Source organism: Streptomyces sp. 8N616 (assembly GCF_052246385.1).
GTDB lineage: Bacteria > Actinomycetota > Actinomycetes > Streptomycetales > Streptomycetaceae > Streptomyces.
Genome location: NZ_JBQQBY010000027.1, coordinates 1 through 56,781 on the forward strand (window position 1 = coordinate 1; position 56,781 = coordinate 56,781).

At 70.2% G+C, this 56,781-nt stretch carries 47 protein-coding genes, 5 pseudogenes and 1 riboswitch (1 of these 53 only partly in view); of the genes and pseudogenes, 19 read left to right on the forward strand and 33 right to left on the reverse strand.

The window, feature by feature from the left end; genetic code table 11:
* Positions 1-470 precede the first annotated feature (470 nt).
* Complete coding sequence (locus ACTWQC_RS23670) at positions 471-1,031, reverse strand: MarR family winged helix-turn-helix transcriptional regulator (protein WP_443317804.1); 561 nt, start codon at positions 1,029-1,031, stop codon at positions 471-473.
* Between the two features lie 159 nt (positions 1,032-1,190).
* Here ACTWQC_RS23670 and ACTWQC_RS23675 point away from each other — a divergent pair, with 159 nt between their 5' ends.
* Positions 1,191-2,516, forward strand: coding sequence for an MFS transporter (locus tag ACTWQC_RS23675; RefSeq protein ID WP_443317890.1), 1,326 nt, complete (start codon positions 1,191-1,193; stop codon positions 2,514-2,516).
* An 88-nt stretch (positions 2,517-2,604) separates the two neighbouring features.
* On the opposite strand, the gene ACTWQC_RS23680 is transcribed toward ACTWQC_RS23675, so the two are convergent.
* Positions 2,605-4,599 (reverse strand): ATP-binding SpoIIE family protein phosphatase, encoded by a 1,995-nt coding sequence (locus ACTWQC_RS23680; RefSeq protein WP_443317805.1) that lies wholly within the window; start codon positions 4,597-4,599, stop codon positions 2,605-2,607.
* A 240-nt stretch (positions 4,600-4,839) separates the two neighbouring features.
* Positions 4,840-6,135, reverse strand: coding sequence for an NAD(P)/FAD-dependent oxidoreductase (locus ACTWQC_RS23685; protein ID WP_443317891.1), 1,296 nt, complete (start codon positions 6,133-6,135; stop codon positions 4,840-4,842).
* Between the two features lie 412 nt (positions 6,136-6,547).
* Between ACTWQC_RS23685 and ACTWQC_RS23690 the strand changes: the two genes are divergently transcribed.
* The gene (locus ACTWQC_RS23690) at positions 6,548-7,324 is read left to right on the forward strand and encodes a TetR/AcrR family transcriptional regulator (RefSeq protein WP_443317806.1); all 777 of its coding nucleotides are present in this window, start codon (positions 6,548-6,550) and stop codon (positions 7,322-7,324) included.
* A 298-nt stretch (positions 7,325-7,622) separates the two neighbouring features.
* The gene (locus tag ACTWQC_RS23695) at positions 7,623-9,608 is read left to right on the forward strand and encodes a sigma-70 family RNA polymerase sigma factor (protein WP_443317807.1); all 1,986 of its coding nucleotides are present in this window, start codon (positions 7,623-7,625) and stop codon (positions 9,606-9,608) included.
* 150 nt (positions 9,609-9,758) lie between these two features.
* On the opposite strand, the gene ACTWQC_RS23700 is transcribed toward ACTWQC_RS23695, so the two are convergent.
* A complete protein-coding gene (locus ACTWQC_RS23700; RefSeq protein WP_443317808.1) occupies positions 9,759-11,921 on the reverse strand; it encodes an asparagine synthase-related protein in 2,163 nt (720 codons plus the stop codon).
* A 771-nt stretch (positions 11,922-12,692) separates the two neighbouring features.
* Here ACTWQC_RS23700 and ACTWQC_RS23705 point away from each other — a divergent pair.
* From ACTWQC_RS23705 to ACTWQC_RS23720, 4 genes are all read left to right on the forward strand, one after another.
* Positions 12,693-14,126, forward strand: coding sequence for an MFS transporter (locus ACTWQC_RS23705; protein ID WP_443317809.1), 1,434 nt, complete (start codon positions 12,693-12,695; stop codon positions 14,124-14,126).
* Positions 14,127-14,459: 333 nt separating this feature from the next.
* Complete coding sequence (lhgO, locus tag ACTWQC_RS23710) at positions 14,460-15,677, forward strand: L-2-hydroxyglutarate oxidase (RefSeq protein ID WP_443317892.1); 1,218 nt, start codon at positions 14,460-14,462, stop codon at positions 15,675-15,677.
* 779 nt (positions 15,678-16,456) lie between these two features.
* Positions 16,457-17,269 carry a tRNA (guanosine(46)-N7)-methyltransferase TrmB gene (trmB, locus tag ACTWQC_RS23715; protein WP_443317810.1) on the forward strand — a complete coding sequence of 271 codons (813 nt, stop codon included), beginning with the start codon at positions 16,457-16,459 and terminating at the stop codon, positions 17,267-17,269.
* A gap of 208 nt (positions 17,270-17,477) precedes the next feature.
* Entirely contained in the window at positions 17,478-18,929 is a 1,452-nt protein-coding gene (locus ACTWQC_RS23720; RefSeq protein WP_443317811.1) for a PrsW family intramembrane metalloprotease, read from the forward strand.
* A 51-nt stretch (positions 18,930-18,980) separates the two neighbouring features.
* Here ACTWQC_RS23720 and ACTWQC_RS23725 read toward each other — a convergent pair whose 3' ends face one another.
* The 3 genes from ACTWQC_RS23725 to ACTWQC_RS23735 all read right to left on the reverse strand — a co-directional run bounded on the left by ACTWQC_RS23725 (position 18,981) and on the right by ACTWQC_RS23735 (position 21,821).
* Positions 18,981-19,922, reverse strand: coding sequence for an aldo/keto reductase (locus tag ACTWQC_RS23725; RefSeq protein ID WP_443317812.1), 942 nt, complete (start codon positions 19,920-19,922; stop codon positions 18,981-18,983).
* Positions 19,923-20,096: 174 nt separating this feature from the next.
* Positions 20,097-21,182, reverse strand: a complete 1,086-nt coding sequence (locus tag ACTWQC_RS23730; protein ID WP_443317813.1) for a M23 family metallopeptidase — start codon at positions 21,180-21,182, stop codon at positions 20,097-20,099.
* Positions 21,183-21,194: 12 nt separating this feature from the next.
* Positions 21,195-21,364: riboswitch (cyclic di-AMP (ydaO/yuaA leader) on the reverse strand.
* Between the two features lie 214 nt (positions 21,365-21,578).
* The gene (locus tag ACTWQC_RS23735; protein WP_443317814.1) at positions 21,579-21,821 is read right to left on the reverse strand and encodes a SpoIIE family protein phosphatase; all 243 of its coding nucleotides are present in this window, start codon (positions 21,819-21,821) and stop codon (positions 21,579-21,581) included.
* 107 nt (positions 21,822-21,928) lie between these two features.
* On the opposite strand from ACTWQC_RS23735, the gene ACTWQC_RS23740 reads away from it, so the two are divergent.
* The gene (locus ACTWQC_RS23740; RefSeq protein ID WP_443317815.1) at positions 21,929-23,305 is read left to right on the forward strand and encodes a hypothetical protein; all 1,377 of its coding nucleotides are present in this window, start codon (positions 21,929-21,931) and stop codon (positions 23,303-23,305) included.
* Positions 23,306-23,366: 61 nt separating this feature from the next.
* On the opposite strand, the gene ACTWQC_RS23745 is transcribed toward ACTWQC_RS23740, so the two are convergent.
* The 13 genes and pseudogenes from ACTWQC_RS23745 to ACTWQC_RS23805 form a co-directional block, all read right to left on the reverse strand.
* Entirely contained in the window at positions 23,367-24,140 is a 774-nt protein-coding gene (locus ACTWQC_RS23745) for a hypothetical protein (RefSeq protein WP_443317816.1), read from the reverse strand.
* A gap of 30 nt (positions 24,141-24,170) precedes the next feature.
* On the reverse strand, positions 24,171-24,725 hold the full coding sequence (locus ACTWQC_RS23750; RefSeq protein ID WP_443317817.1) for a hypothetical protein: 555 nt from the start codon (positions 24,723-24,725) through the stop codon (positions 24,171-24,173).
* 5 nt (positions 24,726-24,730) lie between these two features.
* Complete coding sequence (locus tag ACTWQC_RS23755; RefSeq protein WP_443317818.1) at positions 24,731-26,014, reverse strand: MCE family protein; 1,284 nt, start codon at positions 26,012-26,014, stop codon at positions 24,731-24,733.
* Positions 26,011-27,363, reverse strand: coding sequence for an MCE family protein (locus ACTWQC_RS23760; RefSeq protein ID WP_443317819.1), 1,353 nt, complete (start codon positions 27,361-27,363; stop codon positions 26,011-26,013). The genes ACTWQC_RS23755 and ACTWQC_RS23760 overlap by 4 nt, the downstream gene beginning before the upstream one ends.
* The gene (locus tag ACTWQC_RS23765; protein ID WP_443317820.1) at positions 27,360-28,532 is read right to left on the reverse strand and encodes an MCE family protein; all 1,173 of its coding nucleotides are present in this window, start codon (positions 28,530-28,532) and stop codon (positions 27,360-27,362) included. Before ACTWQC_RS23765 ends, ACTWQC_RS23760 begins: the two co-directional genes overlap by 4 nt.
* On the reverse strand, positions 28,529-29,536 hold the full coding sequence (locus tag ACTWQC_RS23770) for an MCE family protein (RefSeq protein WP_443317821.1): 1,008 nt from the start codon (positions 29,534-29,536) through the stop codon (positions 28,529-28,531). Before ACTWQC_RS23770 ends, ACTWQC_RS23765 begins: the two co-directional genes overlap by 4 nt.
* Entirely contained in the window at positions 29,533-30,564 is a 1,032-nt protein-coding gene (locus ACTWQC_RS23775; protein WP_443317822.1) for an MCE family protein, read from the reverse strand. The genes ACTWQC_RS23770 and ACTWQC_RS23775 overlap by 4 nt, the downstream gene beginning before the upstream one ends.
* Entirely contained in the window at positions 30,561-31,856 is a 1,296-nt protein-coding gene (locus ACTWQC_RS23780; RefSeq protein ID WP_443317823.1) for an MCE family protein, read from the reverse strand. Before ACTWQC_RS23780 ends, ACTWQC_RS23775 begins: the two co-directional genes overlap by 4 nt.
* A gap of 31 nt (positions 31,857-31,887) precedes the next feature.
* A complete protein-coding gene (locus tag ACTWQC_RS23785) occupies positions 31,888-32,715 on the reverse strand; it encodes an MlaE family ABC transporter permease (protein ID WP_443317824.1) in 828 nt (275 codons plus the stop codon).
* A gap of 3 nt (positions 32,716-32,718) precedes the next feature.
* Complete coding sequence (locus ACTWQC_RS23790) at positions 32,719-33,489, reverse strand: MlaE family ABC transporter permease (protein ID WP_443317825.1); 771 nt, start codon at positions 33,487-33,489, stop codon at positions 32,719-32,721.
* Positions 33,486-34,493: an ABC transporter ATP-binding protein gene (locus ACTWQC_RS23795; RefSeq protein ID WP_443317826.1), complete on the reverse strand. Its 1,008-nt coding sequence runs from the start codon at positions 34,491-34,493 to the stop codon at positions 33,486-33,488. Before ACTWQC_RS23795 ends, ACTWQC_RS23790 begins: the two co-directional genes overlap by 4 nt.
* 112 nt (positions 34,494-34,605) lie before the next feature.
* Positions 34,606-35,811: a sigma-70 family RNA polymerase sigma factor gene (locus tag ACTWQC_RS23800; RefSeq protein ID WP_443317827.1), complete on the reverse strand. Its 1,206-nt coding sequence runs from the start codon at positions 35,809-35,811 to the stop codon at positions 34,606-34,608.
* 280 nt (positions 35,812-36,091) lie between these two features.
* Positions 36,092-36,533 (reverse strand): annotated as a pseudogene (locus tag ACTWQC_RS23805) (VOC family protein).
* A gap of 1,018 nt (positions 36,534-37,551) precedes the next feature.
* Between ACTWQC_RS23805 and ACTWQC_RS23810 the strand changes: the two are divergent.
* From ACTWQC_RS23810 to ACTWQC_RS23830, 5 genes are all read left to right on the forward strand, one after another.
* Complete coding sequence (locus ACTWQC_RS23810; protein WP_443317828.1) at positions 37,552-38,073, forward strand: hypothetical protein; 522 nt, start codon at positions 37,552-37,554, stop codon at positions 38,071-38,073.
* A gap of 265 nt (positions 38,074-38,338) precedes the next feature.
* Positions 38,339-38,683, forward strand: a complete 345-nt coding sequence (locus ACTWQC_RS23815) for a hypothetical protein (RefSeq protein ID WP_443317829.1) — start codon at positions 38,339-38,341, stop codon at positions 38,681-38,683.
* Between the two features lie 325 nt (positions 38,684-39,008).
* Complete coding sequence (locus ACTWQC_RS23820; protein ID WP_443317830.1) at positions 39,009-41,204, forward strand: glycoside hydrolase domain-containing protein; 2,196 nt, start codon at positions 39,009-39,011, stop codon at positions 41,202-41,204.
* Positions 41,205-41,233: 29 nt separating this feature from the next.
* Positions 41,234-41,554 (forward strand): hypothetical protein, encoded by a 321-nt coding sequence (locus tag ACTWQC_RS23825; RefSeq protein WP_443317831.1) that lies wholly within the window; start codon positions 41,234-41,236, stop codon positions 41,552-41,554.
* 16 nt (positions 41,555-41,570) lie between these two features.
* On the forward strand, positions 41,571-42,251 hold the full coding sequence (locus ACTWQC_RS23830) for a hypothetical protein (protein WP_443317832.1): 681 nt from the start codon (positions 41,571-41,573) through the stop codon (positions 42,249-42,251).
* 1,107 nt (positions 42,252-43,358) lie between these two features.
* Here the strand turns inward: ACTWQC_RS23830 and ACTWQC_RS23835 are convergent.
* The 4 genes and pseudogenes from ACTWQC_RS23835 to ACTWQC_RS23850 form a co-directional block, all read right to left on the reverse strand.
* Positions 43,359-43,913: pseudogene (locus tag ACTWQC_RS23835) on the reverse strand (LLM class flavin-dependent oxidoreductase); the annotation flags it as partial.
* Positions 43,914-44,114: 201 nt separating this feature from the next.
* Positions 44,115-44,381 carry a recombinase family protein gene (locus ACTWQC_RS23840; RefSeq protein WP_443317833.1) on the reverse strand — a complete coding sequence of 89 codons (267 nt, stop codon included), beginning with the start codon at positions 44,379-44,381 and terminating at the stop codon, positions 44,115-44,117.
* Between the two features lie 121 nt (positions 44,382-44,502).
* Positions 44,503-44,637 (reverse strand): annotated as a pseudogene (locus tag ACTWQC_RS23845) (recombinase family protein); the annotation flags it as partial.
* Positions 44,634-44,852, reverse strand: a complete 219-nt coding sequence (locus ACTWQC_RS23850) for a zinc finger domain-containing protein (RefSeq protein ID WP_443317834.1) — start codon at positions 44,850-44,852, stop codon at positions 44,634-44,636. The pseudogene ACTWQC_RS23845 and the gene ACTWQC_RS23850, both read right to left, overlap by 4 nt.
* A gap of 240 nt (positions 44,853-45,092) precedes the next feature.
* Here ACTWQC_RS23850 and sigJ point away from each other — a divergent pair.
* A pseudogene (sigJ, locus tag ACTWQC_RS23855) lies at positions 45,093-45,984 on the forward strand (RNA polymerase sigma factor SigJ).
* A gap of 163 nt (positions 45,985-46,147) precedes the next feature.
* The gene (locus tag ACTWQC_RS23860; protein WP_443317835.1) at positions 46,148-47,068 is read left to right on the forward strand and encodes an NADP-dependent oxidoreductase; all 921 of its coding nucleotides are present in this window, start codon (positions 46,148-46,150) and stop codon (positions 47,066-47,068) included.
* A gap of 221 nt (positions 47,069-47,289) precedes the next feature.
* On the opposite strand, the gene ACTWQC_RS23865 is transcribed toward ACTWQC_RS23860, so the two are convergent.
* Positions 47,290-48,030, reverse strand: coding sequence for a Tn3 family transposase (locus ACTWQC_RS23865; RefSeq protein WP_443317836.1), 741 nt, complete (start codon positions 48,028-48,030; stop codon positions 47,290-47,292).
* Between the two features lie 78 nt (positions 48,031-48,108).
* Here ACTWQC_RS23865 and ACTWQC_RS23870 point away from each other — a divergent pair, with 78 nt between their 5' ends.
* Positions 48,109-48,468: a transposase gene (locus ACTWQC_RS23870; protein WP_443317837.1), complete on the forward strand. Its 360-nt coding sequence runs from the start codon at positions 48,109-48,111 to the stop codon at positions 48,466-48,468.
* Between the two features lie 234 nt (positions 48,469-48,702).
* Here the strand turns inward: ACTWQC_RS23870 and ACTWQC_RS23875 are convergent, their stop codons facing one another.
* On the reverse strand, positions 48,703-49,275 hold the full coding sequence (locus tag ACTWQC_RS23875) for a DUF3987 domain-containing protein (RefSeq protein ID WP_443317838.1): 573 nt from the start codon (positions 49,273-49,275) through the stop codon (positions 48,703-48,705).
* Between the two features lie 106 nt (positions 49,276-49,381).
* Positions 49,382-50,590, reverse strand: a complete 1,209-nt coding sequence (locus ACTWQC_RS23880; protein WP_443317839.1) for a cation:proton antiporter — start codon at positions 50,588-50,590, stop codon at positions 49,382-49,384.
* Between the two features lie 573 nt (positions 50,591-51,163).
* Here ACTWQC_RS23880 and ACTWQC_RS23885 point away from each other — a divergent pair.
* Positions 51,164-51,772 carry an RraA family protein gene (locus tag ACTWQC_RS23885; RefSeq protein ID WP_443317893.1) on the forward strand — a complete coding sequence of 203 codons (609 nt, stop codon included), beginning with the start codon at positions 51,164-51,166 and terminating at the stop codon, positions 51,770-51,772.
* 99 nt (positions 51,773-51,871) lie between these two features.
* Positions 51,872-52,075, forward strand: a complete 204-nt coding sequence (locus tag ACTWQC_RS23890; RefSeq protein WP_443317894.1) for a DUF1003 domain-containing protein — start codon at positions 51,872-51,874, stop codon at positions 52,073-52,075.
* Between the two features lie 51 nt (positions 52,076-52,126).
* Here the strand turns inward: ACTWQC_RS23890 and ACTWQC_RS23895 are convergent, their stop codons facing one another.
* From ACTWQC_RS23895 to ACTWQC_RS23915, 5 genes and pseudogenes are all read right to left on the reverse strand, one after another.
* On the reverse strand, positions 52,127-52,408 hold the full coding sequence (locus ACTWQC_RS23895; RefSeq protein ID WP_443317840.1) for a DUF6510 family protein: 282 nt from the start codon (positions 52,406-52,408) through the stop codon (positions 52,127-52,129).
* Position 52,409: 1 nt separating this feature from the next.
* The gene (locus tag ACTWQC_RS23900) at positions 52,410-53,174 is read right to left on the reverse strand and encodes a ferredoxin reductase (protein ID WP_443317841.1); all 765 of its coding nucleotides are present in this window, start codon (positions 53,172-53,174) and stop codon (positions 52,410-52,412) included.
* On the reverse strand, positions 53,144-53,743 hold the full coding sequence (locus ACTWQC_RS23905) for a sulfite oxidase-like oxidoreductase (protein ID WP_443317842.1): 600 nt from the start codon (positions 53,741-53,743) through the stop codon (positions 53,144-53,146). The genes ACTWQC_RS23900 and ACTWQC_RS23905 overlap by 31 nt, the downstream gene beginning before the upstream one ends.
* Before the next feature lie 465 nt (positions 53,744-54,208).
* A pseudogene (locus tag ACTWQC_RS23910) lies at positions 54,209-54,486 on the reverse strand (helix-turn-helix domain-containing protein); the annotation flags it as partial.
* Between the two features lie 88 nt (positions 54,487-54,574).
* Complete coding sequence (locus ACTWQC_RS23915; RefSeq protein WP_443317843.1) at positions 54,575-55,414, reverse strand: GntR family transcriptional regulator; 840 nt, start codon at positions 55,412-55,414, stop codon at positions 54,575-54,577.
* Between the two features lie 26 nt (positions 55,415-55,440).
* On the opposite strand from ACTWQC_RS23915, the gene ACTWQC_RS23920 reads away from it, so the two are divergent.
* Positions 55,441-55,659, forward strand: a complete 219-nt coding sequence (locus ACTWQC_RS23920; protein WP_443317844.1) for a hypothetical protein — start codon at positions 55,441-55,443, stop codon at positions 55,657-55,659.
* Positions 55,660-56,490: 831 nt separating this feature from the next.
* Here ACTWQC_RS23920 and ACTWQC_RS23925 read toward each other — a convergent pair.
* Positions 56,491-56,781 carry the final stretch of a PhzF family phenazine biosynthesis isomerase gene (locus tag ACTWQC_RS23925; protein WP_443317845.1) on the reverse strand. 600 nt of this gene lie beyond the right edge of the window, so 291 of the gene's 891 nt are visible here — the last part of the coding sequence; the start codon falls outside the window, past its right edge; it ends in the stop codon at positions 56,491-56,493.

The window sequence follows — 56,781 nt, forward strand, 5'->3', positions numbered from 1 at the left end:
TGTGTATTTCTTCAAAGGAACCTCGCCCCAGACCATCACGGCCCGGAGACGGGGTATCAACATATCTGGCGTTGACTTTTGGCACGCTGTTGAGTTCTCAAGGAACGGACGCTTCCTTCGAAACCACGGTTTCTCCGGGCGCTTCCCTTCGGTGTTTCCAACCTTACCAGATCCGTTTTCCGTTCCGTTCCCGGTTCGGATTCGAATTCCGGTCCCCGTTGGAGGGGGCTGCGCCTTCCGGCGCGGCCACCACGTTAGCGGATTCCCTCCGGTGCTCATAATCGAGCATTCGGCTCGGATTTCGGCATGCCGAAATCGTCCCCGAGGGGAGATCGTGCGTCAGTGGTTTGCCGCCGGTGCGGCGCGAGTAGTCGCCGAAGAACCGGTACGGCTCCGTGGCAACCCGGAGAACACTACGCATCGGGTCGACCCGTGTCAACCGGCAGTTGTCCTGCGGGTGAACGGCCACCTCAGTCCAGGTCGTTCAGGCGCCCCCCGGCGTCCGGTTGGGCATCTTCCACCCGTCGCAGCAGCCGGGTGAGCATCTCGCCGAGTTGGCCGCGCTCCTTGTCCGACAGGTCCTGGAGGAGCTCCTCTTCGAAGACCGACGCCATCCGCATCGCCTCGAGCCACTTCTCCCTGCCCTCCGCCGTCAGCTCGACGATCACGCGTACGCGGTTCTTCTCGTCCCGCTCCCGCGTCACCAGGCCGTCGCCCGCCATGCGGTCGACGCGGTGGGTCATCGCGGCCGGGGTGAGGCCGAGGCGCTTGGCGAGGTCGCCGGGGCCCAGGCGGTACGGGGCGCCCGCCAGGACGAGGGCCTTGAGGACCTCCCACTCGGCGTTGCTGATGCCGAGTGTCGCGGTCTGGCGCCCGTAGGCCACGTTCATACGGCGGTTGAGGCGCTGGAGCGCGGAGACGACCTTCTCGACCTGGGGGTCGAGGTCGCGGAACTCGCGCTGGTAGGCCGCGATCTGTGCCTCGAGGCTCGGCTCCAGATCCGGGCCTGCGGGGGCGGGGGTGTCAGCCATGCCCGGAAGTATCGCACGCAACTCATTGGCGTTGAAGTCCTTGGGTGTGTACTCTTTAGCTTCGAACTTTATGCTTGAAGTCTTCAGGCTTCGACTGTTCGTCCTTCTTCCCTCCGACGTCGGATCACCCTCCGACTCTCTCGACCTGGGCAGGTGAGTGTGACCACCGCGATGGGCGCTGCGCTGCGCCGGATCCAACTGGGCAACGCCCTGAGCGCGTTCGGCAATGGCTTCACCGTCCCGTTCCTGTTCATCTACGTGGCGCAGGTGCGGGAACTCGGCGCCAGTACGGCAGGTGCAGTGCTTGCGGCGTTCGCCGTGGCGGCGCTCGTCGTGCTGCCCTTTACCGGCCGGATCATCGACCGGCGGGGGCCGCTGCCTGTCGCCGTCGCGGGTGGGGTCGCGGGCGCCGTGGGGTCGCTGGGTCTCGGGCTGGCGAGCAGCGAGCCGCTGGTCATCGCTGCGGCGGGAATGCTGGGCGCCGGCATCGCGGTCATCCACCCCGCGCTGGCCACGATGATCGTGTGGTGCTCGACGACGGCCACGCGGTCGCGGGCCTTCGCCATGCAGTTCTTCCTGAACAACCTGGGTCTCGGCGTCGGCGGCCTGCTGGGCGGCCTGATCGTCGACACGTCGCGGGCATCGAGCTTCGTGACCCTGTTCTCGATCGAGGCGCTGATGTTCCTGGTGCTCGGGGCGACGGTGGCGACCGTACGGCTGCCGCGGGTGCCTCGTATGGAGGACGCGGTGCCGACGGACGAGCGGGCGAAGGGCGGCTGGCGGGCGCTGCTCGCGGACCGGGCCATGGTGCAGCTGTGCGTGCTGGGCTTCGTGATGTTCTTCGCCTGCTATGGGCAGTTCGAGTCGGGGCTCTCCGCCTTCGCCGTCGAGGTCTCCCGGATCTCGCCCGCGATGCTGGGGGCGGCGCTGGCGGCCAACACGGCGGTGATCGTGCTGGCGCAGTTCGTGGTGTTGAAGCTGGTGGAGCGGCGGCGGCGCAGCCGGGTCATCGCGCTGGTCGGGCTGATCTGGACGGTGGCATGGGTTGCGGCCGGTGCGTCCGGACTCGAGCACGGGAGCCAGGCGATTGCGACGGCGGCGATCATCTCGACGTACGCGCTGTTCGGGCTCGGCGAGGCGATGCTGTCGCCGACGGTTGCTCCGCTGGTGGCGGACCTGGCGCCGCAGGCGCGCGTGGGGCAGTACAACTCGGTTTTCGCTCTGGTGAAGCAGCTGGCGCTGGCCGTCGGGCCGGCGGTGGGCGGGCTGATGGCCGGGGCCGGGATGTACGTGGCGTACATCGTGATGCTCATCGGGTGCTCGCTGGGGATTACGGTGCTGGCGCTGCGGCTGGGGCGCCGGCTCAGCCCGCGCCAGGACAGCCCGCTGCGCGCTGGGCAGCAGCGCCCGGCTCCGAGCCCGGCAGGCGCGGCGTCGCTCCCGGCCCAGTCCCCGGAGTCCGAGCCGGTCACTGCGGCCGCCTGAGCCCCCCACGGGCCGGGACCGGCGCTACGCGCCCGGCGCTTCCCACCCACTCGTCCCACGCAAGGGGTGGCTGGGAAGAGCCGTTCGGCTAACCCGCCGGGAGGGCGAATTCGCACCAGACCGCTTTGCCGCCGCCAGGGGTTCTGCGGGAGCCCCAGGAGGAGGCGATGGTGGCGACGATCGAGATCCCGCGGCCCGCTTCGTCCGCCGGTTCCGCACGGCGGCGGCGCGGGAGGTGGTCGTCGCCGTCGGTGACCTCGATGATCAGGCGGCGGTCGGTGCGGCGCAGCCGCAGGCGCATCGGCGGGGTGCCGTGCTGGAGGGAGTTGGCGACGAGTTCGCTCGCGGCCAGGACGCCGAGGTCGTGCAGTTCGGGTGGGAAGCGCCAGCTCGCGAGGACGCCCGAGGCGAACGCACGCGCGCGTGGCGCGGCCTCCACTCCGCCCAGCAGCTCAAGGGCGGCGTTGTGGAAGAGCTCGGCGTCATGGCCCGTACGAGCCGGGTGCTGGAGCGCGAGGACGGCGACGTCGTCGTCGTGGTCCGCGGTGACGCCCAGGGCGCGGATCAGGCGGTCGCACACCACCTGGGGTGTGCCCGTGGCGCCTGCGAGTGCCTGTTCCAGGGCGGCCACGCCCTCGTCGATGTCCTCGCCGCGGCGCTCGACGAGGCCGTCCGTGTAGAGGACGGCGGTCGAGCCGGGGCCGAGCGGTACGGAGCCCGAGGTGTGCAGCCATCCGCCCGTGCCGAGCGGTGGCCCCGTGGGCTCGGACGCGCGCCGGACCGTGCCGTCGGGGTCCCGGAGGATGATCGGGAGGTGGCCCGCGGAGGCGTAGACGAGCCGCCCCTCGTTGGGGTCGTGCACGGCGTAGGCGCAGGTGGCGATCTGGCTCGGGTCGATCTCGGCGGCGAGCCCGTCGAGGAGCTGGAGCACCTCGTGCGGAGGCAGGTCCAGGCGCGCGTAGGCCCGTACGGCCGTGCGGAGCTGGCCCATGACGGCGGCCGCACGCACGCCACGCCCCATCACGTCGCCGATGACCAGGGCCGTACGGCCGGCGCCGAGGGTGATGACGTCGTACCAGTCGCCGCCCACCGCGGCGTCCGTGCCGCCGGGCAGGTACGTGGCGGCGATGCGCAGGTCGTCGGGCTGCTCCAACTCCTGGGGGAGCAGGCTGCGCTGGAGGGTGACGGCGGCCTCGCGCTGGCGGCGCTCACTGGCGCGCAGCCGCTCAGCGGCCTCGACCTGGTCGGTGACGTCGGCGGCGAAGACCAGCACGCCACGGTGGGAGCCCCTCGCGGCTGGGGCCGGCGGCGCGTTGTTCGCGGCAACGGGAGCATCTGGTGCACCGGGGACTACTGAGGGCGCGTTGGCGCTGCGCGCGCCCCCTTCCGCGCCTGGCGCGCCGCCCTCGGTGCCGGTGTCCCCGGCTCCGAGTGCCCCGGCTCCGGGCTCCCGAGTGGCTTCCGTCCCGGCCGCCGCTCCGGGCTGCAAGGCCGCCTCGCCGACGCCCGCGCCGGGCACCGCAATGTCGATCGGGCTGCAGGTGAAGGTGTAGTAGCCGTGCCGGCCACGGCCTTCGGCCGGCTCCGGGCGGGAGCCCTCGGCCCCCGCCGCCGGGCCACCCACCGGTCCGCCCGCGGGGACGCGGCGGGACTTGACGGTGCGGGGCTTGCCGCTGCGCAGGACCTGGTCCATCAGGGGAAGCAGGCCGAGCTCCGCGAGTTCGGGCAGCGCCTCGCGCGCGGGGCCGCCCGGGGCGCGCGGGCCGAAGACCGCGGCGTACGCCCCGTTGACGTACGCGATGCGGTGGTCCGGGCCGTACACGACCGCGACCAGGCCCGGGACTTGACCGAGGACGCCGTGGACGGACAGCCCGTCCACGGTGGGGTGCCCGTCAGGAGGTGCGGTCGCGGCCGGGTACGCGGGCGTGACGGCGGACCCCGCGTGCTCTCCGCGCGCGGCGGGCACCGGGCTTCCGCTGCCCGCGGGCCCTGACGGCTGCCGGGGGCGCGAGCCGCGCTCGGTCCGCGCGGCGGCGCGTCGCTGTGTTCCGGGGAGCCGGGCGCTCCAGCGCGTGAAGTTCACTGAGTTTTGCCTCGTGATGTCGCTTCGGGTCAGCCAGGCCGGCCGGGGGTACAGCAAGTGCAACAGTTCGTTCCCTACAGCACGCTTCGTAGGTATGAGCCCACCCATGGTCACACGTCCAGTGTGGCCGAGGGGACTGACATTCGTCAGACGCGGGTGGCCGGCGGGCAGTTCCGGGCGTTGCGCCGTCGCTTCGCGCCCTTGCGCCCTGGTCTCGCGCCCTCGCGCCCCGGCACCGCGCTACGTCGTCTCGTTGTGCCTGCCGGTGCCCGCGGCGAGTTCGAACTCACCGCGCGGATTCTCCAGCGAACCGAGCGAAACGATTTCGCGCTTGAACAGCCCGGCCAGGGTCCACTCGGCGAGCACCCGGGCCTTGCGGTTGAAGGTCGGCACCCGGCTGAGGTGGTAGGTGCGGTGCATGAACCAGGCGGGGTAGCCCTTGATCTTGCGCCCGTAGACGTGGGCCACGCCTTTGTGGAGGCCGAGGGAGGCGACGGATCCCGCGTAGGAGTGCTCGTATTCCTTGACGGGTTCGCCGCGCAGGGACGCAATGATGTTCTCGGCGAGCACCTTGGCCTGGCGGACGGCGTGCTGGGCGTTGGGCGCGCACTCCTTGCCCGGCTCGTCGGCGGTCAGGTCCGGGACGGCCGCGGCGTCGCCGGCCGCCCACGCGTGATCCGCGCCGTCCACACGGAGGGCCGCGGTACAGGCGAGGCGCCCGCGCCCGTTCAGCGGCAGGTCTGTCGCGGCCAGGACGGGGTGCGGCTTGACGCCGGCGGTCCAGACGAGCGTCCGGGTCGGGTAGCGGGAGCCGTCGCTGAGCACCGCGACCCGGTCCTCGCAGCTCTCGAGGCGGGTCTCGAGCCGTACGTCGATGTTGCGGCTGCGCAGCTCGCGCACGGCGTACTTGCCCATGTCCGCGCCGACTTCGGGGAGGATCCGACCGGTCGCCTCGACGAGGATCCACTTCATGTCGTCTGCGGAGATGTTGTGGTAGTAGCGCGAGGCGTAGCGCGCCATGTCCTCGAGCTCGGCGAGCGCCTCCACGCCCGCGTAGCCGCCGCCGACGAAGACGAAGGTGAGTGCCGCGTCGCGGACGTCGGGGTCCCGGGTGGAGGAGGCGATGTCGAGCTGCTCGAGGACGTGGTTGCGCAGGCCGATGGCCTCCTCAACCGTCTTGAAGCCGATGCCGTAGTCGGCGAGGCCGGGGATGGGAAGGGTGCGGGAGACGGAGCCCGGGGCCAGGACCAGCTCGTCGTAGTGGAGCTCGACCGAACCGGTGCCTTCCTCAGCGGAGGCGAGCGTGGAGATGGTCGCGGTGCGCTTGGCGTGGTCGATGGACTTGGCCTCGCCGATGACGACCTGGCACCGGTCGAGGACGCGGCGCAGCGGGACCACCACGTGGCGCGGCGAGATCGAGCCGGCTGCGGCCTCCGGAAGAAAGGGCTGGTACGTCATGTACGGCTCGGGGTCGACCACGACGATGCGGGCTTCGTCGCGTTTCAGCTTCCGCTGAAGGCGCAGGGCGGTGTACATCCCGACGTATCCACCGCCGACAACGAGAATGCGCGCCGGTTCCTTCACAGAGGGTCTCCTCGCGACGTTGCTCACAGCACACTCCCATGACGCACCCGCCACGCGCGTTTGTCCACAGGCTCGTCGAAATGTGTGACCGGAGGTGCCTGGCGCCCGGTACGGACCGGTGCGCTCGTGGGTGCCGCAATGGCGCAGGTCAGCCGGTGGGGCGGGGGCGATCGCGGGGTACGGGCCCTGAGTGGCGGTGGCTGGTAGTCCGAACGGGGTGCCGCGCGCCCGGAGCGTCCCCCTTCATTCTTGACCTGGGCTCAACTATGTTCGTACTTCGTCGGGGTGCCGGACCGCCCCCGGCAGTCAGGGCGGGGAGTCTCCGGGGGGAGACGTCATTACCGGGGGAACGGGGATACGCGTTATGCACATTCAGGGCTCTTCAACGCTGCGGGTGGATGCACAGCGCAATCTGGAGCATGTACTGCGCGCGGCGCGCGAGGTTTTCGGCGAGCTGGGTTACGGCGCGCCGATGGAGGATGTGGCCCGCCGGGCGCGGGTCGGCGTGGGGACTGTGTACCGGCGGTTCCCGAGCAAGGACGTGCTGGTCAGGCGGATAGCCGAGGAGGAGACCGCCCGGCTCACCGACCAGGCGCGGGCCGCGCTGGGGCAGGAGGAGGAGCCGTGGTCGGCGCTGTCGAGGTTCCTGCGGACCTCGGTGGCCTCGGGCGCGGGGCGGCTGCTGCCTCCGCAGGTGCTGCGGGTGGGGGTGGACGCCGAGCCGGAGGCGGCCGCGGCTGGATCGGGGGCCGCTTCGGGAGCTGTGTCCGGGACTGATTCGGGAGCTGCCACGCCGGCTGCCCCGGCCGCCGGCCCGGCGGGCCGGGTGCCGCACCAGCGGAACCCGCAGCCGGGGCTCCGGCTGGTGGAGCAGTCGCCGGCGCGGACGGACGGTGCCGCGGGACCGGCAGGCGATCCGGGCGACGACGCGGGGGCGGCGGCGCTCCTGGAGGTCGTGGGACAACTGGTGGACCGGGCGCGGGCGGCGGGCGAGCTGCGGGGGGATGTGACGGTCGCGGATGTGCTGCTGGTGATAGCCACGGCCGCGCCGTCGCTGCCGGACGCGGCTCACCAGCAGGCGGCTTCCGCACGGCTGTTGGACATCCTGCTGGAGGGGCTTCGGTCGCGCCCTGTGACGTAGGGCATGCGGTGCGGCGGTCGTGTCCGTCGTCGGCTGCCCTGGCAGTCCTCGCCGTCGACGTCGTTGTGGCGCCCGGGGTATCAGGAGCGGCCGTGGCGTCCCGTCACGGCCGCGAGGGCCGGGGGGTTCGCCCTTCGGGCATCCGCGGATTATGCCCCGATCGGGGGATCTGTAGTGCCACGTCGTGCGAACACGCCCCAGAGGTGTGGTTGGTCGCCATGACGGGTGAGCCGGGCCGCCCGTTTGTGGCAGGCTTGCCCGGTGTTCGGGCGTAACTGCGGGTACGGGGGCCTCGGATATGGGCGCTGACGGGCGGGACGAGCCACTCGGTGGCAGCGAGTTGGGCGCGGAGACAGGACCGAGTGTGCCGCAGCAGCGGGGCGGCGGCGCGGCACCGGCCGGGTCTGGCGCCGCGTATTCCGCCGGATCATCCGCCGGTGCCGCCTCCACTGAAACGGGGCCCTCCGACGCCGACTTGATCGGGCGGATGCGCGGCGGAGACATCGGTGCGTACGAGGAGCTGTACCGGCGCCATGCGGATGCGGTGCGCCGGTACGCCAGGTCCTGCTGCCGGGACGACCACACCGCGGAAGACCTGACCGGCGAGGTGTTCGCGCGCACCCTGCAGGCGGTGCAGAGCGGCACGGGCCCGGACTCGGCGGTGCGCGCCTATCTGCTGACGACCGTACGGCGGGTGGCGGCGGCCTGGACGAGGACCGCGAGGCGGGAGCAGCTGGTCGAGGACTTCGCGCTGTTCGCGGCGCGCACATCCGCCTCCGGTGAGGGCACCCTCGACCTGGGCGCGGACGTGCGGGCCATGCACGAGGCCGAGCAGTCGATGGCGGCGCAGGCGTTCCGCAGCCTGCCCGAGCGCTGGCAGACCGTGCTGTGGCACACCGCGGTCGAGAAGGAGTCGCCGAGCGAGGTGGCCCCGCTGCTCGGGCTGACCGCTAATGCCACGGCTGTGCTGGCGTACCGGGCCCGCGAGGGGCTCAAGCAGGCCTATCTGCAGGCGCATGTGAACTCCTCGCTGACCTCGGCCGGCGACTGCGCGCGGTACGCCGACAGGCTGGGCGCCTATGCCCGCGGTGGCCTGCGGGTGCGGGCCGAGCGCGGCCTGCGCAAGCACTTGGAGACGTGCGCGAGGTGCCGTACGGCCGCGCTGGAGGTCAAGGACGTCAACGCGCGGCTGCGGGCGGTGCTGCCGGTCGCGGTCATCGGCTGGATCGCCGCCGGGTACACGCTCGAGGCGACGGGAGTCGCAGCCGGTACGGCCGGCGCCGCGGGCGCGGCGGGCGCGGGCGCGGCGGGCGCGGGCGCCCCGGGGGCGGGCGGAACGGCGGCCGGGACAGTGGTCGGCGCGGCAGGCGGTGCGAGTTCCGGAACCGGGGCGGGCGCGGGGACGGGCTCCGGAGGCGGTGCAGGCTCCGGGGGAGCGGTCGCGTCCCAGGGTCTGGGCCTGCCGGTGACGGCCGGCATCGCGGCAGTCGTCGCGGTCGCGGCTGCGGCGACCGTGTTCGCGGTGATCGCCGGGAACGGCGAGCCGGAGAAGCAGACGCAGGCCAGGCCGCCCGCGTCGGCCCCTGTTGCACCACCGGGCACCAGGCCCGAACCGACTCCGCCCCCCGAGCACAAGGCGGGACGGCCGGACCGGGATCCTGAGCAGAAGCCCGGAAAGCCCACCGCGCGGTCCACGCAGCGCGAGCCGGAACCGAGCACACCCACGCCGAGCCCGGAGTCCCCCGAGTCGACGCCCTCCCCCACCACCCCTGAGCCGACCCCGACCGAGCCGGAGTCCCCGGAACCGCCGAAGCCTCCGAAGCCCTCGAAGCCGACCCCTCCGCCGCCCACGACCACGTACCGGATCAGCGGGCTGTCGTACGACGTGACCGGGGACGGCACGGAGCCGGAGGTACGGGCCATGGAGAGCTCGTGGCTGTGGCAGCGCGGGGGGCAGCGGATCGGTGGCACCCGGTACGACCACGGAGCGACGGTGCACGCGGACTCGTCCGTGACCATCGACCTGAACCGCTCCTGCACGGCCTACGACGCGCTCGTCGGCGTGGACGACGCGACTCTCGGCCTTGGCGCCGCCCGGTTCTCCGTCTACGGGGACGGGGCGCGCCTGTGGCGCTCGGGCGTGGTGCGCGGCGGCGACGCGGCGGTGCCCGTCCATGTGCCGCTGGCCGGGCGCGAGACGATCCGCCTGGTCGTCGAGGGGCAATCGCTCCTCGGTTATGTGGCGCTGGCCGACTGGGCGCAGTCGAGCATCACCTGCGGCTGATCATTCAGCGGGCGACCGCTCGTTCAGCAGGTTCTCCGACGAGTTCGGGCTACGGGTGCAGGCCACCAGCGGCCACGGGCGGCCACCGGCGGGCGGGTCAGGGGCCGGAGGGGGGAGGTTCCCCCTCCGCGGAGCAGCCCGGCGGCGAGCCTAAAGCGCAGGCCGCGGAACCACACCGCCCGCCACCGCGCGCTGCCGCGGCGCCGCGGACCCCGCCCAGCAGGTGCCGCGGCGCGAGAGGAGGCGGCGCAACCACAGCTCCGTGGAAGCCAGTTCGGCGAGGCCGTCCAGCGGAAGCCGTTCGCCTTCGGCCGCGGCGCGCAGCGCCTTGCGGATCACGCGCGCCTCGACCAGTCCCGCGTCGGCGAGGAGCGGTGCGTCGAAGAGGGCGACGAGGTCGCCGACGGCGGCACGGAGCCCGGCCCGTACCGCAGCCGCGTGCGAGGCGTGCGAGGTGGCACCCCACCCCGGAGGGAGATCGCGGATGCCCGCGCCCGCCAGCACAGCGCGCAACACAGAAGCGCGCGCCCCCGGTTGTACGCGCAGCGCCTCGGGCAGCGCGCGGCAGGCGCGAACGACCTGGTTGTCGAGAAACGGCGCGTGCAGGCGCTGGCTGCGCACCTCCGCGGCCTGCTCGAAGACGCGGTGGTCCAGCGCGTGGCGGGCAAGGGCGGCCCGGGCGCGCCGCTCCCCGGGTCGTTCCACGGGCGCCGTCCGGGAGGCCGCGTCCTGCAGGCGAACCGATACTTCAGCGAGCGCCTCCCCCGTCAGCCAGCGCGCCGCGGGCCCCGGCCGGCACCAGGCGAGGGCCGCCAGAGACGCGTCCACGGCCCCGGCAGGACCGCTGCCGTTGAGCGCCGCCGCGCCGCCACCGCCGCTGCCACCCCCACCCCCACCACCGCCGCCACCGTCCGCTCCGTCGTCGAAGCGCCGCTCCAGCAGCCGCGCCGCCGCCTCCCGTACCCCGTCCCGGTACGAGGTACGGGCCAATCTGCGGGCCGCCCGGTAGACGGTGAAGGGGACGAACAGGGAGTGCGCGGAGGGGCCTTCGGACTTCGCCAGGGCCGCTACGGGCCGCAACAGGCGACGCCGCTGGCGGTCCATCAGCAGGTCCGCGAGGCGCGCCGGGTGCGCGTCCAGGACCTGTCTCGCCCCGTTGCCCACCAGGTGGTCCGCGCTGCCCGCGGCGAGTCGCCGCCGGTGCCGTTCCGCGACGACCAGCGAGGGACCGGGCTCGTCGGTCAGCGGCATGGCGTCGAGGTCGGCGTACGGCAGGGCCTCCTCGCCGCCGGTGACGACGACGTGGTGCAACCGCGGGTTGGCGGCGATGCTGCGGGCGCGCTCCAGTTCGGCCTCCCGCCCCACGCGCGCGTGGCCGCCGGACGCCCCCGACGCCAGGTCGTTGAAGGTGACGGCGAGCAGCCGCTCGCCCGCCCCCGTGCCGTGCCCGAACGGCGTCCCCGGCACGCCCGGCAGGCCTGCCGCGAGCAGCGCGAGGGTCGAGGAGGCGCTGCCGCCCGAGAGGTCGGCGCCGATGCCCGGCGCCGGGGCACCGCGCGCCGCCCGCCGGGCCGCGGGCCCCATCCCGGGGACGGGGCCCTGGTCGGGCTCGGGAGTCTCGGGCGCGTGCCGGGGCGCGGCGAGCCTGGCGCGTACGGCCTCGACGAGCGCGTCCCGTACGCCGTCCACGGCCTGTGCGGCCTCCACCTGGGGCGCGGCGACGGCTAGCGAGGCGGTGGGCTCGTAGGCGGTGATCTCGCGGGCGCCGTCGCGCAGGATCAGCGCGTGTCCCGGCGGAACCCGCCGCACGCCCGCGTAGGGCGTGCCGTCCCCCAGGGCTTCCGGCGCGTCCGGGCAGGCGAGCAGCGCGGCGAGGTGGCCGATGTCGAGCTCGGCCTCGATGAGGTCGGCGAGCGGCAGGGCGGCTGTGGCGTACGCGGTGCCGCCCGCCCAGGGGGTGTGGAAGACGGGCCGGGCGCCGGCCAGGTCTCCCGCGATGGTGAGGCGGCGGCCGACCTGGGCGACGGCGGTGTAGCTGCCGGGCCACGCGGTGAGGTGGCGCAGGGCGCCGCCGCGGGCGGTGAACAGGCCCGTGCGCAGCTGCTCGTCGCTCGCGCCGCAGCAACCGAGCACGGCGAGGCGGGTGTTGGGGGCAGCCTGAACGGCGCGCACCTCATCGGGGCGCCAGTCGCCGACGGCCCACAGCGGATCGGGGTCACCCCACAGGAGCTGGGCGCCGACCGGGTGGACCGTGCGGGCCTCGCCCGTGACCGGCACCGCGGCGGCGCTGCTCCATCCCACCAACCACCGCATCGCCGCCTCCACACGCTGGGCAACCAGGAATCAGCAGTCATCATGCACAGTCAGCCGGCGGTTCCGGCGCCGAACCCGCTTACGTCGCGGCCGGGCCAACGGCCGGTCTCCCAAGGGATCGTGCTCTCGCTTCAGGGACCATGCTGCCACGACACGGGCGTACGGGACCGGCTCCGCGAGCGCAGACGCAAGGAGACGCAAGCAGACGCAAACGGCGGGACCTCGGCGCGGTCGCCGCGAAATACCTCCGGAATCCGCGGCGGCGGTGGCGCGTCAGGTGGCCGGAGAAGGCCGGGAAGCCTGCCCCGGAGCCCCCGTCCTTTCGTACCCGGGGGCGGTCAAACCCCCAACCGGGAGGCACCATTCAGCCAATCTGCGGCAGGGGCGCGAGCGAGGGCGTTTCGGCGCAGAACGGCGCAGTCCGGGAGGCGGAACCCGCGCAGTCCGGGAGGCGGCACCCGCCCCCCGGACTGGTCCGCCACCCGCGGGGAATGAGGTGGCGGTATCCCCCAGCCCACTGGTTCCAGTTCAGCGGGCCGACCCACGCGCCATCCATGGAAGCGCTCCCCCTGTGGCCAGGACAGAGCGCACGGCCGGGCGCACGGCCACATACACCCGGAGCACGCGCCCCCTTGCCCGTACGCCAGAACGGACAACAATCTCGCCATCCGGAATCCTGCCCCTTAACGGTCGGGATGCGGCGAACTACGCTGGGTTTACGAATGCCCCGTGCCTATGCCGGGGGGTCGTCGGTGTGTCGAGGGGTGGCGCATGTCCAGGGAGCAACGCGGGCCGAACGAGAAGCTCGGCACCGTTCTCGCCCTCGCGGGGATCAGCAACGCCGGGCTCGCGCGGAGGGTCAACGACCTCGGCGCGCAGCGCGGACTGACGCTCCGCTACGACAAGACGTCCGTCGCCCGGTGGGTGTCCAAGGGCATGGTGCCGCAGGGTGCCGCGCCCCACCTCATCGCCGCCGCGATCGCCGGCAAGCTCGGCCGCCCCGTGCCGCTGCACGAGATCGGTCTGGCGGACGCCGACCCGGCGCCGGAGGTCGGCCTGGCCTTCCCGCGCGACGTGGCAGCCGCGGTCCGCTCCGCGACCGAGCTCTACCGGCTCGACCTCGCGGGCCGCCGGGCGGGCGGCGGGGGCATCTGGCAGAGCCTGGCGGGGTCGTTCTCGGTCAGTGCGTACGCGACGCCCGCCTCCCGCTGGCTGATAACCCCGGCCGACAGCGCGGCCGCCCGCGACCCCAGGGAGGCCGAGGCGAACGGCGGCGACGGCACGCCCCTGCGGGTGGGGCACAGCGATGTGACGAAGCTGCGCGAGGCGGCCGAGGACGCGCGCCGCTGGGACTCCAAGTACGGCGGCGGGGATTGGCGTTCATCCATGGTGCCGGAGTGCTTACGAGTCGACGCCGCACCGCTGCTGCTCGGCACGTACAGCGACGAGGTCGGCCGTTCGCTCTTCGGCGCGACCGCCGAACTCACCCGGCTCGCCGGGTGGATGGCCTTCGACACCGGCCAGCAGGAGGCCGCGCAGCGCTACTACATCCAGGCGCTGCGGCTCGCCAGGGCCGCGGCCGACGTGCCCCTCGGCGGCTATGTCCTCGCCTCGATGAGCCTGCAGGCCACCTACCGCGGCTTCGCCGATGAGGGGGTGGACCTCGCGCAGGCCGCACTCGAGCGCAACCGCGGGCTCGCCACGGCCCGCACCATGAGCTTCTTCCGGCTCGTCGAGGCCCGGGCGCATGCCAAGGCGAGCGACTCGCATGCGGCGGGCGCGGCCCTCAAGGCGGCCGAGGCATGGCTGGAGCGGTCCAGGGACGGCGACCCCGACCCCTCCTGGCTCGGCTTCTACACCGAGGACCGGTTCGCCGCCGACGCCGCCGAGTGCTACCGCGACCTGAAGGCCCCGCGCCAGGTGCGCCGCTTCACGGAGCAGGCGCTGTCCCGGCCGACGGAGGAGTTCGTACGGTCGCACGGGCTGCGGCTCGTCGTGTCCGCTGTCGCCGAACTGGAGTCCGGGAACCTCGACGCGGCGTGCGCACAGGGCACGCGCGCGGTGGAGGTCGCCGGGCGGATCTCGTCGGCACGCACGACGGAGTATGTGCGCGATCTGCTGCACCGGCTCGAGCCGTACGGGGACGAGCCGCGGGTCGTGGAGCTTCGGGAGCGGGCACGGCCGCTGCTGGTCTCCCCGGCATGATCGCCGTGACCGGCCGCTGCTGGTCTCCCCGGCATGATCGCCGTGACCGGCCGCTGCTGGTCTCCCCGGCATGATCGCCGTGACCCTGCAAGCTTTGTCGTGACCCCGGCGGTCTTCGTCGTGACCTCCGCGGTCTCCGTCCGTGGTCCCCGTGACTCCCGTGACCCCCGGATGGCCCTGCTTCCGCCGCGCCACCGTGCGCCCGCTGTGCGCCCCGCCCCCTTGCGCCGCGCGGGTTTCGGACGTTTGTCGGTGGGCCAAGGCATCATCGTGAAGACGAGGTGAAGGCGGACCGGGCCGGATGGTGACCTGAGCGGAGGTGGAGCGGTGGCGGTGGCGCAGGACAGCGATGTGCTGGTGATCGGGGGCGGGATCGTCGGCCTGTCGGCCGCGTACGCGCTGACCCGCGCCGCGCCCGGTACCCGCGTCACCGTCCTGGAGAAGGAGAGCGCCCCCGCGCGGCACCAGACCGGGCGCAACAGCGGCGTGATCCACAGCGGGATCTACTACCGGCCGGGGTCCCTCAAGGCGCGGTTCGCGGTTCGCGGTGCCGCGGAGATGGTGAAGTTCTGCGCCGAGCACGACATTCCGCACGAGGTGACCGGCAAGCTGATCGTCGCCACCGAGCGGGCCGAGCTGCCGCGGCTGCACGCGCTGGTTCAGCGGGGGCGGGAGAACGGCATTCCGGTGCGCGAGCTGGGCCCGGCCCAGATCACGGAGCGCGAGCCGCATGTGCGAGGACTCGCCGCCATCCATGTGGGCACCACGGGTGTGTGCGACTTCACGGCGGTCGCGAACCGGCTGGCCGAGCTCGTCCAGGACGCGGGCGGGCGGATCCGGTACGGGTCCGAGGTTCGGGTCATCGGACGCCGGGCCTCCCGGATCGCGGTCCGTACGGCGGACGGGGCCGCGCTCAGGGCGCGCGCGCTGGTCAACTGCGCGGGGCTGCACTGCGATCAGGTGGCGCGGCTCGCGGGCGACGACCCCGGCATGCGGATCGTGCCCTTCCGCGGGGAGTACTACGAGCTGGTGCCCGAGCGGCGCGACCTGGTCCGCGGCCTCGTCTACCCGGTGCCCGACCCCCGGTTCCCCTTCCTCGGCGTCCATCTGACCCGCGGCATCGAGGGCACGGTCCACATCGGGCCGAACGCGGTGCCGGCGCTGGCCCGCGAGGGTTACGACTGGCGGACCGTACGGCCCCGGGAGCTGGCCGGGACGCTGGCGTACCCGGGGACGTGGCGGATCGCCCGCCACCACTGGCGGTACGGGACGGGCGAGCTGCGCCGCTCGCTCTCGAAGCACGCCTTCGCGGACGCGGTGCGCAGGCTGCTCCCGGACGTCGCGGACGAGGATCTCACGCCTGCCCCGGCGGGCGTTCGGGCCCAGGCGGTGCTGCCGGACGGGACGCTGGTCGACGACTTCCTCATCACGCAGTCCCCCGGCGTGATCCACGTCCTGAACGCCCCGTCTCCCGCGGCGACCGCATCCCTCCCGATCGGCCGCGAAATCGCCCGCCGAGCACTCGCCACGCTGGGCGCGGTGCGGACGTAGCCGCCGGCCTCGCGCCTCCACGCCGCTGAAGGCGCGTGCAGCAGCCCGGGGGGCGGGCGGGACGCCCCGCGCCTCGCCCACCGAGCGCACGCCGCGCCGGGCGTGCGGACGTAGCCGCCAAGCGGCACGCCTTCGCCGCCGGAGGCGCGGGCAGCGCCGGGGGCGGCGGACGCCCCGCCGACCCGCGCGTGGCACGCCCGGTTTCCTGCCCTTCCCGGGCGGACGGGGGACGAGGCGTGTCGGCTCCAGGGCGGACGAGCGTGGAAGAGTGCCCCTCACGAGGCCGGTGTGTGGGAAGTCACGATCGCCCTCAAGGGCACGCGGGTTGGAACGGGCGCCCCGCTGACCGAGGCGCGTGGGGTAACGCGACCGGCCTGAGGGCGGGCAGAGCGGGGAAGGCCATGCCCGCCCAGAGCAGACGGGTGGAAAGCGCGCCCTCACAGGGCGGGCGGTGTCAGCACGGCCCCTTGCCGGCCTGGAGCCTGTTGCCGGTCTGGAGCCTGCCGTCGGCCCGCTCGCCGGACGGAGCGTACGGCGGCCCGCGCCAACGCCCCGAAAAGGGACGTGCGGGCGGTGTCAACACGGCCCCTTGCCGACCTGGAGCCTGCCGTCGGCCCGCTCGCCGGACGGAGCGTACAGCGGCCCGCGCCAACGCCCCGAAGAGGGGCACAGCGCCCGGCGACCGGGCGCGGGAGCCGGGCGGAAGGCGTCGGCGGGCGGAGGTGCAGCAGGCCGAACGTAGAATCGGAGGCACTGTGCTTGAGTCCGAGAAGACCCCCATGTCCGCATCCGCCGACGGCGCCCCACAGGACGGCCCCGGCGGCGGGCGGAGTACGCCTGGGCCCGGAGACGGGGCGCCGCGCGAGGTTCGCGCCGTGCTCTTCCCCGAGGGGCCGGCCGCCGACCCCGCGGGCTCGCACCACGAGCGCCGGATCCGCAGCTTCCGCCCGCGCCGTGGCCGGGTCACCGCCGGCCAGGGCGAGGCGCTGCGCAGGTTGTGGCCGAAGTGGGGGCTGGACATCGACGGCCTGTCCCGGCTCGACCTGGACGCACTCTTCGGCGGGCTCCCCGTCGTCCTGGAGATCGGCTTCGGCATGGGCGAGGCCACGGCCCGGATGGCCGCCGCGGACCCCGGCACCGGCATCCTCGCCGCGGATGTGCACACCCCTGGCCAGGGCAACCTGCTCAGTCTCGCGGAGCGGAACGGCCTGTCCAACATCCGGGTCGCGAACGGTGACGCGATCATCCTCCTCCGCGAGATGATCGAGCCCGCCGCGCTCTCCGGGCTGCGCATCTACTTCCCCGATCCCTGGCCGAAGAAGCGCCACCACAAACGCCGCCTGATCCAGCCCGAGTTCGTCGAGCTGGCCGCCTCCCGGCTGCGGTCCGGCGCGCTGGTGCACTGCGCGACCGACTGGGAGCCGTACGCCGAGCAGATGCTCGAAGTGCTGTCCGCGAGCCCCGAGCTGGAGAACACACGGCCCGACGGCGGTTTCGCGCCGCGCCCCGCCTTCCGGCCGCTGACCAAGTTCGAGAGCGCGGGCCTCGACAAGGGGCACGTGGTGCGCGACCTCCTGTTCGTACGCCGCTGAGCCCGGAGGCGCACAAGCCTGTGCCGCGGCCCCCGGCCCCGCCGCCCTCTGCCCGGCGCGGCCCGGCGCGTATGAGGCTGCGCACGAAAGGCGATACGCCGCCGCACGGGGCTCCGGCCCTCGTTAGGGTCGACAGGTGCACCAGTCCCCGTTCCCGCAGCAGCCCCGGCAACCGCCCGGGCAGCCGCCTGCGCAACCATCCGGGCAGATGCCTGGGCAGCCGTCAGGGCAAGCGCCCGGACAATCGCCTGGTCAACCTCCCGGGCAACCGCCCGTCCCGGCCTACGAACCGCAGCCGCAGTTCGACGCCGTGCCGGAGCGGGCGCACTGGCGCTACCGCCCGCGCCGTGCACTCCGGCACAGCAAGGCACTGCGCTTCGGCACGCTGATCACCCTGCTCGCGCTCTGCGGCCTGGTCATCCTCGCCCTCGTGCGCGAACAGACCGGCACCGAGGGCTTCCTGGTCGGCCTCGGGCTCGCCGTGCTGCCCGTCCCCCTGATGATCGCCGCGTTCCGCTGGCTCGGCCGCGTCGAGCCGGAGCCCTGGCGGAACCTGGCCTTCGCCTTCGCCTGGGGCGCGTGCGCCGCGACGCTCGTGGCGATCATCGCCAACGGCTTCGCCACGGAGTGGATAGCCACCCGCGTCGAGACCGACTCCGCGACGGAGGCCGAGACCTGGGGGGCCACGGTCATCGCCCCGGTCGTCGAGGAGAGCGCCAAGGGCGCGGCGCTGCTCCTGCTCTTCGTCTTCCGCCGCCGCGACTTCGACGGCATCGTCGACGGCGTCGTCATAGCCGGGATCACGGCGACCGGCTTCGCCTTCACCGAGAACATCCTCTACCTCGGCAACGCCTTCGGCGAGGACCAGGCCCTCGGCTCGTCCGGCATTCAGTCCGTCACGGCGGCGACGTTCTTCATCCGCATCGTGATGTCGCCGTTCGCGCACCCGCTCTTCACCGCGCTGACGGGCATCGGCTTCGGTGTCGCCGCGCTCGCCGCGCCGCGCCAGCGCGCCCGCCGGGTCCTGGTGCCGCTCGCCGGCCTGCTCACGGCGATCGTGCTGCACGCCGTCTGGAACGGCTCGACCAGCCTCGGCGGGTACGGCTTCATCGCCGTCTACGGCATGTTCATGGTCCCGGTCTTCGGGCTGCTGACGTGGCTGGTGATCTGGTCCCGCGGCAGCGAGCTGAGGACCGTACGGAGCCACCTGCCCGCATACGTGGCGGCCGGCTGGCTGGTGCCGCAGGAGCCGCAGGCGCTGTCGTCCATGCGGGCGCGGGCGATCGCGCGGGACGTGGCGCGGCGCCACCACGGGAAGGCGGCGGCGCGGGCGGTCGCGGAGTACCAGGCGTTCGCCACGGCGCTGGCGTTCCTGCGGCAGCGGGCGCACCGGGGTGCGGCGGGGGCGGACTTCGTGGCGCGTGAGCAGGAGTTGCTGCACCACCTGTGGCAGCGCAAGGACCTGGCGCAGCCTGCGCTTGCGCATGCGGCGCTGCTGACGGCCCGCCCGTGGGTCCCGCCCCAGTGGGCGCCGCCCCACGGCTACGGTGGCCCGCCGCCGTACGGCTACGCGCCGCCGCCGTACTACGGCCCCGGCCCGGGCCCGCACCACCACCCACCCGCACCCACGGCCCGCCCATACCCACCCACCCGCCCTTAGGGCAGTTCCGGCGCATCACTGCGCCCTGGGGAAGGGCGGGGTGGGGAACGGTCAGGCCGATGCCGCCGTCAGCACGGCCACCTCCGCGTCCGTCAGCTCGAGGTCGGCGAGCGCCAGGAGGGCGGGGAGTTGGGCAGGGGTGCGGGCGCTGGCGATAGGGGTAGCCACCGTTCGCTGGGCGGCCAGCCACGCCAGGGCGACCGTGGCGATCTCCGCGCCCCGCGCCGAGGCGACCTCGTCGAGCGCGGCCAGCACGCGCCGCCCGCGCTCCGTCTCCAAGTGCTGGGCCGCCCGCCCGGCCCGCGCGCTGTCCACCGCCGCGCCCGCCCGGTACTTGCCGGTGAGGAAGCCGGAGGCGAGCGCGGAGTACGGGACGGCCGCCAGTCCGTGGCGGGCCGCGACGTCCGCGAGCGGCCCCTCGTACGTATCGCGCGAGACGAGGTTGTAGTGCGGCTGGAGGGCAGCGTACTTCGCCAGGCCCTCGCGGTCGGAGAAGGCGAGCGACGCCTCGAGCCGCTCGGGCGAGATGTTGGAGGCGCCGATCTGCCGGACCTTGCCCTCCCGCACCAGCTGGTCGAGGGCGGTGATGATCTCCTCGACCGGGACGCCGGGGTCGTCGAAGTGGGTGTAGTAGAGGTCGATGGAGTCGGTCCGCAGGCGGCGGAGGGATTCCTCCGCGGCCGCCTTGATGGTGCCGGCGGCCAGGCCCTTGAAGTCCGGGTGTCCGCCGGCCTTGGTGGCGACGACGATCTCGGAGCGGTTGCCGCGCGCCGCCAGCCAGTTGCCGATGACGGTCTCGGACTCGCCGCCGGAATTGCCCTGGATCCAGGCCGAGTAGACGTCGGCGGTGTCGAGGAAGTTGCCGCCCGCCTCCGCATACGCGTCGAGTACGGCGAAGGACTGCGCCTCGTCCGCGGTCCAGCCGAAGACGTTGCCGCCGAGGGAGAGGGGGTGGACGGTCAGATCACCGATGATCTTGTTCCTGTCAGCCATACGGCTGATCAACGCCGCCCGGCGCCGGGCTATTCCGGGCCGTGCCCGCACAGCGACGCGGACTGAGAAGCGGGGACGCGGACACGCAGGCAAGCCGACAGCCCTGGTGTCGGGGGGTTTGCACCAGGGCTGCCGACGAACAGGGTGCGATAAGTCAGAGCAACCGTACGGACGTCAGAGCGAGAGGCCCTTGCCGCGCAGCCAGGCCGCCGGGTCGATCGGGTCGCCGCCGCCCGGCCGTACCTCCAGGTGGAGGTGGGGGCCGGTGACATTGCCCGTGGCGCCGACGCGGCCGATCGTCTCGCCCGTCGTCACCTCGCCCGACGTCTGGGTCATCGAGGAGAGGTGGCAGTACCAGATCTCGGTGCCGTCCTCGAGGGTGAGGACGATCCGGTAGCCGTAGGAGCCCGCCCAGCCGGCCTCCGTGATCGTGCCGCCGTGCACCGCCTTGACGGGGGTCCCGGTCGGGGCGGCGAAGTCCTGGCCCGTGTGCGTGCTGGACCACATGGAGCCGGACTCGCCGAAGCTCGAAGTCAGCGTGTACGAGGAGGTGGGGAGGCTGTAGCTGCGGGCCAGCTTGGCGAGCCGCTCGGCCTCGGCCTTGCGCGCCGCCTCCTCGGCAGCCTTCCGCTCGGCCTCCTTCTTCGCGGCGGCGGCCTCCGCCTTCGCCTCGGCGGCCTCCTGGGCCGCCTTCTCCGCCGCGGCCTTCTGCGCGGCCTCGCGCTCCGCCGTCTCCGCCGCCGTCTGCTGCTGCTCGGCCTGGCGCATGATGCGGGCGCGCAGCGCCTCGCCCGCGTCGGCGCCCTCGGCCGCCTCCTCGTCGGTGAGACCGGCCTGGGAGAGCGGGGCCGCGGCGGTCACGGTGCCGTCGCCGACGCTGTCCGCGTCGTCGGATATCAGCGAGCCGATGCCGGGGAGCGCCTTGGCGTCGGGGAGCTTGTCCGAGACATACGAGAGGTCCGGCATGGAGATGGAGACCGGCGGCTTGTCCTGCGCACTCGCCATGCCGCCCGCACCGACGGCGGCGAACACGCCGACCCCGAGGACCGCGCCGCTGCGGGCCATGCCACCACCGCGCTGCTTGACGACGCGGTGCCTGCCGCGCACCGGGGCCAGGGAATCCGTGGTCGGGTTCCAGTCGCCGGAACCGGCGGCCGGGTAGTCCTCACCGAACTCACCGAATCCGCCCGGCCCGAAGTCGAAGCTCTGGGTGCCGGAGGGTTCGGGCGAGATCTCGGGGACAGGCCTGTTGGACGCCACTCGGGCGCACTCCTTTCCTTCCTTCTCGCCTACCGGGTTAGCTGACGGGTTCGGAGCAGGAAGGTCTCCTACGGGCCCCTCCGGAGAGGCGCCCGATTCACCCCAAGGTGGTGGTTCCCCGGTTCCCTTGGTGCAGGTCGTGCAGGTGGTGCTGGTGGTGCGGGATTCGGCGTAGGCGCACGGTGCCACCTCTTGTGGCGGCTGGGACGACCGCGCTGCGTTATCGAACGTTAATAGACGGCGGGACGTGATTCCAAGCCGTTCGGTGTGATCGTTAACGAAATCCCGAGGGACCAATCAGGACAGGAAGCCGCCAATTCGGGCGAGTTGCCCCCACGCCTGAAAACACCGCTCCCCTGATCGTGCGTCAGTTGTTATACGCAGGGATGCGCGCGGTTACGGAACGTAGGAGGCGGGGCGGGTGACCGCCGGCATCGCCATGCCGTCCGGCACTCCGCCCGCCGCATGCCGCCGTACGTCCGCCACGAGCGCGTCCGGCAGCGCGTCTGGCCCGGGTAACCGCCGGCCGCGCAGCCGCTCCCCCGGGTCGCAGAAGGCGCCCTCCGCATTCCGCGCCTCGGTCACTCCGTCCGTGAACAGCAGCAGCGCGGCGCCCCCGGGGAAGGCGAACTCGTCCACCCGGTCTCGTACGGGTGCAGGCCCTCGCGCCGCCTGCCCTGGCCCCGGGATGGTTTCCCTGCACACCGAGGAGCCCGAAATTGCGCCTTTGGAGTAGTTTCGTAGATATGAACACCGCAGCGAGGTCCTGGGCGGGCCGCACCCTGCTTCTGCCGGTGCTGGCGGTGCTCGCCGCCGCCCTCGTACTGGTGGCCGTCATGGCTCCCGGGGCGCGGGCCGCGGACGGGCTCGACAGCGCCGCGAACGCCCTGAAGAAGGGCCCTGTCTACGTCGATCCGCGCGCTTCGGGGCAGCTGCCCGCCGCCGATGCGGACGCGCTGGCGGACAAGATCGAGAAGGCGGACAAGCCGGTGTTCGTCGCCGTGCTGCCCAGCGCCTCCGAGTTCCAGCCGTCGACGCTGCTCCAGGACCTGCGGACCAAGGTCGGGATTACCGGCGTGTACGCGGTCGCGCTGGGTGACCGGTTCGACGCGGGCGCCGACTCCTCGGTGATGTCCCGCAACGCGGTCTCCAACCTCTCCGGCGCCGTGGAGCGCTCCGACCCCGGCGACGTGAGCGCCATGGTCAACGGCTTCGTCGATCAGGCCCTGCAGCAGGCCAACGGCCACGCCCCGGCCACCTGGAGCGGCGGCTCGGGCACCAGCACCGGCACCGGGGACGGCACCGGCGTCAGCGCGGCCGGCCTGCTCGTGACGCTCGGCGTGCTGATCACGGCCGTCGGCGGCGGAGCCCTGCTGGTCAGCCGCCGGGGCAAGCAGCGCAGGGCCGAGCGGGACCGTGCGCAGCTGGAGACGCTCCGCCCGGTCGTGGACGAGGACATCACCGCCTTCGGCGAGGAACTGGAGCGGATCGACTTCGACCCCTCGGCACCGAAGACGGACGACGCGATGCGCGAGGACTACGCCCGCGCCCTGGACTCGTACGACAAGGCGAAGGCATCGATGGACCGCGCGCGGCGGCCCAGTGACGTACGGGATGTGACCGAGTCGCTGGAGGACGGCCGGTTCTCGCTGGCCACGCTGGAGGCGCGGCGGGACGGCGAGCCGCTGCCCGAGCGCCGGGTGCCGTGCTTCTTCGACCCGCGGCACGGCCCGTCGGTCCAGGACGTGCAGTGGGCGCCGTCGGGCGGCGAGGAGCGCACCGTGCCGGTGTGCGCGGCGGACGCGGCGCGCCTCGAGGACGGCGAGGAGCCGATGGGGCGCGAGGTGGAGACGGCGTCCGGGCGCAGGCCGTACTGGGAGGCCGGACCGGCGTACGGGCCGTGGGCCTACGGCTATTTCGGCGGCGGCATCCTGCCGGGGCTGCTGGCGGGCACGCTGCTGGGCAGCATGCTGACCGGGCCGTACGCGTACGGGTACGACGGGTACGGCGGGGACTATAGCGGCGGCGACAGTTCCGGTTCCGACTTCAACTCGGGCGACTTCGGGGGCGGCGGCGACTTCGGCGGAGGGTTCGGCGGCGGCGACTTCGGCGGAGGGTTCTGACCCGAGCCGCCCTCGCCCGCCGGTCCCGCCTATCCACTCCCGCCCGTGCCGCCTGTCCCGCCTACAGCGCGTCGACCGCGCTCACCTTCCAGCCGTCGGACGTCCGCTGCAGGGTCATCCGCACCCGGTTGAGGTCGAGGCGCGGGCCTGAGACCTGGGTGCTGTTGGTGACCTGGTTCATGAACAGCAGGACGACGACCTTGTCCGGCGAAGCGGACACCACCGAAGCCGCCTCGTCGCCGGACGCGGGCTTCGCCACCGTGGCCTTGACGACCCCGTGGTAACGCTTCGCGGTGGGCGCGACGACGGTCGAGGTGGTCTTCCGGTACTTGTCCTGGAAGGCGCCCGTGATGTGGCTGCGCGCCGCAGCGAAGTCGCGGTCGAGGTGCCGGTAGTCGTACGACAGGATCGCCGGAGCCGCCTTGCGCGCGGCCGCGAGCGCCTCCGTACGGGCCTCGTTCGCGCGCTCGGCGTCCCGGTAGTCCCACCCGAGCACGGCGGTCGCAGCGAGACCCGCCACGACGAGGACCGCGAGTACGGCGCTGATCAGGCCGGAGCGAAGCCACGTCGGCCTCGGCTTCGCCTTCTGATCCGACTCGGGCTTCAGCTTCGGCTTCGGCTTCGGCTCAGCGGCCGCCTTCGCGGGCGTCTCCGCCTCCGCCTCCGGCGCGTCGATCAGCCCCGTACGTCCCGACGACGGCACGGCCTCCTCCTCCGCGGCCGGACCGTGCGCCTTCTCGGCTCGCTTGGCCGCGGCACGGGCAGCCGCGGCGAAGGAGGAACGGGACCGGGTCGTGCCGCTCCCGGCACTCCCTCGAACGGACAGCTTCGCCACGGTCTTTCTCCTTACTGGCTTTACTGGCTGTCAGCCGACGAATTCGACATTGGACGTCAGCCATCGCCCGCCCTCGCGCACGAGGTCGAGCTGCAGCCTGTAGTTGCGGGCCTGCCCCTTCGGAGCGGCGACGTTGGTGACCTTGCTGTCGCCCACGACCAGGACCCGGGCGGTCTTGTCGCCGGCCCGGATGATCCCCGCCTCGAGCACCTGCCCCTGCGAGACCGACTTGTTGGCGGCCACCAGCTTGGTCAGTTGCTTGTTCTGCTCGGCGAACTGCTGCTTGAAGTCACCGGTGGCGCCGTCCAGGACGTTCTTGCTGTCCCGGTCGTAGTGCCGGTAGTCGAGCGAGGTGAAGTTGAGCACCGACTGGCGGGCGGCGGCCAGGACCTGCTGGTCGCGCCGGTCCGCCTGGTGGTGCTCGTACTTCTGCACGCCGAGGTAGCCGGAGAGGGCCAGCAGCAGGACGGCGGCGACGGCAAGCCCCACCGGGAACGCCCTGCTGCGGCGCGCAGAGCGCACCCCCCTGGCCAGCAGGCGGAGCGGCGGCCCGCCGGCGCGGGCGGCCAGGTTCCGGACATTCATGACATTCATGCCATCGGTCCAACGAGCAGCCATTGCCATGAGTCCTTTCCGAACACGTTCTGTTCTCCCCCGGTCGAGCCGATCTGGACGGCCCCTCCGCCCGGTCCCGTGACGAGGCCGGATGCGGGGTCGTAAGGCGCCACGTACGACGCCAGATCGGCCTGGCTCCCGGAGGCGGAGCCACCCGCTTGCGGGACGTTCTGCGCACCGCGCACCGAGGTCTTGCTGCCGCGCGGCTCCGTGCAGCGGACCGAGGTGTTCGCCTGCCGCTCGCTGGTGTCCTTGGGGGAGCGATGCTTGGTGCTGCCGTATCCCTGCCGGCACGCCGGCGGCTCGTCGGAGTTGAGGACCATACCAAAGTGGCTGGTGCCGTCGCCCGGGAGCACCGTGAAGCTGCCGGCGACGACGGCCGGGAAGGTCACCAGGGTCTGCTCCATGCCCGGCAGCCGTGCCGCGCTGACCTGGCCTCCGCTGATCAGGTTCCCCAGCAGCACCGGAAGCGCCCTCTGGTTGGCCTTCAGGAGCGAGTCCATCTCGTGCGCGGCCGACGTCTGGCCGTCCATCAGCCTGCGGAAGTCGCCGTCGCTGTTCTTGATCTGCTCGGTGAGGTCCGCCAGATCGCGGGAGAAGGACTTGATGGACGAGCCCTTGTCGATCTGGGTCTGCAGCACACCCTGGGAGTCCTCGATCAACTTGATCGTCTGAGGGAGCGAGTCGCTCGCCTCCTTCACGAGCGCGTTGCCCGAGTCGACCATCCGGGACATGTGCGGCCCCGTGCCCGCGAACGCCTTGCCCAGCTCGTCGACCGTGATCTTGAGGTCCTTCTTGTCGACGGACTGGACGAACCGGTCGAGACCCTTGATCAGCTTCGTCGTCTGCAGCGGGGTACGGGTGTCCTTCTGGGCGATCACGGAGCCTTCGCCCAGATACGGGCCGCTCCTGGCGCGCGGCTGCAGATCGACGTACTGCTCGCCCACGGCCGAGCGGTTGGCCACCACGGCGAGGGTGTCGGAGGGGATGCGCGGGCCGTCCTTGATGCGCAGCTCCACCGAGACACCGCCGGAGTCGCCGAGGCGCAGCTCGCCCACGCGGCCCACCGGGATCCCCCGGTAGGTAACCTCGGCGTCCGAGTAGATGCCTCCGGATTCGGCGAAGTTCGCCCGCACCGTGTAGTCGCGGTCCAGGATCCGGTCGCCGAGGCCGGCGTACTCCGCGCCGACGTAGGACACGCCCACGGCGGTGATGGAGGTGAAGGCGAGGAGCTGCGCCTTGACCATACGGGTGATCACGACAGCATCCCCTTCGTCATGAGCCTCGCGAGAGCCAGGTCGAAACCGCTGGGATAGACCGGTTCGCCGATGCCGGAGGTGCGGTACGAGGCCTGGGTTCCGGTGCACACCGGCAGGCACATCGCGTCGCCGCCGCCCGTGTCCTGGCCCCCGTCCGACTTCGGGAGCGAGGTGGGCTCGAGGAGACCGGGGAACTCCGGCACGTCCGGTGCCTCCGGCGCGTCCGGTGCCTCCGGTGCCTCCGGCACGCTGGGCTTCCCGCCGTCGTCCTTCTTGCCCTCGCCCTTCTTCGGGTCCTCGGTGACGTTGCCGTAGATGCTCTTGAGGTCGAGGTCCGCGGTGATGTGCAGGTTGGTGTAGTCGCCCTTGATGGCGTCCGGGGCGTTGCGCGGGAACGGATAGGTGGTCAGCAGCTCCAGCGCGTTCGGCAGGTCGTTGCCCGCCTGGTTGAGCTTGGTGAGGATCGGCTGCAGGTTCCGGAGGTTGGCGATCGCATCGTCCTTGGACGCGTTGATCACCTTCGTCGAGACCTTGCCGAGACTGGAGAGGGACCGCAGCATCCGCGTGAGGTTGCGGCGCTGGTCGGCCAGCACCTTCAGCGCGGGCGGCATGGTGTCGATGGCCTCACCGATCGCGGTCTTCTCCTTCCGGAGCCGCTTGGAGAGCCGGTCGATGCCCTTCATCGCGCGGACGATCTCGGAGCGCTGCCGGTCGAGGCCGCCAAGGAAGGTGTCCAGCTCCGTGAGCAGGTTCTTGATCCGGTCCTCGCGACCCTCCATCGTGTTGTTCAGCTCTTTGGTGATCGTGTGGAGGTGGGCCACCCCGCCGCCGTTGAGCAGCGCGGAGAGGGCGGAGAGCACCTCCTCGATCTCCGGGGTCCTGCTGCTGCGGGACATCAGGATCCGCGAGCCGTCCTCGAGCTTCCCGACCGGCTGGACGCCCGCCGGCTTGGCCAGCGACACGTACTTCTCGCCGAGCATGCTGGTCATGCGCATTTCGGCGACCGCGTTCTCGGGCAGCTTCACATGCTCCGCGATGCGCAGGCGGACGCTGGCGTGCCAGCCCTTGAGCTCCACCTTCTCGACGGCGCCCACGGTGACGTTGTTGACCTTCACGGCCGACTGCGGCACCAGGTCGAGGACGTCCCGGAACTCGACGGTGACGTGGTACGCGTCGTCGTTCGCGGCGGCGCCGCCCGGAAGCTGGACGTCGTACAGGCCGTTGAACTCGCAGCCGGACAGCAGCACCGACCCGGCGGCCACCCACAGGGCGGCCGTGCGCCGGACGTTCGCCGCGAAGCCGGTCCTGTGCCGCCGCTCGGGGCGGGCGGCCTCGTTCCGGGCGGTCATGCGCTGGCCCCCAGAATCCCGCCGAGCGTCTTGTCCGTTGTGGCGGTCCCTGCGGAGGCCTGCTGGGGGGCTCCGGTGACGGGGTCGCCCTTCGGCATGTCGGGGAGGGACTTGAAGAGCTCTTGCAGCTCCCCGCAGTCGGACCTCTCTCCCGTCGTCTTGAAGATCGAGCACAGCACGCTGGCCGGGTCATGCGACTGCTCGCCGTTGCTGCGGGTGTCCAGCGTGCCGGACTCCGGGTTGTACGCGTTGTTGAGGTTGCCGAGACCGGCGGGTGCGACGTCCATCAGCTCCTCCAGCGCGGCGCGCTGCTTGACCAGTACGCGCGTCACCTCGCTGAGACCCTTCACATTGGAGGTCAGCGACTTCTTGTTGCCCTTGACGAAACCGGCCACGTCCTTGAGGGCGATCGACAGTTGCTTGAGCGCCTCCCCGAGCTCCTTGCGCTCACCGGAGAGCTGCTCCGCCACGCCGGCCAGGCTGTCGTTGAAGGTCCGGACGCTCTTGTCGTCCGCCGCCATCGCGGACGTGAACACCTGGAGGTTCCGGACCGTCCCGAACATGTTCTTGCGGCTGTCCGAAAGGGTGGAGACGGCCAGCGAGAGGTCCTTCACCATCTGGTGCATCTTCCCGCCCTGCCCCTTGAGGTTGTCCGCGCTGACCCCGAGCAGCCGGTTCAGCGAGCCGTCCTTGTTGGCGCCACGCGGGCCGAGCGCCTCGGCCGTGGTGTGCAGGCTGTCGTTGATCCGGTCCAGCTCGACCGGGACGGCCGTGCGGTTCTCGGGGATGACGTCGCCGCTCTTCATCTCCGGACCGCTGCGGTAGACCGGCAGCAGCTGGACGTAACGGTCGCTGACCACCGAGGAGTTGATGATGGCGGCCTTGGCGTCCGTGGGCACCTTCTTGTCCGCCTCGTACTCCAGCTCCACCCGCACCCGGGAACCCTGCGGCGTGATCTTCTTGACCTCGCCGATACGGATGCCGAGGACGCGGACGTCGGAACCGGGGTAGATGCCGACGGTGCGCGGGAAGTACGCGGTGACCTTGACGTTGTCCTGCTGCGGCCAGAGCGCCACGGCCAGTCCCGTGACAAGCGCCAGCGCGACGGCGAGAGCGATACGGCGCTGCAGCTTGCGCCGCGTCCTGTTCCTCCTGGAGGCGGCCCTCATCGTGAACCTCCCGGGGATGTCTGCGCGGAGCCCCCGCCGCGGGGCGAGGCGGGATTGACCGCGACCATGTTCTGGACGTAGGTGTCGAACCAGCGGCCGTTGCCGAGGGTGTTGGTGAAGACCCGGGCGAACGGCGCCATCAGCTTGATGCTGCGGTTCAGGCTCTTCTCGTTGCGCTGCAGCATCTGGACGACCGTGTTCAGCCGGCTCAGCGCCGGGCCGATCTGCTTCCGGTTGTCCTCGACGAGACCCGAGAGCTGCACCCCGAGCGTGGTGGCGTTGACCAGCAGGGTGTGGATGACCTGGCGCCGCTTGCGGATCTCCTCGAACAGCGCGTTGCTGTCCTTCATCATGGAGACCAGCTCGTCCGAGCGGTTGGACAGCACCCCGGTGACGCCGTTGGCGCGCTTGAGCAGATCGCCCAGCGCCTTGTCGCGCGAGGCCACGGTCCTGGACAGCCGGGACAGACCGTTGAGCGATGCCTTGACCTCGGGGGGCGAGTCCTTGAACGTCGCCGAGATCGTGTCCATCGCCTTCGCCACCTGCTTGTGGTCGATCTTCTCGCTGGTCGTGGTGAGGTCGCTGAACGCCTGCACCACGTCGTAGGCGGGGACCGTCCGCTGGATCGGGATCTCGCTGCCGGGCTCCAACTGCCCGGTCCCCTTGGGCTCCAGGGACAGGTACTTGGCGCCGAGAATGGTCTTGACCCGGATGGCGGCGCCACTCCTGGTCCCGAACTGCGGCTCGCCCTTGACCCGGAAGGTGACCTTGACGTGGTCACCGTCCAGCTCGACGTCGTCGACCTTGCCGACCTTGACCCCGGCGATACGGACCTCGTCACCTGACTTGAGGCCGCCCGCCTCGGAGAAGGCGGCGCTGTACTTCTCGCCGCTGCCGATCAGCGGAAGGCTCTCCACATTGAACGCCGCGGCGATGAGCAGCGCGATGGTGGTGAGGCCGGCCGCCCCGATCGTTACGGGGTTGCGTTCGCGGAAGGGGATCACCGACCACACCTCGCCTGGTCGACGTGGAGCCGGGGCGTAATGGCCTCCGCGGTCTTCGGCAGCACGACACGGCCGTCGAAGTCGCACAGATAGAAGTTGAACCAGGAGCCGTACGAGCCGGTGGCGGTGAGCTTGTTGAGCTTGCGCGGGAGCCGCTTCAGGACGCCCTCCACGGTCTTCTCGTTCTTGTTGAGCGTTCCGGTGAGCCGGGACAGCTGGGCGATATCGGACTTCAGCGCCGGGCGTCCGTCTTCGAGCAGGCCCGAGGTGGCGCCGGCCAGGTCGCTGATGCCCACCAGCGAGTCACCGATCGCCTTACGGTCGGCGGACAGCCCGGACATCACCCGCTGCAGCTGCTTGAGGAGGCCGGAGAAGCGCGTGCTGCGCTTGTCCACCGTCCCGAGCACGTCGTTGAGGTTGTCGATCACTGAGCCGATCAGCTCGTCGCGGTCGGCGAGCGTCGTGGTGAGCGACGCGGTGTGCGCGAGCAGGCTGTTGATCGTGCCGCCCTCGCCCTGGAGGGTCTTGATGATCTCCGTGGCCAGTTGGTTGGTGTCCTTCGGACTCAGCGCGGCGAACAGCGGCTTGAAGCCGTTGAGCAGCGCGTTGAGGTCGAGGGCGGGCTGGGTCCTGGAGAGCGGGATGGTGGCTCCGGGCCGGAGCCGATCGCTGCTCTTCCCCGCGCCCTCGGTCAGCGCGATGTAGCGCTGTCCGACCAGGTTGCGGTAGCGGATGACCGCGCCGGAGGAGGCAAGCAGCGGCCGGTCGCTGGAGGCGGTGAACTCGACCTCGGCCAGCGTCCGGTCCTTGATCCGGATGTCCTGCACCTCGCCGACCCTGACCCCGGCCACCCGGATGTCGTCGCCCTTCTCCAGGCCAGTGACGTCGCTGAACACCGCCTGGTATGTGTCCTCATCGGTGAACCGTATGTTGACGATGGTGGCCGCGAGCAGGGCCGTGGCCAGCACAGTCACCACGGCGAAAAGCGCGAACTTGATCAGCGGTGCGGCCGTCTCTCGTGCCTTCATGCGACGCTCACCGCCGTTCCGCGGGCCATCGGGCCGAAGAGCAGGGTCGCCACGCCGGGCACCTCGTCGGCGGGCACGCCCATGACCGGGGCCACCAGCGAACCGACGACCTGCTGCTCCGCCGCCGTACCGGTCACGCCGCTGAGCAGGCCGGGCGTGGAGTGGGAAGAGGAGCCGGAGCCCTTGGTGCCATCGTTCAGCTTGGCCCCGGGGAACGGCTTCTGCGGACTGGGCAGGCCCCGGCAGCTCGGTCCTGAGCGCTCGGCGTAGCGCGGCTCCTCGCCGGGGCTGTAGGGAGAGCGGGGCAGAGCGACCTCCAGGGTGATGTGCATCTTTCCGCCCTTGAAAATCTGCTCGGCCAGCGGCTCCGACTTCACCAGGCCGCGCAGCAGGCAGGGGTATTCGGGCGAGTAGCGGGCGAGCAGCGCCAGGGTGGGCCGGGAGACCCGGGCCAGGCCGATGAGCCGCTCGGAGTTGTCGTCGATCACGTTCTCCGCGGTGCCCGCGAAGGTGGTGGTCCCGGTCAGGGCCGAGGCGAACGCCTGCTTCTTCTCCACCAGCGTCTTGCTGCTGGCGATCGAGTTGCGCAGGATCCTCGCAAGGTCGGGGGCGGCGTCCGCGTAGATCTCGGCCACGTCCGCGAACTTCGAGATGTTCGCCTGCATGGCAGGCATGTGCGGGTTGAGTTCGTGGAAGTAGCGCTCCACCCGGACGAGGTTGGTGCCGATCTCGTCGCCACGCCCCTCGAGCGCGTCGGCGAACGCGGACAGCGTGGCGTTCAGCTTGCCCGGCTGGACCGCGCGCAGCAGCGGCAGCAGGTCGTCCATCAGCTTCTGGAGTTCCATGCCCGCCTTGGTGCGGTCCTGGGTGATGACGTCTCCGGCCTGGATGGGCCGCTGCGGGGAGTGGTCGGGGACGACCAGGTCGACGTACTTCTCGCCGAACAGCGTTTTGGGCAGCAGCCGGGCCTGGACGTCGGCCGGGATGCGGGACGTGTGCTCGGGCTTGAGGTCGATGTCGAGCGTCGCCTTCTCGCCGTCAGCCCGTACCTCCCGGACCTCCCCGACGATCAGGCCGCGCAGCTTCACGTCTGCGGGCGGCTCCAGCTGGTTGCCGGTCGTGGTCGCCTGGAGGGTGATCGGGACCGACGGGGTGAACGCCTTCTGGTAGATGGCGACCGTCAGCGCAAGCAGCAACCCGAGGACGACGATGAAGACAATGCCGTAGAGCCGCAGCTTGCCGCCGGGCGTACGGGCCTTCGCCGGGGATGGAGCCGGCGCCGGCGTCTGCATCCGTGTCGGTGTCAATATCGGCATCTGTCTGCTACCCCGCGATCCGCACAGTCGTGGTGGCTCCCCAGATCGCCAGGCTGAGGAAGAAGTCCATGATGTTGATGGCGACGATGGACGTGCGCACCGCCCGGCCCACCGCGACGCCGACGCCCGCCGGGCCGCCCTTCGCGTAGTAGCCGTAGTAGCAGTGGACGAGAATGATCACGACGGCGAAGACGATCACCTTGCCGAAGGACCACAACACGTCGACGGGCGGCAGATACTGCTGGAAGTAGTGGTCGTACGTGCCCGACGACTGCCCGTAGTAGCCGGTGGTGATCGTGCGGGCGGCGAAGTAGGAAGAGAGCAGCCCGATCACGTAGAGCGGGATCACCGCGACGAAACCGGCGATCATCCTCGTGGTGACCAGAAAGGGCAGCGAGGGGACGCCCATCACCTCCAGCGCGTCGACCTCTTCGCTGATCCGCATCGCGCCGAGCTGGGCGGTGAAGCCGGCGCCGACGGTCGCGGAGAGGGCGAGCCCGGATACCAGGGGCGCGATCTCACGGGTGTTGAAGTAGGCGGAGATGAACGCCACGAAGTTCGACGTGCCGAGCTGGTTGAGCGCGGCGTACCCCTGGAGGCCGACCTCGGTTCCGGTGAAGAAGGTGAGGAACGCGATGACCCCGACGGTGCCGCCGATGACCGCCAGCGCTCCGCGGCCGAAGCTCACCTCGGCCAGCAGGCGCAGGACTTCCTTCTTGTAGCGGCGCATCGTGCGGCCGGTCCAGGCGAGCGAGCGGCCGTAGAAGGACAGCTGGCCGCCGAGCTCCTCGAGGGAGCGGAGGGGGCCTGAGATGAATCGTTCCGACAGCGCCATCGACTAACCCCTCTGCGGAACGAGTTGGAAGTAGATCGCCGTCATCACGAAGTTGGCGACGAACAGCAGCATGAAGGTGATGACGACCGACTGGTTCACCGCGTCTCCGACACCTTTGGGGCCTCCCTTGGCCGTCAGGCCCTTGTACGAGGCGACGATTGCGGCGATGGCCCCGAAGAGCAGTGCTTTCAGCTCGGCCCAATAGAGATCGGGTAGCTGGGCGAGGGTGGTGAAGGAGGCCAGATAGGCGCCGGGCGTCCCGTTCTGCAGGACCACGTTGAAGAAGTAGCCGCCGGCCACACCGACCACCGAGACCAGTCCGTTGAGCAGGACGGCAACGGACATCGAGGCCAGCACCCGCGGAACGACCAGCCGGTGGATCGGGTCGATCCCGAGCACCTCCATGGCGTCGATCTCCTCGCGGATCTTGCGCGCCCCGAGGTCGGCGCAGATCGCGGAACCACCCGCACCGGCGATGAGCAGCGCGGTCACGATCGGGGACGCCTCGCGCAGCACTGCGAGGACCGAGGCGGCGCCGGAGAAGGACTGCGCTCCGAGTTGCCGGGTCAGACTGCCGATCTGGAGCGCGATCACGGCTCCGAACGGGATGGAGACCAGCGCGGTGGGCAGAATCGTGACGCTCGCGATGAACCAGGACTGCTGGATGAACTCGCGTATCTGGAGCGGCCGTCGCGGAAGCGTCCGCAGGACGTCCATGAACAGCGCGAACAGGCTGCCGGAATGTTTCAGCGCATTGGTGGGCGAAAGGCTCATATGCCGGTCACCCCCCGGCTGTCCGCGCCGACCGCACCCTCGGAGGCAACCCGCAGCTCCCGCAGCCGCTGCATCTTCTCCTCGTACTCGGCGATCTCCTGCCAGCGCGGCGGGCGGACGATGCCCTCGCTGGGCAGCAGGCGGGGGGTCACACCCGCGCCGGATGCGCCCTTGCCGCCCTTCGGGCCGATGTGATTGCCGGCGTCGAGTTCGGCGAGCTCCTGCTCGACCTGGGCGGCGTCCTTCTCCTCGGCCATCCCGATGGGGCCCTGCATGCGCCCGTTGAGGAACTGGCCGACCACCGGCTCGCCGCTGGACAGCAGCTCTTCCCTGGGCCCGAACATCACCAGCTCGCGGCGGAACAGCAGCCCGATGTTGTCCGGCACCAGGCGGGCCGAGGCGATGTCGTGCGTGACGATCAGAAACGTCGCGTCGATCTGCGCGTTGAGATCGACGATCAGCTGGTTGAGATAGGCCACGCGCACCGGGTCGAGGCCGGAGTCGGGCTCATCGAACAGGATGATCTCGGGATCGAGCACCAGGGCACGCGCAAGACCGGCCCGCTTGCGCATACCCCCGGATATCTCACCGGGCAGCTTTCCCTCGGCCCCGATCAGGCCGACCATGTCCATCTTCTCGAGCACGATCTGCCGGATCTCCCGCTCGGACTTGCGGGTGTGCTCACGCAGCGGGAAGGCGATGTTGTCGTAGAGGTCCATCGACCCGAACAGCGCGCCGTCCTGGAAGAGGACGCCGAAGAGCTTCCGCACCTCGTAGAGGTCGTGCTCGCGAAGCGCGGTGACGTCCCTCCCGTCGATCCATATGGAGCCTCGGTCCGGCTTGAGCAGGCCGACCAGCGTTTTGAGGAAGACCGATTTACCCGTGCCCGATGGGCCGAGCATGACCGATATCTCTCCTGCGGGCAGAGTCAGCGAGACGTCCTGCCAGATGACCTGGTGACCGAAGGATTTGGTCAACCCTTCCACGCAGATCTCGACACCCATTCGCTCCGCCCTTCGACCCTGAAGCAGCTACTGTCATCTGCTCTACGGGGGCGAGCGGGCCGTCCGTCGCGAGCAATCCGAATTTTTTTACGGGCCCGCAATCACGTGCTGATCAGGGCTGAACGTCGGTGTGCAGCGAGCCCGTGGGCAGCGAGTCGGCGTGCCGCCCGGTGGAGTCGTCAGCGGTCGCGCCGCCCAGGCGGGCCGACGGGTCGACGCCGGAGGGCGAGCTCGAAACGGAGGGGGCGGACGGGCCGGAAAGGCCGGACAAGTCCGACAAGTTCGAGATGTGTGACCGAGCCGAGTCGACGGAGGGAGCCGACGGAACGTCGTCGAGCGACGGAGTGCCGGCAACGTCCGGGATGTCGGGAACCGTCGGCACGGACAGAACCGACGGGACGGTCGGAACCGACGGAATGTGGACGGTCGGCGGGACGGCGGGCACCGAGGGAACCGCCAGCCCCGGGAGCGTCACCGCCTCGGGCAGCATCGCCTGCACCTCCGCGGCCAGGTCACCCGCGAGCGCACCACCCCGACCGGCGGGCGCGGACATCGCGGCGGACCCGGACGAGGCCGGAGGCACATCGCTCTCGTACGACGCCGTGGGCCAGTCCTCCGTCGCCTCGGGAGAGGTCGGCGTGGGCCGGGCTCCGTCCGGCTCGTACGGGTAGTGGGGCGCGGCGAATCCCAGAACGGCCAGCGTCGCCGCCGTGGACACCAGGGTCGCGGCCTGCGCGCCTCCGCCGGGCGCCCGGTGCCGTCCCTGCCCGCCCGCCCACAGGGCGGCCCCCAGCGTCGCGGCGAGCGAGTTGCGCAGCGTCCGCCGGGCCCTGGCCAGCAGCGACTCGACCGTGCGGTAGCTCAGGCCCATTTTCCGGGCGACCTGACCGACGTCCAGGTCCTCCGACTTGAGCCAGAGCGCCTCGGCCTGCCGGGCGGGCAGCTCATCGCTCCGGCTCGCCAGCCACTTCGCCTCCGCGCGGTCGCACACCTCTTCCTCGACGGGCGGGGGCGGGGGGACGGCGAAGGTCGACCGACTGCCGACCTGCGCCTCCCGGTTGACCTGCCGGTACCGGTCGGCGCACAGCCGCATCGTCACGGTCGTCAGCCATGCCCCGAGCCGCTCCTCGTCGACATGAGGGTTCTCCACCGCGCGCAGCATGGCCTCGTGCACCGCATCCTCGGCGTCCTCGAGACTCATGGACCTCCGGCGGGCCACCTTCAGCAACTGCTCGCGGTGGCTCCACATCCGCCGCCAGCGCTCCTCGGAGCCGCCGTACGACCCACGGGAATGCGCGGGATGAGTGTTCGCTGCCATCAGGCCCCCTCGCACTTTCGAGATCGAAACCCGCGGCCCCGGAAGCGCCGCCTCCTCTTAGGAGGGCGCTGACATTACCGCCGGGTACCCCCTGGTGGGGAGGGGCAGGACGGACTCAATCCGGCACCGGAGCGGATACGGATGTGGGATTTCCGGGACGATACGCGACGATCGGCGGGCGGCGCAGCATGATCCAGTGCACGATCCCGTAGCGATCCAGCACCGATCCCATGGAGATCCGGGCCGAAGAAATATCAGCTTTATTCAGGTCATTTCCGCTTTACGCGGGCGCCTCCACGGGCTTGAGCACCACGAAATCCGCACCGGCCGGGTCGAGGCAGACGGCCAGCCGCCCCACGCCCTCCGCGTCCTCAGGACCCATCTGCAGGCTGCCGCCGCCCTCTGTGACACTCGCCACCGTGGCGTCACAGTCCGCGACCGCGAACACCGGATGCCAGTACGGGCGGCCGCCGGTGAGGGCCAGATGCTCCGAGCGTGTGGAAGTAGATCATCCAGGCCGAGCGGGCACCTTCCTCGGTCAGCTGCCCGACCGCGCCGACGACCTTTCCGTCCCGCCGGAAGACGCCGTATCCGCCCGCGTCCGGACCGTAGGACTGGAACTCCCAGCCGAACACCGAGCCGTAGAAGCCTGCCGCGGCAGCGACATCGGGCGCACCGAGATCGAGCCAGCACGGCGAGCCGGAAACGTCAGTGGTGATCATGGCGACTCCCTTCGCAGATCCCTTGACCTCAGCCTGGCACCGGCCACTGACACCCGCCCCTCGACGGCCTGCGCGAAGCCGTCCTGATAGGAGCGCGGTTGAGGACAGTTGCGGGCAGTTGGATGGCAGAAAAACTTAAGAGGCCAGGTCAGCGGATACCTAGGACCATGCCACCGGGCCCCGGATGCCGCCCGGTCCAACCGATGCCGCCCCTTCCGCTCACGCATCGCTCACGCACGAAGCTCCTCCGTGCCGGCCTGCGCGGGGTTAGAGCGGGCCCCGGACTGGTAGGCGCGCATGTTGAGGTGTCGCGCATGTTGAGGTGTCGCGCATGTGTCGCGACGCAGCCGAGAGATCACCCCCTGTGTGCTTGCCGCTGTACCGGATGCTCTGGGAGCGCGGTAAGCCCGGGCCATCGCCTCCAGGACGAGGGCGGGGACCAGCTGCTCCGTAGAGGGGGCGGCGAGAAGGTCCACGGTGTCGAGGAGGGCGATCCACGGGACGCCGGCGCGCGGGCGGCGGCGAGACGCACGGCCCTGGTGGCGCCGTCGTGCGGCGCGAAGACCGTACGCGCGGGACCGCGGTCTGCCGGGGACCGACCGCGGAGCGATCCGCACAGTGAACTCCGACGGCCCTGGACAACTTTCCAGCAGCCGCCTGCGGTTCGCGGGTGGAGCCGGGTGGTACGGAGAAGCACTGACACCACAAGTGACTCAAGACACACACATACTGAATGTGATGTTCCAGGGGAGACCCAAAGGTGGATTTCCCATCACGTAATGGGCCTATTCGCTATATCTGGTGACCATGCGTCACCAGTCCTGCCATCCACCCCTGTCCGCCCCTGCCCTCTCGGATGGTTAACAGATGTGACTCGAACGGTCATGCGGCTAGGGTTGCCGCCGACCGCGGGGCCGGCCCGTCCGCCTCACCTGGGCAAGGCATCGCAACGGGTGGAAGAGGGCTTGAAGCTGGGATGGGACCGGTCCCGCACAACTTCATCAGGGGGAACCCGTTCATGGCTATCACTACGCCTGTCAGACGCATGGCCGTCGCCATAGCAACACTGACCGCGACTGCCCTTATCGCGCCGCAGGCTGTTGCCTCGGACAAGCCCGATGTGAAAGTCGCGCAGAGCGCCAACGCTCAGACAAAGGCTTACGCCCAGGCCAACCCGGAGGTGGTCTCGGCCGCCGCCACGGTGTGTGGCTCCGGCTACGAACTCAGCACCGTCACCCCGCTGCCCAAGGGCACCGACCCGAGCATGCGTCACGCAACCCTGTTCAACTACACCAAGGGCGGCAACGACTACGGCTGCTCGATCATGGACAACAACCTCGGCGCCACCCGCCACATGAAGCTGAAGGTGTGCAACTGGAAGAAGACCGTGTGCGACACCGACGAGGGCAACTTCAGCCAGTACGCAGGCCCCGTCTACACCTCTGAGCCGGTCTGTGCGCACGTAACCGCCCAGATGTGGTCCTCCTCCGGAACGCTTTACATCAACTACGGGACGGACTATGCGTACCTGTGCGACTAGGGCCGTGAGCGCGTGGGCCGCCGCCGCGACTGCGGTACTGCTGGCGGGATGCTCGACTCAGGCAGACGCTGACGCCGCGGCAGCCGAACGGCCCGCCGAGCACGGTGCCGCTCCGTCGCCGGCCGGCGAGGCGAACAGTGCCTCCCATGGGGGCGAGAAGTCCTCCACGCCTCCCACCGGCGGATCGACCGAAGGCGCCGTTGAGCGCGCCCGGGAGGAAGCAGAGCGGCAGCGGGCGGCACATGCGGCTGAAGGCGAGCCGGTGGTGAGGAACACCGATATCCCGGCTCCGGAGGACTACGGCTTCGGCAAGCCGATCGCCACAACCGAAGACGGGGACGTGCTGGTGTACGGGCCGAGGAAGGTTGACGGGCGGCTCCGGGTACCGGTCACGGTCACCAACCACGGCGGTGAACGAGCCTTCTACAGGGTCACCATCAGGGTCACTGGCCCCGGTGGCTACAGCGCCACCGTGCACGTGGACACCCACACCACCGGTGTCTACCCGGGCACCACCTGGCCGACCGAACTCACCCCCGGCGACCCCGAACACCCCGTACCTGGCGATCCCGAGGTCGAGATCACCAGCAGCAGCCGACTGGAACGATAGCCGCCCTTCCATCGCGGGCCTGTGCTGCCGCGTGGATGCCCGTCCTGGAGTCCTGGGGCCCCCTCACCCCGGCCGTGGCTCCCGCGCTCGGCCTGGCCACGGGGCTGCCGGCCGGCCTCTATCCGGCCTGGCGGGCCTCGCGCGTGCCCCCGACGGAGGCACTACGCGGCTGACCCCGCGACCGGCCGCCGCAACGTGACCGCTGTGAAACCCCTCGTGCCCGGACACGCTGGGCCAATTCGCTGCCCGCCCGTATCGGGACGGCCTCCCAGCCCTGCTCGACCAACTCCCTTTTCATGCGCACCCAGATGTCAGGAGACAGTTCATGGCCGACGAGATGGTTCGTCTTGCCCAAAGATTTGTGAACACGACTTACAACAACGGCGCGACACTCGGCATATCCAAACTGGACGAGAACGGCGTCACCGGCTGGCCCACGATGTACGCCCTGACGCGGGCGCTCCAGTACGAAATGGGCATCACCGCTCTGTCGGACTCCTTCGGCCCGACAACACTGTCGACGATCGGGGCGAAGTACGGCAAGTTGGATGAAACAACCATCCCCTCTGCAAACTTCTGCCGCATCATCCAGTCCGCCCTGTACTGCAAGGGTTACGACGGCGGCGAGATCGACGGCACGTACAACTCTCGGGTCAAGGCCGCCGTCGTCAAGCTGAACCAGAACATGGGCGTGAGTGCCACGTATCCGGGCAGTTCCCTGTGGCCGAAGGTCGTCAAAGGCCTGTTCAACATGGATGCCTACGTCACCGTCAACAACGGTTCGGACGCCATCCGCTCCATTCAGCAGTGGCTGAACGGCCGGTACATCCTCCGCAAGGACTTTTACGTCATCCCCTGCGACGGCCACCACTCCCGTGATGTCGCCAAGTCGATGCTGTTCGCGATCCAGTACGAGCTGGGCATGGCCGACGGCACCGCGAACGGTGTTTTCGGGCCTGGCACACAGGCCGGCCTGAAGTCCCACACGGTCTCGGTCGGCACGACCGGCACGTGGGCGCAGTTGTTCACCGCGGCAATGGTCCTCAACAAGCGGAGTGTTCCCTTCGGGAACTTCACCGCCGAGGTGAAGACCGCCGTGGAGAGCTTCCAGGCGTTCGTCAAACTGCCGGCCACCGGACTCGGCGACTTCCAGACGTGGGCCTCGCTGCTCGTCTCCTACGGCGACCAGTCCCGCAAGGGCACGGCGTGCGACGGTGTCACGATGATCACGCCGGCGCGTGCGCAGGCCCTGAAGGACGCCGGCTACAAGTACATCGGCCGGTACCTCTTCAACCCGTCCAGCACGAGCCTGCCGGAGAAGCAGATCCAACCCGGCGAGCTCGCCACGATCAAGGAGTACGGGTTGCGCTGCTTCCCCATCTTCCAGACGTGGAGCCGGTCGGCGGACTACTTCAGCTACAACCAGGGCACGAGTGACGCGTTCAAGGCGATCGAATGGGCTCAGCATCATGGATTCAAGCCCGGCACGATCATCTATTTCGCGGTCGACTACGACGCCATGGACGGTGAGGTCACGCAGTACATCGTCCCGCACTTCCGCGGCGTGATGCGCACGATCGGCGAGAACTCCAGCTATGGCGTGGGCGTCTACGGACCGCGTAACGTGTGCCAGCGCATCGCGGACGCCGGGTACTCGGCGGCGAGTTTCGTGTCGGACATGTCGAGCGGATTCTCGGGGAATCTCGGTTATCCGATGCCGACGAACTGGGCGTTCGACCAGATCGCCACCATCACCGTCGGTTCGGGCAGCGGCGCGATCGAGATCGACAACAACATCGCCTCGGGGCGTGACACCGGCCAGGGCGACTTCAACGCCGGCTCGTACACCGAGGGCCTGGACGTCGACCTGGACAAGGCCGCGTACCGGGACACGATGCTGAAGGACGTCCAGAACTATCTGACGTCCATTGGAGTTCCGGAAACCGGCGGCGACGGCTGGACCGACAAGGACTGGGCCACGCTGGGCGGCATCTCCACCACCAAGGCGTACGACCTCGTACTGAGTGCGGACTGGCTGTTCACGTCGCTGGCGCGGCAGCTCAAGCTCCGCAAGGCCCTGATCCAGGCGCCGGTCCTGTGGGAGCTGCGCAAGCTGAATCCCGGAGACTTCGCCGCCGACGAAGCCGTCAAGAACGGGCTGAAGGACGACTGCAGCACCGGCTGGGGTCAGATCTTCGCCTGGGTGACCATCGACGCCCGCAACTATTGCATGCAGCAGGGCATCATCAACGGCACCCCGCTGACCAACGACGATGTCCGGGCGGTGTGGGACGACCTCCAGGACCCGACCTACAACATCCGGTCGGTCGCCTATCTGACGGTCTACAACGCGCACCAGCTCGGGATCGCCAGGCCGAGTCTGACCACCAGCCTGGCCGACACGCAGGCTCTGCTGGCCCGGTACAACGGGACCGGTGACGATGCCCAGCAGTACGGCCGCGAGTTGATCGGCCTGTACAACGTGCTGGAGAACTACAACCGGCTGTCGCGCAACAAGTGACCCCGATCATGGGCGTGAATACTGGGCGCATGCGGAAGTGGTTGCTGACAGCCGTGGGCGTGAACCTGCTGCTGGGAATTCCCGGTGTCGTTCCGGTGTGGCTGTTGTGGTATTTCGCGGTGAACTGGCCACTCGCTGCCGTCGGCTGGACGCAGCGGGAGCCGACGGAGAACGACGGCATGCTGCCATGGCTGCTGGTCGGGGGACCCGTGATGACGCTGTTCGCTCTGGTCTGGTGGCTCGCCAACCGCCCTGTCCGGCGCAGGACAGCGCTGGACGCTCGCCTGTACTGGTCGGCCGGTGCCCTGATGACCCTTGCGCCGTCGATCGCGCTCATGATCGTTCTATGAGAGAGGAATTGAAGACGTGCAGAACGACATAGCGAGGCGGGCCGTGGTGAAGGGCGCCGCGGTGATCGGTGCCGTGGCCGCAATGGGCTCCGTCGCGCCGGGCACAGCCTCGGCCACGCCGAAGGCGGAGCCGAAGAAGCCCCCGACGTCTGCGAACGGCTGGTCCCTCGAGAAGGAAGCGAACCACATCTCGACGGTGTGGACGCGCCCTGTGGCCGGTACGGGGCTCAAGGTCGACGTCCGGATCGGCGACGTGGAGCTGATTCTCGTCCACGTGATCCGCCGCTTCCACTACGGAGTGGAGCAGATCCAGCGGATCGACCTGGCCGGCTGGCGGGACATCGGCAAGCTCCGCAAGGACCTTCCGGAGTCGAACCTCGCCTCCGGTACCGCGGTACAGATCCGGCCGGGCGCCGGCGCGAAGGGCGGGCTCTTCCCCTCCCAGGAGCTGACGCTGCGGGACATCCTCGCCGACTGCGAGGGGGTCGTGCGCTGGGGTGGCGACGACAGCGAGGTGGACGAATCGCTGTTCTACATCGACGCCGGCCCGAACGATGAGCGGGTGAGGAAGGTCGCCGACAAGCTCCGCAGATGGGACGCGACACCCGGCCAAGGCGCCGGTGTGGAGGTGGACATCCTGTCCCCGTCCCGGCGCAGCCGCGCGGATCGTCTGGCCCGCATCCAGCGCTCCGCCTGACCTGACCCCCATGAGGGCCGATCTCCCCTCCGGGTGCGTCCCGGGACCTCGTTGGGAGGCAGTCGGCCTCATGTATGAGGGTGTTCTGCCACTGGTCTGCCGAGCGCGCCCGGCAGACCAGTGGCATCGGGTGGACTGGGCCTTGTCCTGTCAGGGCGCACGGCCCCTTCGGTCCGTCGGGGGCTATCGGCGCTGCCGGTGTGAAGATGCAACCCGAAGCCACGAAAGAAGACCCAGGGGACAGAGCCGATGGCTAGATCGACTCCGACTCCGCTCACGCATGGGATCGCACGCCTCGGCCGTCGCATGCCCCGAAACGCCACGGGCAAGCAAAAAGGCCAGGTCATAGACAATCCGACCTGGCCTTTCGTTGAGCCGCCTAGGGGAGTCGAACCCCTGACCTACGCATTTCGAGCGAGGCGGGAAGCTCCCACAAGCGCTCTACCTGCAAGGATTGCGCCTACGGCACCCCACATCGCCACGAATCCGCAGGTCGCGGAGTGCGGATGTCACGAGGGATGTCAGGCGCCGGGTACCGGGCCGACCCAGGTGAGTGATCAGCACCAGGCGGACGAGGCTCTCCTGGATCACGAACACGATCAACCCCACCCCCGAAGGTCGTCTGCCGGGCCTCCGGCGGTGCGGAGTCATAGAAGCGTGCAAAGGCGTACGGGTCCTCCGCGATGGAGCGGAGTACGGCGTTGAAGGCAGACCGGGCTCCGCCGGCAGTGCGTCCGCCTGGCCGCTTGGCGACGGGGTGGTACGCGAGCTCGTAGGCCATCTCAGCCGCGTAGCGGGTCAAGGTCGACGTCAATCGTCTCGACGTCCTCGCCGTCGGCGATCGCACAGGCAAGCTCCGCGATCCGCTCGGCCTCGCCGGGGGCGGACTCGGAAAGGGCGCGCGGCCACCACGGATCGAGTAGCTACTGCAAAGCGTCGAGCCAGTAGGTCCGCCGGGCCCGCATGCCCTCGACGTCGGTGACGGATTCCGCGGCCCGGTCCAGGACCCGCCGGGCACCCAGGGCATCACCGCGTTCGAGATACAGGTGAGTGCTGGCGAGGAGCGCCTGCGACGTGCGGGCACCGGCATCCTTCCCAGCGTTGTTCCTACGGTGCTGTCGTGGCCTCGGAGTATTTCTTGATGAGTTCGTAGGAGCGAATGCGGTCGCGGAGGTCGTAGACGGGTGTGGTCAGCATCAGTTCGTCTGCTCCGGTCTCACCAGCCAGTTGCGTGAGCCGGTGTACGACGGTCTTGGGTGTCCCGACGGCTTGCAGTGCACGGAAGCCGACCAGCTCCTGTCGCTCCTTCGCCGTGAAGGGATGGGTGGCCGCCTCCGCGGGCGTGGGGAAGGGCGTCTCACTCAATCCTTTGAGGAGCCCGGCTTTGACGACGTCCATCGGTCCGACTCGCCACGCGGCTTCTTCTTCCGTCTCGGCACACACCGCCTCCACGCACAACAGCACCCGAGGTTGCTCACACCAACGGGACGGGATGAACGCCGCCCGGTAACGTTCCAGGGCCGCGAGGGAGTTGTCCGGCCGGATGTGGTGTGCGATGGCGATCGGCAGGCCGAGTCCGGCGGCGAGAGCGGCACCTGCGGTGCTGGAGGCCAGCAGCCATGGCTCCGGCAGCGGGCCGAGTGCGACTTCGTCGACCAGAAAGGCCCTGAAGTCCTGGCCCAGACACCTGGGCACAAGTAACCCGCCGGTAGTTTTCGCGGCTTGCGACTCATTACGCGTTCGCTGCAGTGGCAGCTTGTTCGTCGTGTTCCCGCAGCATCCGCATGACAGTCGCGGGTGAGGGGTGCTGGCCCTTCTTCGCTCCCTTGGAGATGACGAGCCTGGCCGCGATGTCGCGCAGGCTCAATTCCTCGTCACGCAGCGGAGGGCGGTGAACAGCATGTCGTCGTCGGTGACGCTGGCGCCGCCGATGGTCTTGCCGCGCTTGCGGGCGGACTCGTGGCCTTCGAGGGTGCGGTCGCGGATGTACTCGCGTTCCATGCCGGACATCGCGGCGAGCACGGTGAGCACGATGCCGGACGGGTCGTGCGAGCCCATCAGCTCCCCGCTGAGGAACTCCAGACCGACGTCGCTTGCCTTCAGCTCCTCGGCGAGCATGGCGAGTTCCATGCCGCGACCGAGGCGCTTGTGCTCGTGGACGACGATGGTGACGGCGGCGCCGGAGGCCCGGATCTCCCCGGGCGAGCTTCACGGCGGCCTCCAGCTCGGTGCGTTGGGTGGCGCGGGTGGAGATCTTCTCCGAGAAGACCCGGGTGACCCCGGCCTCGGCGAGCGAGTCCAGTTGCGCGTCCAGGGACTGCCGCGCGGTTGAGGCGCGAGCGTACCCGATGCGGACGTGTCCGACCGGCTCGGTGCCGGCGTTCACCGGCCGGGGGTGTTCGGTCCAGGCCGACCCCGCTTGCGTACGGCGGGGGTCTGCACGCTGAGCGTCTTGGCGAGTTGGGGCACGAGGCGGAAGCGGGCAGTGTGGTACTGGATCGCGACCTTGCCCTTGCCGGTCCGGCACGGCGAGCCGGGCGGGGCGGCGCAGGTGGACATCGGGCAGGCGTGCGCTTCCACGCGCTTGAAGTCGTCACTCACGACACCGAGCGTTTCCTGTGGGTGTTTCAGAATTCCATTCGTTTGCAGCGACTCATGAAACGTGATCGCCGCAGGTGGGTCACCGCCCGACCGGCTGTTTCACGAACGACCACCTATGAAACCCCGCCGCCCTACGTCGTCGGTCTGAGCGGGCTCGCTCGCTTCCGCGGAGCTGTCTTCAAAGATCCCGAGTTCGGATAGCTACGCTGGATCCGCAAGCTGCAGGAGGTTGCGATCTGTATGGGTGACGGTCACGGGCCCGGACGGTCTGAGCAGGAGGACTCGCTCGGAGCCGGATGGGAGGGGCACCGGCCTGCGGTTTTCGGTGTGGCCTACCGGCTGCTGGGGAGTGTGGCCGATGCCGAGGACGTGACCCAGGATGTGTGGTTGCGGGCGGCCGGAGCGGATCTACAGGACATCGGTGATCTGCGGGCTTGGCTGGTGACGGTGGCCGCGCGGCGGTCGTACGACATTCTCAAGAGTGCCCGTTTCCGTCGGGAGACCTATGTCGGGCCGTGGCTGCCGGCGCCGCTGCTGACGGAGGCCGGACGCGTCGCAGCCCGTACTCGTCGATGAGTCCGTCCGTTCGGCGATGCTGCTGATCATGGAAGAGCTGAGCCCGCCGGAGCGGGTGGCTTTCGTCCTGCACGATGTCTTCGGTCTTGAGTTTGGCCGGATCGCCGACTTGCTGGACGTCTCTGTGCCGGGTGCCCGGCAGCTCGCCTCGCGGGCGCGACGGCGGGTGGCCAAGGCGAAGCAGTCCATGCCGCAGGCGTCGAAGGCGGAGCGTGAACGCGTCCTCGCGGTTTTCCGTGCCGCGTACGAGGCCGGGGACCTGGCCAGCTTGGTCAGGCTCCTGCACCCGGACGCCGTCTACGTCAACGACGGCGGCGGCAAGGTCTTCGCGGCACGCAAGCTCATCCACAGCGGCGAGCGCGTCGCCGAGGTCATGGTGCGTGTGGGGCGCCAGTGGCATCCGGACCGCATCGACTTCGCTGAGGTCGGCGGCGGGCTCGCCCTGGTGTTCCACCGCGAAGGCCGGGTCCACTCCGTGGACACGGTCCAGATCACAGACGGTCTGATCACCGCGTACCGCAGGGTCATCAATCCCGGCAAACTCGTGCGCGTCTGAGCTGTCACACCCGGAGGGGCTACCTAGTTTCCCTGATGAGAAAGAGCAAAACGGGCGACGAAGGAATGCGCGAGCGGATGAGATCGATCCGATGACGAGCCGCTGTGAACCCTGCGTGTGAACGGGCTGTGCGCTTGAGTCGCCCCTCCCAGTAAGGACCTGTATGCAAGCCATCACTGTGCAAGACCGCGACGCCGGTCTTGCAGGGATGTCCCTGACGGACATGCCCTACCCCCCTGCGGCCGGGAACGACGTCATCGTGCGGGTGCACGCCTCGGGCTTCACCCCTGGCGAGCTGGACTGGCCGGGAACGTGGACCGATCGCGCCGGCCGCGACCGGACGCCGAGCGTGCCCGGGCACGAGCTCTCGGGTGTCGTCGTGGAGCTGGGGTTCGGCACCACCGGCCTGAGCGTCGGACAGCGGGTGTTCGGCCTGGCCGACTGGACCCGCAACGGCACGCTCGCCGAGTACACCGCGGTGGAAGCCCGCAACCTCGCCCCGCTGCCGGCGGACATCGACCACACCGTGGCCGCCGCACTGCCGATCTCCGGGCTGACCGCCTGGCAGGCCCTGTTCGACCACGGCCGCCTCACCACCGGCCAGACCGTCCTGATCCACGGCGCCGCGGGCGGCGTCGGCTCGATCGCGGTACAGCTCGCCCGCGAGGCCGGCGCCCGCGTCATCGGCACCGGCCGCGCCTCCGACCGGGACAGGGCACTCGCCCTGGGCGTCGACACCTTCCTGGACCTGCAGGCCGAGAAGCTGGAGGACGCCGGCGCGGCCGACGTCGTGTTCGACGTGATCGGCGGCGACATCCTCGACCGCTCGGCCGCCCTGGTGCGCGCCGGCGGCACGCTCGTCACCATCGCCATGCCGCCCAAGGTCCAGCCCAAGGATGGGCGGGCGGTCTTCTTCGTCGTCGAACCCGACCGCGCCCGGCTCACCGACCTCGCCCTGCGGGTAAGGGACGGCCGGCTCAAGCCGGTCGTCGGCGCCGTGCGGCCCCTTGCCGAAGCACCCTCCGCGTTCGCCCCCGGCACGCGCACCCCCGGCAAGACGATCATCCGCGTCACGGAAGACTGAACAGGAGACCGACCGCGCCGCCCTCCGCCTGACCGAGGCGATCACACGCGTGCCGGACGGACACGTCAGAACGCATTCAACGGCGCCGCGATCACCAGCCGGTGTCACCGTCGACAGCTGACCTCGACGGTGACACCGGCGGTGATACGGGCTGCCGAAGCCTCCACCGTCGTGAAGGTCATAGTGGAATCAGTCGGGCAGCTCGTGCGAGCTGCCTCGGCTCACACAAGCGCGGAGGCGTCCGACGGCGTACGTGCACGGGGAACGGCCAGGGGAGCCAGGTCAAGCCGCTTGTCCATGTCGAGGCGGAAGGTGCCGTACGGGTTGACGTTGGACCAGAACAGGGCGGTCAGGCCGCGCCGGTCCTCGTCCGTCAGCTTCTTCGCCCACCCCGTCTCGGCCAGGACCTGCTGGAGCAGCAGCGTGTTGACGTGCACGAGGCTGGCCTGGAGCAGGTGCAGGGAAAGCATCGACGTCTCGGCGTGCTCCTTGTCCGGACCGGTCAGAGCGCCGTCCTTGCCGTAGTGCAGCACGGTGTTCGCACTGTTCCAGTTCTCCACGACCTGGAGCCCGCCGTGGATCTCCCGGCGCAAGCCGGGACTCGCCAGGTAGTCGCAGGCGAAGATGGTGCGCACGGCGCGGCCGAGTTCTTCGAGCGCGGCGTAGGTGGGGTGCTTGGGGCCGCCGCGGGTGAAGCGCCGCAGGACCTGTTCGGCCTCCGCCGTCCCGAGCCGGAGCGCGGTGGCATACTTCACCATCTGGTCGTACTGCTGCTCGATCAGTTCCCAGCGGATCGGCCGACTCAGCGCGCCGCCGAGCGCGGGCCAGCCCTGCGGCGCGTCGTCGGGGCGGTACAGGCGAAAGCTGCCGATGTTCTTCAGCCGCGGCAGCAGGCGGAAGTTGAGCAGCTCGGTGAAGGCGAACCCGACCACGCTCGCGCCGTGCGTGTGGGGGACCGGCACACTGATCGTGTCACCACACCACTCGGCAGAGACTGCCGACCTCTCGTCACCACGGCCATGACCGCTTACTGACTCGGCATGACGCCCGAGGCTTCCGCAGCTGGGCCCGCCGTCCCGACATCACCGCCGCCACCTACCACCGCACCCCTCAAACGTGGGAGGGCAGCAGAAAGGTCCCCTCCCGCCCGTGGAGCGAGAGGAGACCGTCTGGCTCATGTCAGTCTTCAGCACCCGCCACGCCACCGTCTGCTGCGCCTGCGGCGGAACTGGCCTGCACCGGGTCCATCGGTGGTGGCTGACACGCAGTGGGCGCGGATCGAGCCGTTACTCCCGGACCGGACGCCGAAGAGGGGTGGGCGGTGGCGGGATCACCGTGAAGTGATCGACGCGATCGTGTGGAAGTTCCAGACCGGATCGCAGTGTGTGCACCTACCGTAGAAATACGGCAATTGGCGGGGCGTCTACAACCGGCTGCGGATGTGGGCTGTCGACGGGACCTGGGAACGGCTGCTGCGAGCCCACCAGCACGCGGCCGGGGCCCGCAAAAAGGGCCGCGGCCGGCGAGCCGGCCGACCATGCCCTCGGCCGGTCCCCGCGGCGGACTGACCACGAAGGTCCAACAAGGTAGGGACGCGGTCTGACAACGGCCGGGCAGCGAGACAGCACAAGAGGTCAGCGAGGTGATCCTGACGCGATCAACGGGTGCACCTCGTACTTGGGCGGGGGCTTGCGGCCGGGGCGGCCCGCCGTATCCGAGGGTGGGATGAGGGCGATCCAGCCGAGGTCTTCCAGGTGGTCGGCCGCGGCGCGGACGGCTTCCGAGCCGCCTTCTGCGACCCACGTACGGCCCAACAGAGCGCGGTGTGCATCGCGGACCGTGAAAGGCTCCGCCAGGTTCGGGCGCTTCCGCAGCCAGTCCAACACATCGCGAGCTGGGGTGAGGCGGCTCTCACGGTTGGCGCCCATCAGGTCGAGGCAGAAGCGGGCGTGGGCGATGAAGTACGGGGCCATCGAGATGGCGTTCGCCATGTAGGCGTCGTTCACTTCCACAGCCTGTGGATGGTCATACAAGGTAAGCGCGGCGGCGATACGGGCCAGCTTGCCGGGCAGCTTGCTGGCCCACGAGGCGATGGGGTTGAGGTCGCCGTCCTCGGCAAGGCGGGGCTGTACTCGGCATACGCTTCGGCGGCCGACCTCAGACAGCCGGTGGTGACATTGACAGGCACCCTTGTTGACCGCATTCATCCGCCGCGTACACGCCGTGTCGGGCGCGTGTCCTCTCGGAGTCGCGTCGCCCTGGGGCAGGGCGATGCCCCCTGCCAAGTGACAGCCAGCGGAGCCGTTCTCGGAATCAATCCGCCTCCTTCTCGGGCCCCGATCTTGCGGATCCCCGTGAACGGTTCAGCAATGGCAAGGCCGTCAGAGGAAACACGACCACTGACAGCAGGCCTGCCGCCACCAGCGCGGCGGCGTTAGCCGGTCGGATCGCCTCCAACTTCAAGCCGATCGTCGTCGCAGCCACGATGACCGGGAGCGAGGTGGCCTGCAAGAGTCCGCTGGCCATGACCTCGGCGCGCGAGAGGCCGGCGCGGCGGTAGGCCAATGCGGGCACTCCACGAACGAGGAGGAGTGCGGCAAAGAACATCGGTACCCGCAGCGCCGTTCCGGCGTCCGCGAACAGGGCGCCAAGGTCGAACTGGATACCGCTCGTCACGAAGAAGACCGGGATGAGAAACCCATAGCCTAGGCCCTCCAGTTTGACGTGGAATTGCAGGTGCGTCTGTTCGGAGTCGGGGTCGACCAGCCGTAGCACCGCCCCTGCAATGAAGGCACCCAGAACGGCCTCGAATCCGAGATGCAGGGCGACCGCGGACAGACCAACAACCAGAACCATTGTCAAGCGGACCCGGACTTGAGCGCTCGTGTCCGCCAGGTTCATTACCGTCCGGGACAGCCACATGGAGCGTCCTGCGCGTATTGAGGCCACCACGATGAGCACCATCAGGCAAGCAAGGCCGAGCAGGAGAAGCAGTCTGGAGGCCGGGCCCGATGCATGCTCGGAGAAGAACAGCGACAGCAACACCACAGCGCTGATCTCACCTGCCGAGCCTCCACCGATGGTCAGTTGGCCAACTGGCCGGTCGACCGCGTCGGCGTCCTTGAGGATCGGGACCAGAAGCCCCAGAGACGTGGCCACCAGCGCGGTGCCGAGGAGCAGCGGGCTCTCGAACAACCCGGCGATGTGCAGCATCCAGCCGACGGTTGCGGCCAGCACAAGTGTGCCGGCCAGTCCAATACCGATGAGCCTCGCCCGCGACCCGCGTAGTTGCTGGAAGTCGATCTCGAGCCCGGAAAGGAACAGCAGGAAGCTCAGTCCAATGATCGACAAGGCCTGAACGGTGGCGTCCGGCTGCACCACATTCAGCACCGCCGGGCCAAGAACGACGCCAGCCACGATCTCGAGGACCGGGCCCGGGAGAGGGACGCGGGGCACCACGGCGAGGAGGAACGGGGCGCCAGCCGCTACCGCGAGAACGATGACCAGGTTGTCGTACGACATCGTGACTCCGGTGGCCGGTCGGCGGGCACAGGTTCTGACCAACGTTGCCCCATCCGATGGTGTTCTGACCTGTCGAAGATCTAACCGGCGCGTCGGAGCCGCTCCGGCTCTGTCGACGGAGCCGTCAGCTTCACCGCCTCCCAGCCGGTCGACGGGATGCGGCCCCTGCGCGACCCGGACGCCGTCGACCTTGACGATGACGACGACGGCCAGGAGGAGTGAGTGGGCCCCACCACAGCACGGCGTCCACGTCGCGGTGTAGACGATCCGCGTCCTCGTCGGGGGCCGGGGGGCTCGAGGCGGGCGAAGAGTCGTCCAGCGCCTCGGGGGTGACGGTGAGCGCGTTGGCATCGTCACGTCCGTTGCGCTCGGCCAGGCGCCGCAGCAGCTCCGCCTTCTCAACGGGGAGACACACCAGTCGTGGGCGTCCGCCCGCCACGCCCGCGCAGCGTAGACATCGAGCGTCCATGATTACGGGGAGCGTCAGGATACTGTTCCATCAGTGTTAGCGGTTGGCGGAGGTCAGCCTTGGAGCCTTTGCGCGAGCGTGCCGAGGGACTGCGGTCCGCGGACGTGGTCGATGCGATGGGCCGCATTCATCGGCATCGGTGTGACGTGCTGGACCTGGTCTGCCCCACGCCTGGTCGGTTGTTGTTCGGTCCCGCAGTGACGCTCTCCTACTTCCCGTCGTGCGGTGAGCGCCTCCCCGCCGAGCGCTACAACTTCGCGCGGTTGTTCTACGAGGCGATCGGGGAAGACGGGCGTGGTGCGGTACTCGTGATGGCTTGCAATGGACATCCAGAGGTGTCCATGGGGGGTGGCACGAAGCTGACCCGGGTCGTCAACCACGGCCTGGCCGGAGTGCTGGCCGATGGCAGACTGCGCGACTTCGCCGAGCTCGCCACCTACGACATGGTCACCTACTGCCGGGGCGAGGCATTGCGGTGGGGTGGGGACGTGGTCACGCCGTTCGAGGCGAACCGGCCGGTGGTGGTGGCCGGTGTGGGCATCTGGCCGGGCGACTACGTGTTCGCCGACGACTCCGGCGCCGCGGTCATCCCCTCCAGGGACGTGGAAACGGTGCTCGAGGAGGCGCATCGGGTAGTCGCGGCAGACGCGGCGGCAGCGGAGCGGATCGCGCAGGAGGACGCGGATGACCACCACGGCGACACCGAGCGGTAACCGATCCACGCCGACCTGCCAGAGCGGTCATGAGCTGTGGATGTTCCCGAGTCACCTCCCGACCGCGGTGAGCGGGCCGCCAATGCGGTGATCTCGGTCGTGGGTTCGTGGTGGTTCCCCGCGATTCTGTTGGTGGGCATCGGTGTATGGGTTGCGCTCAACATCGTAGGGCGGCCACTCGAGCCGTACCCGGTCGTGGCCCTGGCCGGTCTGGCTGCGGTCCTTTCGAGCTTGGCTGCCTGCCAAGCCCCGTTGATCCTGCTGACCCAGTGGCGCGCCGCGGACCGCGGCGACCGACCGTAGAGCGTTGCCCTTAGGCGAGGTCCACCACTGCCGCTGCCGCGGGCGGCGGCTTCATGCGGGCGGTAGCGGGACGCGCAGGTAGACCGTGCCGCGCAGGTCCAGCCATGCGGCGTCGGGGGCCCGTACGAGCCGAAGGATCACCGCATCGCAGCCCGGGCAGCGGGCCACCAGGCCCGGGGCGTGCGCGTACACGCGCAGGGTGGCGACGGGGGCCGTTAGCCCGCAGCCGACGCAGCGCCCGGTGGCCGCGGTGACGTCCGCGGTGAACAGTTCGCCGAAGGGGCCGGCGAGCGCGTTGCCGTCCTCGTACTCCGTGGTGTCCTGTCGGTCCATGTCAGCCTCCCGTGGGGCCGAAGCGTTCGGTTCTGATCCGGCGCGGGTCGTGGCCCAGGGCCACCAGCAGGGATGCGGCGGCCTCGACGAAGCCGGTCGGCCCGCAGACGAAACAGACCGGCTCGAACTCCGGTGGCCAGCCATAGGTCTGCAGGTCCGCGAGTTGCAAGCGCTTGGCGGGTCTCGGCCAGCCCTCAGGCGTGTGCCGCGTGTAGAGATGGGTGACCTCCAGGCCGCCGTCACCGGGCTGCGGGGTGCGCAGTTCGGAGGCGTAGTACCGGTCCTCGAGCGTGCGGACGGAGTAGATCAGCCGGAAGGGGGTGCGGCTGCCGAGGCTGCGGCGCGTGCGGATCATGGCCATCAGCGGGACGATCCCCGATCCGCCGCCCGTCAGCAGCACCGGGCGGGTGTCGGCCGGGCGCCAGACGAACCAACCGCCCACCGGGCCCCGGACCTCCACCAGGTCGCCGATCTCCATCACATCGGCCAGGTACGGCGAGACCTCCCCGTCGGGCACGCGCTGCACCGTCAGCTCGATCCGGTCGCCGTCAGGTGCCGAGGCCAGCGAGTAGCTGCGCTGGGTGCTGAAGCCGTCCTCGGCGGTCAGCCGCACATCCACGTGCTGGCCGGCCAGGTGCCCGGACCAGCCGGGCACCTCGAAGACCAGCGTGCGGGCCGTGGCCGTCTCGTCGCGCAGACCGACCAGCCGGGCGGCCTGCCAGGTCAGGGGGGCCTTCAGTCGCCCTGGTACCGCTGCTCGCGCCACGGGTCACCGTAGTCGTGGTAGCCGGCGCTCTCCCAGAACCCCGGCTCGTCCTCGGTCAGCAGCCGCATGCCGCGCACCCACTTGGCCGACTTCCACAGGTACAGATGCGGCACCAGCAGCCGGGCCGGGCCGCCGTGCACCGGAGCCAGGTCCTCCCCCTCGTACTGGTAGGCGATCCACGCCCTGCCGCCCAGCAGGTCCTCCAGCGGCAGGTTCGTCGTGTAGTCACCGTAGGAGTGGACCAGCACGAACTCGGCTGCCGTCTCCACACCGGCGAACAGCGTGTCCAGCGACACCCCTTCCCAACCGGTGCCCAGCTTCGACCACTTGGTCACGCAGTGCAGGTCCACCGTCGGCCGCTCGCTCGGCAGCGCCAGCAGCTCCCGCCACGACCAGCGGTGGCGCGTACCGCTCTCGGTCGTGATGGTGAACTCCCACTCCTCCCGCGCAATGCTCGGCGTGGGACCAGCCGACAACACTGGAAAGTCCTCGGTCAGATACTGCCCGGGGGGCAACTTCACATCCGCTGGGCGCGCCCGGCCGTGAAAGCCCCGCGAAATGATTCCCATGGAACTGCCCCATTCCTCAGGGGGACACGACGCCGACGCCCCAGGGGGCGACACCTCCATTGTGGGAGACGCGAGCGGAAATCGCTCGTCGTGGCGCGGCGCCGCCCGACGACAACGCCCGTGACCTCCGGCTAGTGCCGCATCAGGCAACGTTCGCCTTGTCGACCACGGCTCGTAGTCGCTGGTCGTCAGCGTGACGGTTTCGCCGGATGATGTAGCGGCGGATCATGCTGCTCTACCTTTGCCCTGGGTCTGCCCCAGCCATTCGTGGGGTTGTGGGGAACTGGGTGTGGCTTTCGTGCTGCTGCCGCTTGGTGGCTTGCAAGGCTTGGCCGCCCGGCTCCCCGCGACGACTCGGCCGCCGATTGGGAAGTGCGAACAGGTCGCTGCGTAGAGCAATGCCGCCACCACCTCCGGCTCGCTTTCCTCAGCTTTGACCTCGCCGTCGGCGATTGCCTACCTGTGCTCGACCCGCGCCGGCAGTGTGAAGGTCTTCGGTCGCCCGCCCTTGTACTTCGGAATCGAAGCCGTCGGTGTTGAAGTTGTGGATCACGTCCCGGACCCGGGTCCGCGCTGGTGAAGGTGACTTCGGCGATCTTCGCCACGGCCATGCCCTGCGCGGACAGCAGCACCATCTGCGCCCGCCGCCAAGTCACAACCGACCCGGTACCGCGGCGGACGATCCGCAGCAGCCGTCTGCCTGCATCGTCATCGATCTCACGGACCCGTACTCGTTCTGCCACCCGCACAGCCTGGCGGCCGCACGCTGCCCAGGACGGGACCCGGGCCGCGCGTCACATCACAACAGGGCAAACGTTGCCTGCTACGGCACTAGCTCACCTCTGGCGCCTTCACTACGCGGGTGGGTCGGCCCTTGCCTGACTCGACGAGCCCCTGGTTCCTCAGCAGAGTTATCGCCTGTTGCGCCGTGCCGTAGCCGAGGTTGTACTGCTCCGCCAGCTTGACGACCTTCGGGAGTTTGCCGCCCACGGGGTAGACGCCGTCGGCAATCGCCTTGCGCAGCGCGGCGGCCAGGATCTCGGAGGCGCCCGCCAACTTCCGGCGCGGCGGCGGTACGGCGAGCGCGGGGTCGCTGGCGGCCTTGTCTCGGAGGTCACGAATCAGCGCGCCGATCTTCTCGGCTGCCTCCCGGTCGGCGGGACGGATCCAGTCGGCGTAGAAGCGCAGCGTCGTCGCTCCGCCGTCTGCGTGCCCGAGACGGCCGGCGACGGTGCGGAGGCTCCGCCAGGGCGAGACCGTCGCGCTGTCCAAGGTGAGCCGACGAGGATCGTCGGTCTTGGTCTCCTTGACCTTCTTCTCCCCCTTGGCGACGACGTAGTTCTCCTCGATGACCACCTCGCACAGCTGCAGGTTCACGTACGGCCAACGCAGCTGGCAGATCTCACCACGACGGGCGCCGGTGGTGATGAGCAGCCACAGCACGAGGCCGAAGTCGGGATCTCTCTCGAAGGCAAGGTTCAACAGCTGGGCGACCTTCTCCGGCGCCGGCGGCCTGGCTCGCTTGCGGCGGAGCTTCGGCAGGTGGGCGTACTCAGCTGGGTTGCGTTCGACCCAGCCCCATGAGATCGCGTAGTTGAATGCGGCCGAAATGATCGAGTTGATCCGGTGGCAGTCGCCGGCGAAGCCGGGCGGCAGATGTGTTGCGCACAAGGGCGCTTGCCCGGGGACTTGCAGTCGTGCGGGCGCTTCGTGCGGTGCTCGATGAAGGGTTTGCCGTCGCACAGCAAAGAGCAGCGGCGCAGGTGCACGTACATCCGGTCGAGGAGGTCGACGCGGTGCTGCAGTTTGCGGAGCGGCTGATCGCCGAGGGCCGGGTTGATCGTGCGCGCGATGTAGCCCTCGTGGGCCTCCCGGGTCGTCAGCTCGAGGTCGGCCTCCTCGAGCCAGCGCTCTAACAGCTGGCTCGGGGTCACGGCGCGGTCCGGGTCGACTCCGCCCTCGGCGTGAGCGACCAGGCGTTCACGGGCAGCCTCTGCCCTGTCGAAGGTGGGGTGGATCTCGGTGAGGTAGTCCTTCTTCCCCGTGATCGGGTCCTTGCCGGCGTAGACCCGAACCCGGTACGAGCCGCTCGGCAGGCGGTCGATGCTCCCCTTGGCCATGGCCGGACGGTAATGGGAATCCCGGGATAGATGTCACAGAGGATGTCACGGCGGAGGAAGATCAAGCCCCAGATCAGGGGATCATCGCCTCTGACCTGGGGCTTAGTGGAGCCGCCTAGGGGAGTCGAACCCCTGACCTACGCATTACGAGGGCCTGCGTGATCGTGACGCGTGCTGTTCCGTGATCACGCTCGGTCCAGTTTTTGCTGGTCAGAGACTTGTCAGCCTCGCTGGCGTGCTACTCAATCCAAGGGGTGCTGTCCCGTCCGCTCACGCATCGTTCACGCAGTCCCGGCCTTCGCGCGAGGGCAGGAGTCGGGCTTGTGCTGCTTCTGCATCTCATCGATGCGAGATTGCATGACCCTGCTGTGCGGTGCTGTTTTTCCTGATCAGCGGCATACAACATGCCGTCGTTGCCGCCTCCGACGCCAAGTGGGCCAAGTACCTTGAAGACGCCCTCGACAACGTCAGGTCAGCCCCAAGACCGCCGCCTTCCTGCGGGCGGCGATGACCCGGCTCTTCGAAGGGCGACCGCAACGGACCGACGGGCGCCTCACCAAGGGGAACCTCTACAAAGAAGCCCAGGTCAGCTCAGCCGTCCCGACGCCCCGCCGCCGATCGTACGCGTTACAGTGCGCCGGATTCCGGTATCCGGGCTCCCGTGCCGCTCACCCGTACCCGCGCGTCGCCGGCGTGCAACTCGACGCGCAGTTCGCCCGGGCGGCCCATGTCCGCGCCCTGGTGCAGGACGAGTACCGACTCCTCGGGGACCAGGCCCAGTTCGCGCGCGTACGCGCCGAATGCCGCGGCTGCGGCGCCCGTCGCCGGATCCTCGACCACGCCACCGACGGGGAAGGGGTCGCGTACGTGGAAGACCGTCTCGGACTCGCGCCAGACCAGCTGCACGGTGGTGAGGTC

What these genes read in the sequence shown, in the direction of transcription:
- ACTWQC_RS23775 (WP_443317822.1), bottom strand. Translation starts at nt 30,564, where the DNA reads ATGAAGGCACGAGAGACGGCCGCACCGCTGATCAAGTTCGCGCTTTTC.
- ACTWQC_RS23765 (WP_443317820.1), bottom strand. Translation starts at nt 28,532, where the DNA reads ATGAGGGCCGCCTCCAGGAGGAACAGGACGCGGCGCAAGCTGCAGCGC.
- ACTWQC_RS23810 (WP_443317828.1), top strand. Translation starts at nt 37,552, where the DNA reads ATGGCTATCACTACGCCTGTCAGACGCATGGCCGTCGCCATAGCAACA.
- ACTWQC_RS23720 (WP_443317811.1), top strand. Translation starts at nt 17,478, where the DNA reads ATGCCTGGGCAGCCGTCAGGGCAAGCGCCCGGACAATCGCCTGGTCAA.
- ACTWQC_RS23795 (WP_443317826.1), bottom strand. Translation starts at nt 34,493, where the DNA reads ATGGGTGTCGAGATCTGCGTGGAAGGGTTGACCAAATCCTTCGGTCAC.
- ACTWQC_RS23790 (WP_443317825.1), bottom strand. Translation starts at nt 33,489, where the DNA reads ATGAGCCTTTCGCCCACCAATGCGCTGAAACATTCCGGCAGCCTGTTC.
- ACTWQC_RS23905 (WP_443317842.1), bottom strand. Translation starts at nt 53,743, where the DNA reads ATGGGAATCATTTCGCGGGGCTTTCACGGCCGGGCGCGCCCAGCGGAT.
- ACTWQC_RS23690 (WP_443317806.1), top strand. Translation starts at nt 6,548, where the DNA reads ATGCACATTCAGGGCTCTTCAACGCTGCGGGTGGATGCACAGCGCAAT.
- ACTWQC_RS23840 (WP_443317833.1), bottom strand. Translation starts at nt 44,381, where the DNA reads ATGGAACTCGCCATGCTCGCCGAGGAGCTGAAGGCAAGCGACGTCGGT.
- ACTWQC_RS23820 (WP_443317830.1), top strand. Translation starts at nt 39,009, where the DNA reads ATGGCCGACGAGATGGTTCGTCTTGCCCAAAGATTTGTGAACACGACT.
- ACTWQC_RS23700 (WP_443317808.1), bottom strand. Translation starts at nt 11,921, where the DNA reads ATGCGGTGGTTGGTGGGATGGAGCAGCGCCGCCGCGGTGCCGGTCACG.
- ACTWQC_RS23695 (WP_443317807.1), top strand. Translation starts at nt 7,623, where the DNA reads ATGGGCGCTGACGGGCGGGACGAGCCACTCGGTGGCAGCGAGTTGGGC.
- ACTWQC_RS23780 (WP_443317823.1), bottom strand. Translation starts at nt 31,856, where the DNA reads ATGCAGACGCCGGCGCCGGCTCCATCCCCGGCGAAGGCCCGTACGCCC.
- ACTWQC_RS23800 (WP_443317827.1), bottom strand. Translation starts at nt 35,811, where the DNA reads ATGGCAGCGAACACTCATCCCGCGCATTCCCGTGGGTCGTACGGCGGC.
- ACTWQC_RS23725 (WP_443317812.1), bottom strand. Translation starts at nt 19,922, where the DNA reads ATGGCTGACAGGAACAAGATCATCGGTGATCTGACCGTCCACCCCCTC.
- ACTWQC_RS23670 (WP_443317804.1), bottom strand. Translation starts at nt 1,031, where the DNA reads ATGGCTGACACCCCCGCCCCCGCAGGCCCGGATCTGGAGCCGAGCCTC.
- ACTWQC_RS23825 (WP_443317831.1), top strand. Translation starts at nt 41,234, where the DNA reads ATGCGGAAGTGGTTGCTGACAGCCGTGGGCGTGAACCTGCTGCTGGGA.
- ACTWQC_RS23880 (WP_443317839.1), bottom strand. Translation starts at nt 50,590, where the DNA reads ATGTCGTACGACAACCTGGTCATCGTTCTCGCGGTAGCGGCTGGCGCC.
- ACTWQC_RS23740 (WP_443317815.1), top strand. Translation starts at nt 21,929, where the DNA reads ATGAACACCGCAGCGAGGTCCTGGGCGGGCCGCACCCTGCTTCTGCCG.
- ACTWQC_RS23895 (WP_443317840.1), bottom strand. Translation starts at nt 52,408, where the DNA reads ATGGACCGACAGGACACCACGGAGTACGAGGACGGCAACGCGCTCGCC.
- ACTWQC_RS23785 (WP_443317824.1), bottom strand. Translation starts at nt 32,715, where the DNA reads ATGGCGCTGTCGGAACGATTCATCTCAGGCCCCCTCCGCTCCCTCGAG.
- ACTWQC_RS23685 (WP_443317891.1), bottom strand. Translation starts at nt 6,135, where the DNA reads ATGTACACCGCCCTGCGCCTTCAGCGGAAGCTGAAACGCGACGAAGCC.
- ACTWQC_RS23870 (WP_443317837.1), top strand. Translation starts at nt 48,109, where the DNA reads ATGACGCCCGAGGCTTCCGCAGCTGGGCCCGCCGTCCCGACATCACCG.
- ACTWQC_RS23760 (WP_443317819.1), bottom strand. Translation starts at nt 27,363, where the DNA reads ATGACCGCCCGGAACGAGGCCGCCCGCCCCGAGCGGCGGCACAGGACC.
- trmB (WP_443317810.1), top strand. Translation starts at nt 16,457, where the DNA reads ATGTCCGCATCCGCCGACGGCGCCCCACAGGACGGCCCCGGCGGCGGG.
- ACTWQC_RS23860 (WP_443317835.1), top strand. Translation starts at nt 46,148, where the DNA reads ATGCAAGCCATCACTGTGCAAGACCGCGACGCCGGTCTTGCAGGGATG.
- ACTWQC_RS23750 (WP_443317817.1), bottom strand. Translation starts at nt 24,725, where the DNA reads ATGAATGTCCGGAACCTGGCCGCCCGCGCCGGCGGGCCGCCGCTCCGC.
- ACTWQC_RS23875 (WP_443317838.1), bottom strand. Translation starts at nt 49,275, where the DNA reads ATGAATGCGGTCAACAAGGGTGCCTGTCAATGTCACCACCGGCTGTCT.
- ACTWQC_RS23705 (WP_443317809.1), top strand. Translation starts at nt 12,693, where the DNA reads ATGTCCAGGGAGCAACGCGGGCCGAACGAGAAGCTCGGCACCGTTCTC.